At 60.7% G+C, this 54,616-nt stretch carries 60 protein-coding genes; 24 read left to right on the forward strand and 36 right to left on the reverse strand.

Features of this window, described 5'->3' with window-relative positions; all coding sequences use genetic code 11:
* Nucleotides 1–38: 38 nt before the first annotated feature.
* From C9E91_RS17740 to sdhC, 4 genes are all read right to left on the reverse strand, one after another.
* Complete coding sequence (locus C9E91_RS17740) at nucleotides 39–818, reverse strand: succinate dehydrogenase iron-sulfur subunit (protein ID WP_107109594.1); 780 nt, start codon at nucleotides 816–818, stop codon at nucleotides 39–41.
* A gap of 17 nt (nucleotides 819–835) precedes the next feature.
* Nucleotides 836–2,692 (reverse strand): succinate dehydrogenase flavoprotein subunit, encoded by a 1,857-nt coding sequence (gene sdhA, locus C9E91_RS17745; RefSeq protein WP_107109595.1) that lies wholly within the window; start codon nucleotides 2,690–2,692, stop codon nucleotides 836–838.
* 6 nt (nucleotides 2,693–2,698) lie between these two features.
* A complete protein-coding gene (gene sdhD, locus C9E91_RS17750) occupies nucleotides 2,699–3,079 on the reverse strand; it encodes a succinate dehydrogenase, hydrophobic membrane anchor protein (RefSeq protein WP_028751293.1) in 381 nt (126 codons plus the stop codon).
* Nucleotides 3,080–3,144: 65 nt separating this feature from the next.
* The gene (gene sdhC / locus C9E91_RS17755; RefSeq protein ID WP_107109596.1) at nucleotides 3,145–3,543 is read right to left on the reverse strand and encodes a succinate dehydrogenase, cytochrome b556 subunit; all 399 of its coding nucleotides are present in this window, start codon (nucleotides 3,541–3,543) and stop codon (nucleotides 3,145–3,147) included.
* A gap of 311 nt (nucleotides 3,544–3,854) precedes the next feature.
* Between sdhC and C9E91_RS17760 the strand changes: the two genes are divergently transcribed.
* Entirely contained in the window at nucleotides 3,855–4,358 is a 504-nt protein-coding gene (locus C9E91_RS17760) for a hypothetical protein (protein ID WP_245407521.1), read from the forward strand.
* A 6-nt stretch (nucleotides 4,359–4,364) separates the two neighbouring features.
* On the opposite strand, the gene C9E91_RS17765 is transcribed toward C9E91_RS17760, so the two are convergent.
* The 7 genes from C9E91_RS17765 to tsaD all read right to left on the reverse strand — a co-directional run bounded on the left by C9E91_RS17765 (nucleotide 4,365) and on the right by tsaD (nucleotide 8,706).
* Complete coding sequence (locus C9E91_RS17765) at nucleotides 4,365–5,015, reverse strand: class I SAM-dependent methyltransferase (protein WP_107109597.1); 651 nt, start codon at nucleotides 5,013–5,015, stop codon at nucleotides 4,365–4,367.
* 19 nt (nucleotides 5,016–5,034) lie between these two features.
* Nucleotides 5,035–5,466: an EVE domain-containing protein gene (locus C9E91_RS17770; RefSeq protein WP_107109598.1), complete on the reverse strand. Its 432-nt coding sequence runs from the start codon at nucleotides 5,464–5,466 to the stop codon at nucleotides 5,035–5,037.
* Between the two features lie 3 nt (nucleotides 5,467–5,469).
* Nucleotides 5,470–5,763, reverse strand: a complete 294-nt coding sequence (locus C9E91_RS17775) for a YciI-like protein (RefSeq protein WP_107109599.1) — start codon at nucleotides 5,761–5,763, stop codon at nucleotides 5,470–5,472.
* Nucleotides 5,764–5,830: 67 nt separating this feature from the next.
* Nucleotides 5,831–6,265: a type II toxin-antitoxin system VapC family toxin gene (locus tag C9E91_RS17780; protein WP_107109600.1), complete on the reverse strand. Its 435-nt coding sequence runs from the start codon at nucleotides 6,263–6,265 to the stop codon at nucleotides 5,831–5,833.
* A complete protein-coding gene (locus C9E91_RS17785; protein WP_107109601.1) occupies nucleotides 6,262–6,561 on the reverse strand; it encodes a hypothetical protein in 300 nt (99 codons plus the stop codon). The genes C9E91_RS17780 and C9E91_RS17785 overlap by 4 nt, the downstream gene beginning before the upstream one ends.
* Nucleotides 6,562–6,622: 61 nt before the next feature.
* Nucleotides 6,623–7,612 carry an NAD(P)H-dependent glycerol-3-phosphate dehydrogenase gene (locus C9E91_RS17790; RefSeq protein ID WP_107109602.1) on the reverse strand — a complete coding sequence of 330 codons (990 nt, stop codon included), beginning with the start codon at nucleotides 7,610–7,612 and terminating at the stop codon, nucleotides 6,623–6,625.
* The gene (gene tsaD, locus C9E91_RS17795) at nucleotides 7,609–8,706 is read right to left on the reverse strand and encodes a tRNA (adenosine(37)-N6)-threonylcarbamoyltransferase complex transferase subunit TsaD (protein ID WP_107109603.1); all 1,098 of its coding nucleotides are present in this window, start codon (nucleotides 8,704–8,706) and stop codon (nucleotides 7,609–7,611) included. Before tsaD ends, C9E91_RS17790 begins: the two co-directional genes overlap by 4 nt.
* Nucleotides 8,707–8,790: 84 nt before the next feature.
* On the opposite strand from tsaD, the gene hemC reads away from it, so the two are divergent.
* The 6 genes from hemC (at nucleotide 8,791) to C9E91_RS17825 (ending at nucleotide 14,638) form a co-directional block, all read left to right on the forward strand.
* Complete coding sequence (gene hemC, locus C9E91_RS17800; protein WP_107109604.1) at nucleotides 8,791–9,720, forward strand: hydroxymethylbilane synthase; 930 nt, start codon at nucleotides 8,791–8,793, stop codon at nucleotides 9,718–9,720.
* Between the two features lie 6 nt (nucleotides 9,721–9,726).
* On the forward strand, nucleotides 9,727–10,455 hold the full coding sequence (locus tag C9E91_RS17805; RefSeq protein ID WP_107109605.1) for a uroporphyrinogen-III synthase: 729 nt from the start codon (nucleotides 9,727–9,729) through the stop codon (nucleotides 10,453–10,455).
* A gap of 79 nt (nucleotides 10,456–10,534) precedes the next feature.
* Nucleotides 10,535–11,800 carry a COG4223 family protein gene (locus C9E91_RS17810; RefSeq protein WP_107109606.1) on the forward strand — a complete coding sequence of 422 codons (1,266 nt, stop codon included), beginning with the start codon at nucleotides 10,535–10,537 and terminating at the stop codon, nucleotides 11,798–11,800.
* 14 nt (nucleotides 11,801–11,814) lie between these two features.
* Nucleotides 11,815–13,416: a heme biosynthesis protein HemY gene (locus tag C9E91_RS17815; protein WP_107109607.1), complete on the forward strand. Its 1,602-nt coding sequence runs from the start codon at nucleotides 11,815–11,817 to the stop codon at nucleotides 13,414–13,416.
* A 12-nt stretch (nucleotides 13,417–13,428) separates the two neighbouring features.
* The gene (locus C9E91_RS17820; protein WP_107109608.1) at nucleotides 13,429–13,914 is read left to right on the forward strand and encodes a tellurite resistance TerB family protein; all 486 of its coding nucleotides are present in this window, start codon (nucleotides 13,429–13,431) and stop codon (nucleotides 13,912–13,914) included.
* The gene (locus tag C9E91_RS17825; protein WP_107109932.1) at nucleotides 13,907–14,638 is read left to right on the forward strand and encodes a glutamine amidotransferase; all 732 of its coding nucleotides are present in this window, start codon (nucleotides 13,907–13,909) and stop codon (nucleotides 14,636–14,638) included. Before C9E91_RS17820 ends, C9E91_RS17825 begins: the two co-directional genes overlap by 8 nt.
* 28 nt (nucleotides 14,639–14,666) lie before the next feature.
* On the opposite strand, the gene C9E91_RS17830 is transcribed toward C9E91_RS17825, so the two are convergent.
* Genes C9E91_RS17830 through C9E91_RS17840 form a run of 3 tightly spaced genes read right to left on the reverse strand, consistent with a single transcriptional unit; the run spans nucleotide 14,667 to nucleotide 18,073 of the window.
* Entirely contained in the window at nucleotides 14,667–15,767 is a 1,101-nt protein-coding gene (locus C9E91_RS17830) for an FUSC family protein (protein ID WP_107109609.1), read from the reverse strand.
* Nucleotides 15,764–16,768, reverse strand: a complete 1,005-nt coding sequence (locus tag C9E91_RS17835; protein WP_245407522.1) for an HlyD family secretion protein — start codon at nucleotides 16,766–16,768, stop codon at nucleotides 15,764–15,766. The genes C9E91_RS17830 and C9E91_RS17835 overlap by 4 nt, the downstream gene beginning before the upstream one ends.
* 48 nt (nucleotides 16,769–16,816) lie before the next feature.
* Nucleotides 16,817–18,073, reverse strand: a complete 1,257-nt coding sequence (locus tag C9E91_RS17840; RefSeq protein WP_107109610.1) for an MFS transporter — start codon at nucleotides 18,071–18,073, stop codon at nucleotides 16,817–16,819.
* 135 nt (nucleotides 18,074–18,208) lie between these two features.
* Between C9E91_RS17840 and C9E91_RS17845 the strand changes: the two genes are divergently transcribed.
* Both C9E91_RS17845 and C9E91_RS17850 read left to right on the forward strand, forming a co-directional pair.
* Entirely contained in the window at nucleotides 18,209–18,502 is a 294-nt protein-coding gene (locus C9E91_RS17845; protein WP_107109611.1) for a YggT family protein, read from the forward strand.
* Nucleotides 18,499–18,867, forward strand: a complete 369-nt coding sequence (locus C9E91_RS17850) for a DUF167 domain-containing protein (protein WP_107109612.1) — start codon at nucleotides 18,499–18,501, stop codon at nucleotides 18,865–18,867. The genes C9E91_RS17845 and C9E91_RS17850 overlap by 4 nt, the downstream gene beginning before the upstream one ends.
* On the opposite strand, the gene ppa is transcribed toward C9E91_RS17850, so the two are convergent.
* The 5 genes from ppa to C9E91_RS17875 form a co-directional block, all read right to left on the reverse strand.
* Nucleotides 18,792–19,325, reverse strand: coding sequence for an inorganic diphosphatase (gene ppa, locus C9E91_RS17855; protein WP_028751314.1), 534 nt, complete (start codon nucleotides 19,323–19,325; stop codon nucleotides 18,792–18,794). The two genes, C9E91_RS17850 and ppa, sit on opposite strands and share 76 nt — an antisense overlap.
* A gap of 215 nt (nucleotides 19,326–19,540) precedes the next feature.
* A complete protein-coding gene (locus tag C9E91_RS17860) occupies nucleotides 19,541–20,047 on the reverse strand; it encodes a GNAT family N-acetyltransferase (protein WP_104824627.1) in 507 nt (168 codons plus the stop codon).
* A 207-nt stretch (nucleotides 20,048–20,254) separates the two neighbouring features.
* Nucleotides 20,255–22,072, reverse strand: a complete 1,818-nt coding sequence (typA, locus tag C9E91_RS17865) for a translational GTPase TypA (RefSeq protein WP_107109613.1) — start codon at nucleotides 22,070–22,072, stop codon at nucleotides 20,255–20,257.
* A 184-nt stretch (nucleotides 22,073–22,256) separates the two neighbouring features.
* Nucleotides 22,257–24,320, reverse strand: coding sequence for a M3 family metallopeptidase (locus C9E91_RS17870; protein WP_107109614.1), 2,064 nt, complete (start codon nucleotides 24,318–24,320; stop codon nucleotides 22,257–22,259).
* Nucleotides 24,321–24,417: 97 nt separating this feature from the next.
* Nucleotides 24,418–25,059: a LysE family translocator gene (locus tag C9E91_RS17875; RefSeq protein ID WP_107109615.1), complete on the reverse strand. Its 642-nt coding sequence runs from the start codon at nucleotides 25,057–25,059 to the stop codon at nucleotides 24,418–24,420.
* A gap of 161 nt (nucleotides 25,060–25,220) precedes the next feature.
* Here C9E91_RS17875 and C9E91_RS17880 point away from each other — a divergent pair, with 161 nt between their 5' ends.
* On the forward strand, nucleotides 25,221–25,703 hold the full coding sequence (locus C9E91_RS17880; protein WP_107109616.1) for a MarR family winged helix-turn-helix transcriptional regulator: 483 nt from the start codon (nucleotides 25,221–25,223) through the stop codon (nucleotides 25,701–25,703).
* A gap of 88 nt (nucleotides 25,704–25,791) precedes the next feature.
* On the opposite strand, the gene C9E91_RS17885 is transcribed toward C9E91_RS17880, so the two are convergent.
* Nucleotides 25,792–27,015, reverse strand: a complete 1,224-nt coding sequence (locus C9E91_RS17885) for an argininosuccinate synthase (protein ID WP_107109617.1) — start codon at nucleotides 27,013–27,015, stop codon at nucleotides 25,792–25,794.
* A 236-nt stretch (nucleotides 27,016–27,251) separates the two neighbouring features.
* On the opposite strand from C9E91_RS17885, the gene C9E91_RS17890 reads away from it, so the two are divergent.
* From C9E91_RS17890 to C9E91_RS17900, 3 genes are all read left to right on the forward strand, one after another.
* The gene (locus C9E91_RS17890; RefSeq protein ID WP_107109618.1) at nucleotides 27,252–28,106 is read left to right on the forward strand and encodes an SDR family NAD(P)-dependent oxidoreductase; all 855 of its coding nucleotides are present in this window, start codon (nucleotides 27,252–27,254) and stop codon (nucleotides 28,104–28,106) included.
* A gap of 63 nt (nucleotides 28,107–28,169) precedes the next feature.
* On the forward strand, nucleotides 28,170–28,811 hold the full coding sequence (locus C9E91_RS17895) for a LysE family translocator (protein ID WP_107109934.1): 642 nt from the start codon (nucleotides 28,170–28,172) through the stop codon (nucleotides 28,809–28,811).
* A gap of 84 nt (nucleotides 28,812–28,895) precedes the next feature.
* Nucleotides 28,896–29,288 (forward strand): hypothetical protein, encoded by a 393-nt coding sequence (locus C9E91_RS17900; protein ID WP_107109619.1) that lies wholly within the window; start codon nucleotides 28,896–28,898, stop codon nucleotides 29,286–29,288.
* Here the strand turns inward: C9E91_RS17900 and C9E91_RS17905 are convergent.
* From C9E91_RS17905 to C9E91_RS17925, 5 genes are all read right to left on the reverse strand, one after another.
* Nucleotides 29,285–29,692: a hypothetical protein gene (locus tag C9E91_RS17905; RefSeq protein ID WP_107109620.1), complete on the reverse strand. Its 408-nt coding sequence runs from the start codon at nucleotides 29,690–29,692 to the stop codon at nucleotides 29,285–29,287. The genes C9E91_RS17900 and C9E91_RS17905 overlap by 4 nt on opposite strands.
* 5 nt (nucleotides 29,693–29,697) lie before the next feature.
* A complete protein-coding gene (gene rlmN, locus C9E91_RS17910; protein ID WP_107109621.1) occupies nucleotides 29,698–30,933 on the reverse strand; it encodes a dual-specificity RNA methyltransferase RlmN in 1,236 nt (411 codons plus the stop codon).
* Between the two features lie 264 nt (nucleotides 30,934–31,197).
* Nucleotides 31,198–31,761, reverse strand: coding sequence for an invasion associated locus B family protein (locus tag C9E91_RS17915; RefSeq protein ID WP_107109622.1), 564 nt, complete (start codon nucleotides 31,759–31,761; stop codon nucleotides 31,198–31,200).
* 330 nt (nucleotides 31,762–32,091) lie between these two features.
* Entirely contained in the window at nucleotides 32,092–32,481 is a 390-nt protein-coding gene (locus tag C9E91_RS17920; RefSeq protein WP_028751329.1) for a YkvA family protein, read from the reverse strand.
* A 65-nt stretch (nucleotides 32,482–32,546) separates the two neighbouring features.
* Nucleotides 32,547–32,852, reverse strand: a complete 306-nt coding sequence (locus tag C9E91_RS17925; RefSeq protein ID WP_107109623.1) for a 4a-hydroxytetrahydrobiopterin dehydratase — start codon at nucleotides 32,850–32,852, stop codon at nucleotides 32,547–32,549.
* A 36-nt stretch (nucleotides 32,853–32,888) separates the two neighbouring features.
* On the opposite strand from C9E91_RS17925, the gene C9E91_RS17930 reads away from it, so the two are divergent.
* Nucleotides 32,889–33,371, forward strand: a complete 483-nt coding sequence (locus C9E91_RS17930; protein ID WP_107109624.1) for a low molecular weight protein-tyrosine-phosphatase — start codon at nucleotides 32,889–32,891, stop codon at nucleotides 33,369–33,371.
* Here the strand turns inward: C9E91_RS17930 and thpR are convergent.
* Together thpR and C9E91_RS17940 are read right to left on the reverse strand one after the other, a co-directional pair.
* Nucleotides 33,302–33,898, reverse strand: a complete 597-nt coding sequence (gene thpR / locus C9E91_RS17935; RefSeq protein WP_107109625.1) for an RNA 2',3'-cyclic phosphodiesterase — start codon at nucleotides 33,896–33,898, stop codon at nucleotides 33,302–33,304. The genes C9E91_RS17930 and thpR overlap by 70 nt on opposite strands.
* A gap of 68 nt (nucleotides 33,899–33,966) precedes the next feature.
* The gene (locus tag C9E91_RS17940; protein WP_107109626.1) at nucleotides 33,967–34,617 is read right to left on the reverse strand and encodes an arylesterase; all 651 of its coding nucleotides are present in this window, start codon (nucleotides 34,615–34,617) and stop codon (nucleotides 33,967–33,969) included.
* Between the two features lie 74 nt (nucleotides 34,618–34,691).
* Here C9E91_RS17940 and C9E91_RS17945 point away from each other — a divergent pair, with 74 nt between their 5' ends.
* The 4 genes from C9E91_RS17945 (at nucleotide 34,692) to C9E91_RS17960 (ending at nucleotide 39,613) form a co-directional block, all read left to right on the forward strand.
* Nucleotides 34,692–35,402 (forward strand): ABC transporter ATP-binding protein, encoded by a 711-nt coding sequence (locus C9E91_RS17945; RefSeq protein WP_107109627.1) that lies wholly within the window; start codon nucleotides 34,692–34,694, stop codon nucleotides 35,400–35,402.
* Nucleotides 35,399–37,945, forward strand: a complete 2,547-nt coding sequence (locus C9E91_RS17950) for an ABC transporter permease (RefSeq protein ID WP_107109628.1) — start codon at nucleotides 35,399–35,401, stop codon at nucleotides 37,943–37,945. Before C9E91_RS17945 ends, C9E91_RS17950 begins: the two co-directional genes overlap by 4 nt.
* A 245-nt stretch (nucleotides 37,946–38,190) precedes the next feature.
* On the forward strand, nucleotides 38,191–38,934 hold the full coding sequence (locus C9E91_RS17955) for a Bax inhibitor-1/YccA family protein (RefSeq protein WP_107109629.1): 744 nt from the start codon (nucleotides 38,191–38,193) through the stop codon (nucleotides 38,932–38,934).
* Nucleotides 38,935–39,055: 121 nt separating this feature from the next.
* The gene (locus tag C9E91_RS17960) at nucleotides 39,056–39,613 is read left to right on the forward strand and encodes a GNAT family N-acetyltransferase (protein WP_107109630.1); all 558 of its coding nucleotides are present in this window, start codon (nucleotides 39,056–39,058) and stop codon (nucleotides 39,611–39,613) included.
* Nucleotides 39,614–39,653: 40 nt separating this feature from the next.
* On the opposite strand, the gene C9E91_RS17965 is transcribed toward C9E91_RS17960, so the two are convergent.
* The 3 genes from C9E91_RS17965 to acnA all read right to left on the reverse strand — a co-directional run bounded on the left by C9E91_RS17965 (nucleotide 39,654) and on the right by acnA (nucleotide 44,087).
* Complete coding sequence (locus C9E91_RS17965; protein WP_107109631.1) at nucleotides 39,654–40,055, reverse strand: DUF2794 domain-containing protein; 402 nt, start codon at nucleotides 40,053–40,055, stop codon at nucleotides 39,654–39,656.
* A gap of 334 nt (nucleotides 40,056–40,389) precedes the next feature.
* Nucleotides 40,390–41,133, reverse strand: a complete 744-nt coding sequence (locus C9E91_RS17970) for a DUF1223 domain-containing protein (RefSeq protein ID WP_107109632.1) — start codon at nucleotides 41,131–41,133, stop codon at nucleotides 40,390–40,392.
* Nucleotides 41,134–41,396: 263 nt separating this feature from the next.
* Nucleotides 41,397–44,087 (reverse strand): aconitate hydratase AcnA, encoded by a 2,691-nt coding sequence (acnA, locus tag C9E91_RS17975; protein ID WP_107109633.1) that lies wholly within the window; start codon nucleotides 44,085–44,087, stop codon nucleotides 41,397–41,399.
* 263 nt (nucleotides 44,088–44,350) lie between these two features.
* Here acnA and ccmA point away from each other — a divergent pair, with 263 nt between their 5' ends.
* The 5 genes from ccmA to C9E91_RS18000 all read left to right on the forward strand — a co-directional run bounded on the left by ccmA (nucleotide 44,351) and on the right by C9E91_RS18000 (nucleotide 47,322).
* Entirely contained in the window at nucleotides 44,351–44,998 is a 648-nt protein-coding gene (gene ccmA, locus C9E91_RS17980; RefSeq protein ID WP_107109634.1) for a heme ABC exporter ATP-binding protein CcmA, read from the forward strand.
* A gap of 61 nt (nucleotides 44,999–45,059) precedes the next feature.
* Nucleotides 45,060–45,719: a heme exporter protein CcmB gene (gene ccmB, locus C9E91_RS17985; RefSeq protein WP_107109635.1), complete on the forward strand. Its 660-nt coding sequence runs from the start codon at nucleotides 45,060–45,062 to the stop codon at nucleotides 45,717–45,719.
* A gap of 58 nt (nucleotides 45,720–45,777) precedes the next feature.
* Nucleotides 45,778–46,539, forward strand: coding sequence for a heme ABC transporter permease (locus C9E91_RS17990; protein WP_107109636.1), 762 nt, complete (start codon nucleotides 45,778–45,780; stop codon nucleotides 46,537–46,539).
* Between the two features lies 1 nt (nucleotide 46,540).
* Nucleotides 46,541–46,714: a heme exporter protein CcmD gene (ccmD, locus tag C9E91_RS17995; RefSeq protein ID WP_107109637.1), complete on the forward strand. Its 174-nt coding sequence runs from the start codon at nucleotides 46,541–46,543 to the stop codon at nucleotides 46,712–46,714.
* Entirely contained in the window at nucleotides 46,711–47,322 is a 612-nt protein-coding gene (locus C9E91_RS18000) for a DsbE family thiol:disulfide interchange protein (protein ID WP_107109638.1), read from the forward strand. Before ccmD ends, C9E91_RS18000 begins: the two co-directional genes overlap by 4 nt.
* A gap of 232 nt (nucleotides 47,323–47,554) precedes the next feature.
* On the opposite strand, the gene C9E91_RS18005 is transcribed toward C9E91_RS18000, so the two are convergent.
* Genes C9E91_RS18005 through dapF form a run of 5 tightly spaced genes read right to left on the reverse strand, consistent with a single transcriptional unit; the run spans nucleotide 47,555 to nucleotide 52,581 of the window.
* Complete coding sequence (locus C9E91_RS18005) at nucleotides 47,555–48,145, reverse strand: DUF2585 domain-containing protein (RefSeq protein WP_107109639.1); 591 nt, start codon at nucleotides 48,143–48,145, stop codon at nucleotides 47,555–47,557.
* On the reverse strand, nucleotides 48,142–48,819 hold the full coding sequence (locus C9E91_RS18010) for a septation protein A (protein ID WP_245407533.1): 678 nt from the start codon (nucleotides 48,817–48,819) through the stop codon (nucleotides 48,142–48,144). Before C9E91_RS18010 ends, C9E91_RS18005 begins: the two co-directional genes overlap by 4 nt.
* Before the next feature lie 56 nt (nucleotides 48,820–48,875).
* The gene (gene ftsY, locus C9E91_RS18015; protein WP_107109641.1) at nucleotides 48,876–50,381 is read right to left on the reverse strand and encodes a signal recognition particle-docking protein FtsY; all 1,506 of its coding nucleotides are present in this window, start codon (nucleotides 50,379–50,381) and stop codon (nucleotides 48,876–48,878) included.
* A 23-nt stretch (nucleotides 50,382–50,404) separates the two neighbouring features.
* Complete coding sequence (gene mtaB, locus C9E91_RS18020; protein WP_107109642.1) at nucleotides 50,405–51,679, reverse strand: tRNA (N(6)-L-threonylcarbamoyladenosine(37)-C(2))-methylthiotransferase MtaB; 1,275 nt, start codon at nucleotides 51,677–51,679, stop codon at nucleotides 50,405–50,407.
* A complete protein-coding gene (gene dapF, locus C9E91_RS18025; RefSeq protein WP_107109643.1) occupies nucleotides 51,676–52,581 on the reverse strand; it encodes a diaminopimelate epimerase in 906 nt (301 codons plus the stop codon). Before dapF ends, mtaB begins: the two co-directional genes overlap by 4 nt.
* A 264-nt stretch (nucleotides 52,582–52,845) precedes the next feature.
* Between dapF and C9E91_RS18030 the strand changes: the two genes are divergently transcribed.
* On the forward strand, nucleotides 52,846–53,262 hold the full coding sequence (locus C9E91_RS18030) for a hypothetical protein (protein WP_107109644.1): 417 nt from the start codon (nucleotides 52,846–52,848) through the stop codon (nucleotides 53,260–53,262).
* A gap of 168 nt (nucleotides 53,263–53,430) precedes the next feature.
* On the opposite strand, the gene C9E91_RS18035 is transcribed toward C9E91_RS18030, so the two are convergent.
* On the reverse strand, nucleotides 53,431–54,450 hold the full coding sequence (locus C9E91_RS18035) for an MBL fold metallo-hydrolase (RefSeq protein WP_107109645.1): 1,020 nt from the start codon (nucleotides 54,448–54,450) through the stop codon (nucleotides 53,431–53,433).
* Nucleotides 54,451–54,616 lie beyond the last annotated feature (166 nt).

The following is a 54,616-nucleotide window of genomic DNA, read 5'->3' on the forward strand; positions in this document are numbered from 1 at the left end:
GACTTCGATCCCCATCACCTCGCGATGTCGGGCGCCGGTCAGATCCGCCGCTCGACCATCATCTTCTTGATTTCGGCGATCGCCTTGGCCGGGTTCAGACCCTTGGGGCAGGTCTGGGCGCAGTTCATGATCGTGTGGCAGCGATAAAGGCGGAACGGATCTTCGAGATTGTCGAGACGCTCGCCCTTTGCCTCGTCGCGGCTGTCGATCAGCCAGCGATAGGCCTGCAGAAGGACAGCCGGGCCGAGATAACGGTCGCCGTTCCACCAATAGCTCGGACAGGAGGTCGAGCAGCAGGCGCAGAGGATGCATTCATAAAGGCCGTCGAGCTTCAGACGATCCTCATGGCTCTGCTTCCATTCCTTTGCTGGCGGCGGCGACACCGTCTTCAGCCAGGGCTCGATCGAGCGATGCTGAGCATAGAAGTTCGTCAGATCCGGCACGAGATCCTTGACGACGGGCATATGCGGCAGCGGATAGATTTTCACCGTGCCCTTGATCTCGTCCAGGCCTTTGGTGCAGGCGAGCGTATTGGTGCCGTCGATGTTCATCGCGCAGGAGCCGCAAATGCCTTCGCGGCAGGAACGGCGCAGCGTCAGCGTCGGGTCGATCTTGTTCTTGATGTAGAGCAGGCCGTCGAGCACCATCGGGCCGCAATCATCGACGTCGATATAATAGGTGTCTATGCTCGGGTTCAGGCCGTCGTCCGGGCTCCAGCGATAGACACGGAATTCCCGCGTATTCGTCGCGCCTGCCGGCTTCGGCCAGACCTTGCCTTCACGCATCTGAGAGTTCTTGGGGAGAGCGAGTTCAACCATGGTCAGTTCCTCTCAGATCAGTACACGCGTGCCTTCGGCTCGATCTTGTGCGGATCGATGCCTTCGGCAATCAGGTCGGTATGAACGGGACGATAGTCGAGCTTCACGTCGCCGGCTTCGTTGACCCAGGCGAGCGTATGCTTGCGCCAGTTCTCGTCGTTGCGGCCGGCGAACTTGCCCTCGGTATAATCCTCGCGGGCATGCGAGCCGCGGCTTTCCTTGCGGGCTTCGGCGCCGTAGATCGTCGTGATGGCGTTGGCCATCAGATTGTGCAGTTCCAGCGTCTCGACAAGGTCGGAATTCCAGATCAGCGAACGGTCGGTGACCTTGATGTCGGGCAGTTCCTTCCAGATCGCGGAAAGGCGGCGGCAGCCGGATTCCAGCGATTCCTGCGTACGGAACACGGCGGCGTCTTCCTGCATGGCGCGCTGCATCTTTTCGCGCAGCACCGCCGTCGGTGTTCCACCGCTGGCATGGCGCAGACCATCGAAGCGCTCCATGATCTTGTCGCAAGCGGCCACATTGACCGGCGGCACCGGACTTGCCCGGTCAATGACCTGACCGGCGCGGATGGCGGCGGCGCGGCCGAAGACCACGAGGTCGATCAGCGAGTTGGAACCGAGGCGATTGGCGCCGTGCACGGAGGCGCAGCCGGCTTCACCAACGGCCATCAGACCCGGCAGAACGCGCTCCGGATTATTGCTGTCGGCATTCAGCACTTCACCCCAATAGTTCGTCGGAATGCCGCCCATGTTGTAGTGAACGGTCGGCAGAACCGGGATCGGCTCGCGGGTCACGTCGACACCGGCGAAGATGCGCGCGCTCTCGGAAATGCCGGGAAGGCGCTCATGCAGCACGGCCGGATCGAGATGGTCGAGATGCAGGAAGATGTGGTCCTTGCTCTTGCCAACGCCGCGACCCTCGCGGATTTCCAGCGTCATACAGCGCGAAACGACGTCACGCGAGGCAAGGTCCTTGGCCGACGGCGCATAGCGCTCCATGAAGCGCTCGCCTTCGGAGTTGACGAGATAGCCGCCTTCGCCGCGCGCCCCTTCCGTGATCAGACAGCCAGAACCGTAGATGCCTGTCGGATGGAATTGCACGAACTCCATGTCCTGCAGAGGCAGGCCGGCGCGGGCAACCATGCCGCCGCCATCGCCGGTGCAGGTGTGAGCCGAGGTTGCCGAGAAATACGCGCGGCCGTAGCCGCCGGTCGCCAGCACCACCATCTTGGCGGCGAAGCGATGGATCGTGCCATCGTCCAGGCACCAGGCGACGACGCCGGTGCAGCGGCTGCCATCGTCGGACATGATCAGATCGAGCGCGAAATATTCGATGAAGAATTCAGCGTTGTTGCGCAGCGACTGGCCATAAAGCGTATGCAGGATGGCGTGACCGGTGCGGTCGGCTGCGGCGCAGGTGCGTTGCACCGGCGGGCCTTCGCCGTAGTTCTGCATGTGGCCGCCGAACGGGCGCTGATAGATCTTGCCTTCCTCGTTACGCGAGAACGGCACGCCGTAATGCTCGAGCTCATAGACCGCCTTCGGCGCTTCCATGGCGAGATACTGCATGGCGTCGACGTCGCCGAGCCAGTCGGAACCCTTGACGGTGTCGTAGAGATGCCACTGCCAGCTATCCGGCGTCATGTTCTGCAGCGAGGCGGCGATACCGCCCTGGGCTGCGACCGTATGTGAGCGGGTCGGGAATACCTTGGTTATGCAGGCCGTGCGGAAACCCTGCTCGGCCATGCCGAGCGTGGCGCGGAGGCCCGCGCCGCCGGCGCCGACGACGATCACATCATAGGAGTGATCGACATATTTGTAGGCTTTTCCGTTTTGAGCGGGCCCATTCTGAGGGGATGAGTTCGGTGCCATCGGTAATTATCCTACGAACGCGATCTTCAGAATGGCGAAGAGACAGAGCCCGGCCACGAAAATCGCGAAGAATGTGTTGAGCATGAGAAGGACGATCTTGCTGATCTCGCTGTGGACATAGTCCTCGATGATGACCTGCATGCCGATCCTCATGTGAATGACGCCGGAGATCACCATCAGGCCGAAGATAACGGCGACGATCGGGTTCGACAGCGCGTGCACGACTTCCGCGTAGGGCGCGCCGGCATAGATCATCAGGAAGATGACAAAGAAGATGATGAGGGGAACGTTGGCAACGGCGGTCAGGCGCTGACGCCAGAAATGCTCGGTGCCTTCCTTGGCGGAACCAAGACCGCGGACTTTGCCCAGAGGAGTGCGCATATCCATGAGAAATATCCTTTAAAGCATGATCCCGAAAGGCGCCTGAGCGCTTCCGAGAGCAATCATGCCAATCAAATCAGCCGGATGGCGATGCCGATGATCCAGACCAGCGCGGTCAGACAGAGCGAACCGACGAGCGTCGCCTTGGCCATCCTGGTCGAGACAGCGGGATCATAGCCGTATCCGAGATCCCAAATAAAATGCCGGAAGCCGCCAAGCATATGGTGCAGCAGCGCCCAGGTATAGCCGAGCAGAACGAGCCGGCCGATGATCGAACCCATGATCCAGTTGACCAGCTCGAAATAGCCCTGGCCGGTCGCCGCCGCGATCAGCCACCAGGCGACCAGCAGCGTGCCGAAATAAAGCGCGCCGCCGGTGATGCGGTGGACAATCGACATGACCATGGTGGGAATAAGTTTGTAGACTTGCAAATGCGGCGACAGGGGCCGGTTTTGTGTGACGTTCGCCATCAGAACCTCGCGGCGTTACGATACGCTTCTATCCCAGATATCTCCGGGGCAACACACGCTTGGGGGAAGTGCTGTGTGCGTTGCATCAATTGCGACCATTAATCACGGAAAGGCATGTCGACAAGCACAATTGCTGTCTGCCTTGAATTTAATCGATTCGGATCAGCGGACACTTTTAGCGAGTGCGCAGAAACGACATTCTCCGATTGGCCGCTCGATACGATTTTCCCGCCAACCGAGTGGACTTGACGTCGCTCTTGAGGCACTCTGCTCTTCATACTTTATTAAGCATTTGGAGCGCGAGGCAACCTATGGGACGGCATCTTTTCAAGGCAGCAACGCTCGTCTTAGCGGCAGCCGCCGCCCTGTCGTCCATGTCGGCCTCCGCCGGCGGCTATCATGATGGGTACCGCCCGTTCCGACATCACGGGCCATTTCCGCTGCACCCGGCCCGCGTCAGTGCTTTAGCCACGGCGGCCGCCTTTTCGACCGACTATCGCCATGGATATCGGCCGTTCCGCCATCGTGGCCTGGTTCGGTTGCAACAAATCTCCTGGCCGCAGCACTACGCTCAGCCGCAACCGGCCAGAATCATTCTCATGGATCGGCAATATGCGGCTAACGTCGGCACCTATGCGGGCACGGCCGACATGTATCAGGCCGATGGCGGGACCTATATTGTCGGCTATGGCGGCGGCTACGATCCATATCGAGGCGAATCCACTGCGCTGAAGCCGAGGGCCAAGGTCATCAACGTCAAACGTGCCGGCAATGCCTGCTCCTACGAGGCCGGCGTCTGTGTGATTCGCCCCTGACGGTCGTTAGCCGGCAAGAAAGCGCCAGACCGTCGTCTTCTTGACCTCGCTATCCTCCAGCGCCCGCGTCACCGGCACCTGATAGCTGGCCTCAGCCTCCAGACGATCCTTGGGCAGATATGCCCTGCCCGGATCGCCCACCAGCACAAGACGACCCTCTCCCGCCAACTGCCGAAACCATGGAATGAGGCGATCGGCGAAATCGCGATCATAAAAGACATCGCCGGCAAGGATGACGTCGGCGTCCGTCATCCGGTCAATGAGATTGTCACCGGTGAAGTCGAGCACGACACCGTTTTCCGTCGCATTCAGCCTTGTTGCGGTTTCAGCCCAGGGATCGATATCGGCGGCGAGCACATGGCTCGCACCCGCAAGCTTCGCCGCAATCGCGACGAGGCCGGAGCCGCTGGCGAAATCCAGGACCCGTTTTCCGGCAACCGTATCGGGATGATCGAGCACATAGCGCGCAAGCCCCTGCCCGCCCGCCCAGGCGAAAGCCCAAAACGGCGGCGGCAGACCGATCGCCTCGAGTTCTTCCTCCGTCTTCAGCCAGAGATCATGGGCTTCGCTTGCCAGATGCAGTCGGATTTCCGGCACATGCGGCGGCGCCATGAGACTGGTGTTCGCACGAATGAAACTTTCCGGATCGGTCTTCAAATCATCCTCGAGCTAAGTGTCAGACGGGCGGATTGTCGAGTTCGCCCATGCGGCAGACTTCGAGATATTCCTCGTCAGTCACCGGCTGCACGGAAAGCCGCATCGACGTGACGAGCGACATCTGCGAAAGTTTCGGATTGGCCTTGATATCCTTCAGCGAGACGGGCTTCGGCATGTCGCAAACGGCGCGGATATCCACGCAATCCCAGCGCGGATCGTCCTTGGCGGTCGAATCCGGATGCGACAGCGCGCAGACCTCGACAATGCCGACGATCTCAAGCCCGTCATTGGAATGATAGAAGAAGCCCTTGTCGCCGATCTGCATCGCCCGCATGTTGTTGCGGGCGAGATAGTTGCGTACGCCGGTCCATTCCGTGCCCTTCTCGCCAGCCTTTTTCTGGGCCTCCCAGGACCAGGAAGACGGCTCGGATTTATACAGCCAATGCGCCATGTTTCATGCCTCCGGATTGTTGAAGACCCAGTTGAACGGCTTGATCTCGACGCTCTCGAACAGGCCGACCTTTGTATAGGGATCGGCATCGGCGATCGCCTTCGCCGCTTCGATCGTTTCGGCGCTGACGATGGCGAGGGTGCCATTCGACTTTCCATCCGCATCGAGGAATGGACCCGCCATCTTCAGCGTACCCTCGGCATTGAGCTTGTTCAGATACTCGAGATGGGCGGGGCGCGTGTCCATGCGGACATTCAGGTGACCGGGCTTGTCCTTGCAGACAAAGGCAAACAGCATGTTTTCATTCTCCTATGGGAATCAGCAGATCATTGATGGTGATGGATGAAGCCTTGCACGCCGCCAGTCATCCTGTCCCTGCGCGAAGGGGGTTGACGATGTCGAGGCCCCAAAAGTCCGCCTCGTTGTCCGTTGCGATAATGCATTCATTCGCAATTGCCACGGAGGCGATCAACATGTCCATGGGGTCACGCTGTCGCCCGGCCGCTCGCCCCTCCGCCATGAGTTGCGCCCATATTAGGGCAGCACTCTCGTCGAAGGGAAGAATGCGTCCGGCAAAATATGCCAACGGTCCCTGTGCGCCAAGAAACCAGGTTTCGAGATCGTCCCGTTTGCGTCCTGCTGGCTTGATCAAAATCCCACGCTGAATCTCGGCGATCGTGGACGCTGCGATGAAGAGGTCATCATCTATCTGTGCTTGAAACCAGCCGGCAAGACTAGGCGCCGGCTCCGGCTTGACCGTATTGCTGATAATATTGGTATCGAGCAAATAACGGGTCAAAGATCGATCTCGCGCACTTCGCCGTGAACCCGTTCAAGATCGAGATCCGCTCCAACAAGCGGCGAACTGCGCAGCCACGCATAAACGCCACCCTTCTTCTTCGGCTCGCCGGCGATCGCCTGGTTCAGGACATTACGGATATGGGCCGCATCGGTCCCCCCTTCCGCCAGACGCCGCGCGAGCGAGCGAATGAGCGCACGATCGCCATCAAGGCCAAGCACCTCGAAACGGGCTAGACCACGTTCTTCAAGACGCGACCGATAATTTTTGATTGCACGCTTTTGGGAACTGCTCATCGCGGCCTCCGACTTATTACCAGTAATATATCCAGTAATCGCCCCACACTCAAGCGCCAAGTCATTCCGTCGTAATCGGCCGCGTCATCAACTGCTCGATTGCCGTCGGGATATCCAGTTTGCCGTCGATGATGGCCGAGACCGCTTCGGCGATCGGCATATCGACCCCAAGCTTGCGTGCCAGCCGCGCCGCGATGGAGGCGGCATAGGCGCCTTCGACGAGATCGCCATGCGATGGGTCCGCCGCCTCGCCGCGGCCGAGCGCGATGCCGAAACGCAGGTTGCGGGATTGGTGGCTGGTCGCGGTCAGCACGAGATCGCCGAGGCCAGAGAGCCCGCGCACCGTTTCCGCCTTGCCGCCCTTGGCGCAGACAAAGCGCGACATTTCCGCCAGACCGCGGCTGATCAGCGCCGCGCGTGCCGAATCGCCGATGCCGCGCCCTTCGACAATGCCGCAGGCAATGGCCAAAACATTCTTCAGCGCGCCGCCAAGCTGCACGCCGACGCGATCGTCGGACGCATAGAGACGGAATGTCGGCCCGGAAATCGCCTGCGCCAGTCGTTCCGCCACCGCCATGTCGCCGGCGGCGATCGCCATTGCCGTCGGCAGGCCCTTGGCAATATCGGTCGCAAAGCCCGGACCGGAGAGAACCGCGATGGCGTGATGCGGCAATTCCCGCTCCAGCATGTCGGTCAAGAGATCGCCGGAGACCTTGTCGATGCCCTTGGCACAGGTAACGACGACGGCATCCTCTGCGAGATAAGGTCCGTAATGACGTGCCGCATCCGCCTGCGCCTGCGACGGCATGGCAAACAGCACGATGCCGGCGTCCGAAACCGCGTCCGGCTCGGCGGAAAATTGCAGCGAATCCGGCAAATCGATACCCGGCAACGCCGCATCATGGATCCGGTCAGCGCTGAGATCGGCCATGACAGCCGCATTGCGCCCGACCAGTGTCACCTGGCTCTTACCGGTCAAGGCGATGACGGAGGCGAGCGCCGTGCCGAAGGCGCCGGCGCCGATCACTGCAATGCGTTCATTGCCGCTCATGCCTTTGCTCCTCGTTTGCCATGCCCCAAAAGAGTCTCCGCCTTCTGATCGAGCGGCCAGCGCGAGCGCGGCTGCACATCGAGGCCGTCGGGTGCCGCGCCTGTCGCCATGCGCTCCAGCCCCGCCCAGGCGATCATCACGGCATTATCGGTGCAGAGCCGCAGCGGCGGCGCGATGAAACGGAACCCATTGAGATCGCAGAGTTCCTGTAGCGTGCGCCGCAGCTCGAGATTGGCCGCGACCCCGCCGGCAACCACCAGCGCCGGCTTGTCCGCCGTCTTCGGAAATTCCTTCTTGAAGCGCTGCAGGCCGCGCCCGATCCGGTCCTTCAAGGTGCGCGAAATCGCCTTCTGGAAGGAGGCGCAGATGTCGGCGATATCCTGTTCGGTCACCGGCGCGATCGCCGTTGCCGCCTGCCGCACCGCGGTCTTGAGGCCGGAGAAGGAGAAATCAAGGCGGGTCTCGCCGACCAGCGGCCGCGGAAAATCGAATCGATCCGGATTACCGTTCTTCGCCGCCTCTTCGACCGCCGGACCACCGGGATAGGGAAGACCGAGCAGCTTCGCCGTCTTGTCGAAGGCTTCGCCCAGCGCATCGTCGATGGTCGTGCCCCAGCGCTCGTATTCGCCGACGCCGCGCACCAGGATCAATTGCGTATGGCCGCCGGAGACGAGCAGCATCAGATAAGGAAAGGTGAGACCATCCGTCAGCCTTGCCGTCAGCGCATGGCCCTCTAAATGGTTGATAGCGTAGAGCGGCTTGCCGGTCGCCCTCGATATCGCCTTGCCGGTCATCAGCCCGACGAGCAGGCCGCCGATCAGACCGGGACCGGATGTGGCAGCGATGGCATCGACATCGGACAGCGACACATTGGCGCGCTTCAGGGCCTCGTCGATCAACGTATCCAGCGCCTCGACATGGGCCCGCGCAGCAATTTCGGGCACGACGCCGCCATAGGCGCTATGCTCATCCAACTGGCTCAAAACCACGTCGGAGGCAATCGTGGCCGTGCCGTCGTCCCGGCGCTCGACAATGGCCGCGGCGGTTTCGTCGCAGCTTGTTTCGATGCCGAGAATGCGAAGAAATGGCGCCATGGAAGCTGTTCGTTGCCTGTTGGTCGATTGCGATGAAGCGGAAATATGGTTACGGGAACTGTCGGTAACAACGGATCAAAGCGGATGCAAACAAAACCTTTCCGGATCGGCACGCGTGGCAGCCCACTTGCGTTGGCGCAGGCGCACGAGACCCGCGACCGCCTGATGGCGGCGCATGGCTTGCCGGAGGAGATGTTCGAGATCGTCGTTCTGAGCACCAAGGGCGACCGCATTACCGATCGTTCGCTGGCGGCGATCGGCGGCAAAGGCCTGTTCACGGAAGAGCTGGAACAGAAACTGATCACAGGCGAACTCGACTTTGCCGTTCATTCGGCCAAGGACATGGCGACGAAGCTGCCCGAAGGGCTGTCGCTATCTGCCTATCTGCCGCGCGAAGATATCCGCGACTCCTTTATTGGCCGCACCGCGCCGAAGCTGATCGAGCTGCCGCACGGCGCGACCGTCGGCTCTGCGTCGCTGCGCCGCCAGGCGCTGATCCGGCGCCTACGTCCCGATATCAACGTCATTGTCTTCCGCGGCTTGGTCGAAACGCGGCTGCGCAAGCTGGAAGAAGGCCAGGCGGACGCAACCCTCTTGGCGCTTGCCGGCCTGAAGCGGCTCGGCAAGGTGGATGTAATCACCGACATTCTCGACCCGGACGAATTCCCGCCAGCGCCGGCACAAGGTGCGATCTGCATCGAAAGCCGCATCGGTGACGACAGGACGAACGACCTGCTCTCCGCCATCAATGACGGACCGACCTTCGACACCGTTTCGTGCGAGCGCGGTTTCCTGGCAGCGCTCGACGGCTCCTGCCGCACGCCGATTGCCGGCTATGCTGTCTGCGAGGGCGATCACATCAGGTTCTTCGGCATGATCCTGACGCCCGACGGCCAGCAGGTGTACACCACCACCATCGAAGGTCACCGTCGGGATGCCGAGGCGCTCGGCACCAATGCCGGCCAGGCGATCCGCGCCGAAGCAGGCACCACCTTCTTCGAAAACTGGACCTGATACCGGATGCGCGTCGTCGTCACCCGTCCTGAGCATTCGGGTGAACGCACCGCCCGCAGGCTTGCGGAGATGGGGCATGAGGCAGTGCTCCTGCCACTATCAAAGCCTGTCCGCCATGTCGACGCGACCCGACAAGCCCTGTCGAACACCGAGGGCACTGTTGCCGTTACCAGTGCCGAAGCTATCCGCACATTGGGCGCGATAGGCCAGCCCCTCAAGCCTCATCTCAGCCGCCCGCTTTTCGCAGTCGGCAAAGCGACCGCTGACGAGGCTCAAAAACTTGGTTTCATCCATGTTTTCGCATCCGAGGGCAGCGGCGCCGAGCTGGCGGAACTGGTTTCCCGCGAATGGACCGATATTTCTCAAGCCCCGCTGCTCTATCTCGCAGGTTCACCACGCGCCGCAGGTTTCGAAGCAAGATTGAAGGGGCTGAATATCCCGTTCCAGACGGTCGAGTGCTACCGGATGCAGGATATCGTCATCGACGACGCGACCCTTCGCCGGCTCTTTCTCGATGCTTCCGCCGATGCGGTGCTGCTCTATTCGCATCTGACGGCGAAACGATTCTTCAGCCTGCCTTTCCTGCAACGCCACTCGAACCTCCTCACTTCGACAAGATTCCTCTGTCTTAGCGAAGTGATTGCCGAGGCCGTCCCGACTTCGCTGCATTCTCATGTGGATATCGCTAATATGCCGGATGAAGACAGCCTTCTGGCGCTTCTTGCCGCGAAGTGAGGTCGCAATTTTGATCTAAGCTCTTTCCATAATCGACTTGTCTGTCTACTTTCGCTGCAGCGCATGAAAAGAGGACCTCATGGTATCGGGAAATCCGCCAAACCATTCGAAGCCCAACGATGAGCCGATCACGATTGATCTGGAAGCTGAGGAAACCGCTCAAGCCGCGGCTTCCGAAGAGATGACGGAGCGCCATCACAGCGAACCCGGCAGCTCGTCCGCCAATGAGGTGGAAATACCGCCGGAAACGGAAAAGGAGCCGTTAGAGGAGGAGGCCGATCGGCCAGTCGCGGAAACTGCGGCGGAAGATGAAAAGGTCGCAACCGCCCCCGAACCAGAACCCGCGCGTTCCTATGCCGAACAACCCTCCGCGCCCCAGCGGCAGCCCGGCGCAACGTCTGGCCTGATCGCCGCGGGCATTGTCGGCGGCCTGATCTCCCTCATCTGCGTCGGCGCCATCCAATATGCCGGCCTCCTGCCCGGCAGCAGGCCGGCAAAAGATCATTCCGCCGATATTGCCGCGCTTAGCGACGAAATCGACGGCCTGAAGCAGACCGTGTCCAAGCTCGCCGGTGCTCCATCGCCCGACGCCACCCTTACCGCCCGCGTCGCAGCCCTCGAGACAGCGGCCGCCAACAATACGGCCGCAGGCGGATCGTCGGGTACGAGTAGCGGCGATGCCGACCAGAAGATCGCCGCGCTCAGCGCCGAAGTGGATCAATTGAAGGCGAGCCTCGCCCAGGCGACGCAAAGTCAGGCCTCATCCGACGCCGATGTCAGCAAGCGTCTTGAAGACGCTGAAAAGAAGCTGAACGCGCCTAGCCAGGAAAGCGCAGTCGCCCGCGCTATCGCGGCGGCGGCCCTGAAGGCGGCGATCGATCGCGGCGGCCCATTCCAGCCGGAGCTCGATACCTACGCCAATGTCGCACCCAATGACCCCGCAGTTGCTGATCTCAAGGCTTTCGCCCAGACCGGCATTCCTTCGCGCGCCGATCTCATTCGCCGGGTATCCGACGTTGCCACCGCGATCGTCAGCTCGACGCAGCAGGACGATCCCAATCAAAGCTGGAGCGACCGGTTGCTGACCAGTGCCAAATCCCTGGTGCAGGTGCGCCCGGTCGGCAACGTCACCGGCGACAGCGTCGAAGCCATTGCCGCCCGCTTCGAGGACAAGGTGAAGAATGGCGATCTGCCCGGCGCGGTCACCGAATGGAATAGCCTGCCGGACGCCGCCAAATCGGCCTCCGCCGCCTTCAAGCAATCATTGGAAGCTCGCATCCGGGTCGAGGACCTGGTCGGCGACGCGCTGTCGAAGGCGATCGCCGACACCGGAAAACAAAGCTGAGGGCGGGGAAGAGAATGATCAGACTGCTTATTTTCGCCGTTCTCGTCCTGGTGCTTGGCTATGGCTTTTCCTGGCTTGCGGATCGCCCCGGCGATCTTTCGCTGGTCTGGGGCGGCGAACTCTATCAAACCAGGCTTATCGTCGCCGCCGGCATCCTGATCGCGCTGATCGCCGCCGTCATGGTGGTCTGGTGGTTCATCCGCCTGATCTGGACCTCGCCGCATTCCGTCACCCGCTATTTTCGCGCCCGCAAGCGCGACCGCGGCTATCAGGCTTTGTCCACGGGGCTGATCGCCGCCGGCGCTGGCAACGCGTTGCTTGCCCGCAAGATGGCGGCGCGCACGCGCGGCCTCATCCGCGCCGATCAGGAGCCGCTGATCAACCTGCTAGAAGCGCAGGCTGCGCTGATCGAGGGTAAGCATGACGAGGCCCGCCAAAAATTCGAGCTGATGGCCAACGACCCGGAAACCCGCGAACTGGGTCTGCGCGGTCTTTATCTCGAAGCCAAACGTCTCGGCGCGCATGAAGCAGCACGGCACTATGCCGAAAAAGCTGCCGACCAGGCGCCCTATCTGCCTTGGGCAGCACAGGCGACGCTGGAATATCGCAGCCAGGCCGGCGATTGGGACGAAGCCATCAAGCTTCTCGACCAGCAGAAGATCGCCCGTGTCATCGACAAGGACACTGCCAACCGCCAGCGTGCTGTATTGCTGACCGCACGAGCCAATGAAAAGCTCGAAGGCGATCCATCCGGCGCCCGGGACGATGCGCTGGCCGCGCTGAAGCAGTCCCCTGATTTCGTGCCGGCCGCGCTCACCGCCGCCAAGGCATTGTTTCGCGAAGACAAAGTCCGCAAGGCCGCTTCTATTCTTGAACAGGTCTGGAAGGCGGAGCCGCATCCGGAGATCGGCAGAGCCTATGTCCGCGCCCGCAGTGGCGATTCCGTCGCCGATCGCCTGAAGCGTGCCGAGCGACTGGAGGCGATCCGCCCGAACAACGTCGAAGCACTGCTGATCACGGCAAAGGCCGCACTCGACGCCCGTGATTTCGCCAAGGCTCGCACCAAGGCGGAAGCCGCGGCCCGCATCGATGCCCGCGAAGGCGCGTTCCTACTGCTCGCCGACATCGAAGAGGCCGAAACCGGAGATCAGGGCCGCATCCGCCACTGGATGGCGCAGGCATTGCGCGCGCCACGCGATCCGGCCTGGCTAGCCGATGGCGTCGTTTCCGACAAATGGCTGCCGCTGTCGCCGATTACCGGCCGCCTCGACGCCTTCGAATGGAAAGCGCCCTTCGGCCAACTCGAAGGCCCGGTGGAAGAGGGTACGATCGCCTCGGTCGACGCCGCGCTGCGGTCGCTGCCGCCGGTGCGCGAGGCAGCTCCCGCAACCGCCGCGGCGCAACCGACCTCACCAACAGTTGCTTCGCCGGCTGCCGATACATCTGTTATAGAATTGGAGCCGGTCGCAACGAAGCCGGCTCCCGCGCGTCCCGCCAAATTCGAGCCGGCGAAGGAGCCGGAACCAAAGCCCTTCTTCGGCGGTGCGCCGGATGATCCGGGCGTGAAAGATCTCAAGCTTGAACCGGAACCCAAGACACGGCTGAAGCTCTTCTAAGAATGGAATCGAATGTTTGAACGCTTTCAGGAATTCTTCCAAAATCTGACCAGGGAAAACCCCAAGTCCGGTTTTGCTCCCGACGATCCGCGTATCGCGGTTGCCGCGCTCTGTTTCCAGGTGATGGAGGCGGATGGCAAGATCGAGGAAAGCGAGAAGAAGCGGCTTCGCAAGCTGCTGAAGAGCCAATACGGTCTCGACGGCCGCCAGCTCGACGCGCTGATTGCGGCCGGTCAGGAGGCCGAGAGCGAGGCGGTCGATTATTACCGCTTCACTTCCGATCTGAAGCGCCATCTCAACAGCGAACAGCGCCTCGAACTTCTCGGCATCCTCTGGGACATCGTTTATGCGGATGGCGAACGCAGCGAAATGGAGGACCATGCGATCTGGCGCATCGCCGATCTCTTGGGCATTTCCGATCGTGATCGCGTCGTCAAGCGCCAGGAGGCAGCCGCCCGCGCCCCGGGTCCCAGGAAGGAAACCGGGGATGATGATTGAGGCGCCGCGGGGTGGTAGACGCGGCCCCGTATTGATCGTCCTGCATCAGGAACGCTCCAGCGCCGGCCGCGTCGGCCAGATGCTTTTGGACAAGGGCTACGATCTCGACATCCGTCGGCCGGTGCTTGGCGACCGGCTGCCGACAACGCTGGAAGGTCACGCCGGCGCGGTGGTCTTCGGCGGCCCGATGAGCGCCAATGATCCCGACGATTTCGTCAAGGCCGAGATCAATTGGCTCGACGTGCCGCTAAAGGAAAATCGCCCCTATCTCGGCATCTGCCTCGGCGCGCAGATGCTCGCCCGCCACCTCGGCGCCAAGGTCAAAGCCCGCGATGACGGCAAGACCGAAATCGGCTGGTATCCGCTGCAGCCGACGGAAAAAGGCCGGCTTTTGATGCGCCACTGGCCGCAAATGGTCTATCATTTTCACCGTGAAGGTTTCGAACTGCCTCACGGTGCCGATCTGTTGGCGACAGGCGAGACCTATCCCAACCAGGCCTATCGCTACGGCGCCAATGCCTGGGGCCTGCAGTTCCACGCGGAACTGACCCGCGCCATGATGCAGCGCTGGGTCGTACATGGCGAGCACCGCTTCTGCATGCCGAACGCCCAGAAGGGCCGCGAGCATCTGGAGGGCCGGATGATTTTTGACCCACCGCTCAAAGCCTGGCTATCCGAATTCCTCGATCTGATTTTCGAGGGCAAGCAGGCGATCGCGGCCTGATCGGCTCCGCCTCATCCCATCCTTCGCGTCAGCTCTGCTTTTCCTCCGCCGTTGATTGGATGCCGAGCGGCGGACCAACCAACAGGTTGATGAGCACCAAAAGCCCTATGGCTCCAATCATGCCGGCGATGCGGTTCATGGCCGGCAGTAGGCTGTCCGCGGGGCCTGTATCCTGCACAAGCGTCAGGATCAATGCGACGCCCGCCTGCGAACCAACGCCGGCGATGCCATACCGCCCGCTCTGGATCTGCATGGAAAGCCAGGTGCCTGCCATCAGCAACAACAGCCAGGGTACGAAGGATTGGCTGATCGGGAAGAACAGCACCATGGCGCCAAAACAGCCGCCCAGTATGCACCCGGCTATCCGCTGCAACATGCGCTGAGCAATCGCCGATTGGTCCCTTTCCGAAATCCCGGTCAGCGTCGGAACAGCCATGACAGCGCCGATCGAAATCGCCATCTGGCTGAGGTTAGGCAACTCCAGTTGCCGCCAGACCAGTGGCACCGCCGCAACCGCCATCCCCGTTCGCATGGCATGCGACAGCACATGCCAGTTGGGACCGAACAAACTATGCCAACCGGGTGGCGGCGCCACCGCCTCGCCTTCCGCAGGCGCCAGTAGCCGTGTCACCAGAAGCGCCGTGGCAGTACCGAGCACGATCTCGACGGCACGATAGAAAGCGATGGAAAGCGCCAGCGTCGGATCATCCAACGAACCAAGCGTCACCATCATGGCCGTGATCCCACCAAGCAGCCAGGCCTGGCCGTGGGGGCTCAGCAATGAGCCGAGGATGGCAAGCGTACCGGCGGCAAAAAGAAGCAGCACCGTCGCCAAAGGATCATAGACGACCCAGGGTGCAAGGACGAAGCTCAGCGCCGCGCCGACGAGCGTTCCCACCATCCTCATCCCGCCTCTCTGCCAGGATTGCGGATGGCTCGCCTGCACGCACAGGAAGGCGCTGATCCCGGCCCACCAGGGATTGTTGACCCTCAGCATCAAAGCAAGGACGAGCGCGAGTCCGACCGCCAGGGCGGCGATATTGGCTTGCCACACGCGGGGGCCGGAAAGGCTGAGCTCTGCCAGCTCGCCGCGGATCGCATTGACGAGCTCGGCGATAGCCTTCCTCATGGGAAGATCAGTGTGCTGGCATCCGATCCCATATAAAGGGTGAGGTCAGATGGGGGATCGGCCAGCTTCAGCGTTACCGGGAAGCGGCGTCCCAGCCGGATCCAGTCGGTGGTCGGAGCGACATAGGGCAATATTCCATCCTGATTGGGGCCTCTGCTGATGCCGCGCGACACGCCTTCGATACGAGCGCGATAGAGGCGCCACGGATGCGTGTCGAGCCATACCCAGGCTGCCTTGCCGGGCTTAAGGCTCCTGATGTAGTTCTCCTTGTAGTTCGCAACGATGCGCCAGCCCGCCGCATCGACGATGCCGACGAGCGCCTTGCCGGCCGAGGCCGTATCGCCCACGCTGACGGAGAGATTGTTGACCGTGCCGTCGGCGGGCGTGTGGATTTCGGTCTGGCTGAGCTGCCATTCCGCCAAGGCAAGCGCGGCCTTAGCCTGCGCGGCGACAGCGTCCTGATTGACAACCGACTGCGAAGCCTTATCGACCGCCTCGCGGGCGGCCACCTGCTCCCGCTGTTGGGCGGAAACCATGTCGGCAGCCGTCAAGGCCACCTGCTTCTGATCACCGCTGGCCTGTTGTAATGCGGCCGTCGCAGCCGCCAGCCGATCCTGAGCAGCCTTCAGCTCATCGTTGACAAGCTTGTGATTCACAGCCGCTTCCTGAACCGCTGCTTTGCGTTGATCGACGACGAGCTGGAACGGCACCTTATCGATGACAGCCAAAAGATCGCCGCGCCGTACCTCCTGGTCGTTGGCGACGTTGACGCTGACGATCACGCCCGTGACCTGCGGGGCAATCGTCACGAAATTCGTGGTGACATAGGCATCGTCCGTATAGGCGACGAACGACGTCAGAACCTGCCAAACCGCCAATAGCGCCAGCAGGCAGGCTATACCCACGACGAGCCGGAACGCGCGCTGGCGCTCGGTGGACGCAGCCGGCAGCGGAGCAGATGGCTCCGGCTCGATCGGTTCGTTGCTCGTCATGTTGCTCATGGCGACAACATGCGCGCGCACTTGCCATCATGACAAGAAAATTGTGGCTTACGCCACCTGCGGCTCGCCCTCGCGGTCCGGCGCATTCAGGCTATCGATCTTTCGCAGTTGCGGGAAGCCGCTCGCCCAGATGATCGCGACGGCCAAGGTGCCGATGCCGCCGATGACGACGGCAGGGACGGCGCCGAAATAGCGCGCCATAGTGCCGGCGCGGAATTCGCCGAGTTCGTTCGACGCACCGACGAAGACCATGTTCACGGCATTGACGCGGCCGCGTACGTGGTCCGGCGTCCAGAGCGTGATCAGAGTTTCGCGGACGTAGACCGAGATCAGGTCGGAGGCGCCCATGATGGCGAGCGCCGCGATCGATAGCCACGGCGTATGCGAAATGCCGAAGATCAATGTTCCCAAGCCAAACATTGCGACGCCGCTGAACATGTAGATCCCGGCACGATGCCGGATGGGATAGGTCGCCAGAAACAGGCCCATGGCAATGGCGCCGAAGCTTGGCGCGGCGCGCAGCAGGCCGAGGCCCCAGGGACCGAGCGTCAGGATATCGCGCGCATAGACCGGCATCAGCGCCACGGCTCCGCCAAGCAGCACGGCGAAGAGATCGAGCGAGACGGCGCCGAGCACCACCTTTTCCGACCAGATGAAATGGAAGCCTGCGAGGATCTCCTTCAAGCTTCTCGATTCATGCGCAACACGCTGCTGCGGTTTCGGAATGAGGAAAGTCAGCAGCGAACCGGCGGCGAAGAACACGACGGCGACCGTATAGGAAACGCTCGGGCCGACACCGTAGAGCAGACCGCCCGCGACGGGGCCGAGAATGGCGGCCGCATCCCAGGACATGGAATTCCAGGTCACCGCGTTCGGCAAATCCCTCGGCGGAATGAGATTGGGCGCAAGCGACTGCGTCGCCGGCGTCATGAAGGCGCGCTCGATGCCGAAGACGGTAAGGATCGCGAAAACCGGAAGCGGCGCGAAGGTGCCGGAAACCGTCAGAAACAGTAGTGCCGCAGTACAGATCGTGCCGACGAAAATGCAGATGGCGGCCACCATGCGCCTGTTGTAGCGGTCGGCGACGGTGCCGGTCACCAGGATCAGGAGCAGCGAAGGCAGGAACTGCACCAGGCCGATCAGGCCGAGATAGATCGGATTGCCGGTATGGTCATACATCTGCCAGCCGACGGAGACGCTGACCACCTGTGTGGCGAAAGCCGTCAGAAATCGGGCAAAGAAGAAATAGGTGTAGGCGACGTGCCTGAAAGCGGCAAACCGGTCACCGCTCGGAACCGACGACATGAGATGAGGCTTTCCGGCCGGAGCTGTAGAGAACGCTCGGCCTGTTAAACATGATTCAGCGTGCTTCAAAGCATGGGACTTGCCCGTTAAGTCGCCAATGTCTACATGTCTGTCAACCGCGAAATGGAGACGGATATGCTCGCCTTATTTCAAACCATTGATCTGGCTTTGAATCTTTATACTTGGGTACTGATCGCCAGTGCCATTTTTTCATGGCTCTATGCATTCAATGTCATTAATTCGAGCAATCAGTTCGTCAACTCGGTCGGAAGTTTCCTCTATGCGGTCACGGAACCGGCGCTCCGTCCGATCCGGCGCATCCTGCCCGATCTCGGCGGCATCGACATTTCGCCGATCATCCTGCTGCTGATCATCTTCTTCTTCCGTTCCCTGATGTGGAACACGCTTTATCCGCTCGTCGGCCGGTGAGCGATGCCTGGCAGGCTTTTGCCGACCATGTGAGATTGTCCATCCGGCTCACGCCCAATGGCGGGCGTGATGCGATCGACGGGTTCGAGACCGGCGCCGATGGCGAAGCCTATCTCAAGGCGCGTGTCTCCGCCGTGCCGGAAAAGGGCAAGGCCAACAAGGCGCTGATCGCGCTCATCGCCAAGAGCTTCGGCACCTCCAAATCCTCGGTCAGCCTGATTTCCGGTGAGACCGCGCGTAAAAAAATCCTCCGGATCGATGGCGACCCGGAGGATTTGATAAGACCTGATCACTTCGCCTTCTTGGCGCGCTCGATAGCTTCGAGAATGAGTTCGCCGGCTTCCTTCGAGCCTTTCCAGCCGTAGATCTTCACCCACTTGCCGGGCTCCAGATCCTTGTAGTGCTCGAAGAAGTGCTCGATCTGCTTCACCGTGATTTCCGGCAGGTCGGTATATTCCCTAACCTTCTCGTAGCGCAGCGTCAGCTTCGGCGAAGGAACGGCAATGATCTTTTCGTCCTTGCCGGAATTGTCTTCCATCATCAGCACGCCGATCGGGCGGACGTTGATGACGCAGCCCGGAACCAGCGGGCGGGTGCTGGCGATCAGCACGTCGATCGGGTCGCCGTCTTCGGAGAGCGTGTGCGGGACGAAGCCGTAATTGCCCGGATAGGTCATCGGCGTGTAGAGGAAACGGTCGACAACCAGCGTGCCGGCGTCCTTGTCCATTTCATACTTGATCGGATGACCGCCGACCGGAACTTCAACGATGACGTTGACGTCTTCGGGCGGGTTCTTGCCAATGGAAATCGCGTCGATGCGCATGCGTGTCCCCTAATAAGGATGGTTGCTGCCAGCCAAATAATCGGAATCATGACGCAACGCAACAAGGCATTGGGACGGTGCGGGATTTTAATCGATTGTCGCAGCGGGCGTCTTAACGCATGTCCCGCAAAAGTGCGCAACGGTTTTGCGATAACGACATGCGCAATATCAAGAGCCTAGAGCGCAAGGAGCGAGTTTGAAAGATCGCGACCGCTTTAGGGCCAGACGAAGCCGATCTTCTTGAGCTGCTTGCGGTCGAAGGTCTCGATACCCTCGCAGAAATCGGCGCCGCCCTGACCGCGATAGAAGCGGTCGGCATTCTCGTTTTCCTCGAGGCACCAGACGACCAGTCCCTTGCAGCCAAGCGACTTCAGGAGCCGGCGCGCCTCGCCGAAGAGAAGCCGGCCAAGGCCGATGCCCTGATATTCCGGGCGCAGATAGAGTTCGTAGATCTCGCCTTCCTGAGGCAGTGCGCGGGCACGATTGAGACCGAGCGTGGCGTAACCGGCGATCTCGCCGGCGACATCGAGAACCAGAAGCGTTGCCGGGCCACTGGTCGCCTTGCGCCACCAGGCTTCGCCGCGGCGCTCGATCATCTGGCTGAGCGCACGATGCGGAATGATGCCGGTATAGGTGTACTGCCACGACTGGCGGTGCACCTCCGAAATGGCTCGGGCATCATGCGGTTCAGCCCGCCGAACATCAATCGACAACGTCTTCATAACGTCTACTCTGGTCCCGCCAGCGAAAATTAACCATCCACAAATCATGCGGACAGACGATTTGCCCACAGTCTTTACCTGTGGACGGCTACTGAAAATTAACCCCTTTTTAACCTTTGCAACAAGGGCTCAAAAATCGAACACACAAAATAAAACCCCGGCACAGGGGCCGGGGTCAATTCGTCCGAAGCGGTACAAGTCGCTCTATTATGCGTAGCGAGCCTTCTCGAAACGCTTACGCTCGTTCGGATCGAGGTACATTTTACGCAGGCGGATCGACTTCGGCGTGACTTCGACGAGCTCGTCGTCCTGGATCCAGGAGAGTGCGCGGTCGAGCGTCATGCGGATCGGCGGCGTCAGCTTCACGGCTTCGTCCTTGCCGGCGGCGCGGATGTTGGTGAGCTTCTTGCCCTTCAGCACGTTGACTTCGAGGTCGTTGTCGCGGGAGTGGATGCCGATGATCATGCCGGCATAGACCTTCTCGCCGGCGTCGATGATCATCGGGCCGCGGTCTTCCAGGTTGAACAAGGCATAGGCCACGGCTTCGCCGGCTTCGTTGGCGAGCAGCACGCCGTTCACACGGCCGCCGATTTCGCCCTTGTACGGCTGATAGTCATGGAACAGACGGTTCATGACGGCGGTGCCGCGCGTGTCCGTCAGAAGTTCCGACTGGTAGCCGATCAGGCCGCGGGTCGGCGCGAAGAATACGAGGCGAACGCGATTGCCGCCCGACGGACGCAGCTCAGCCATTTCGGCCTTACGCTCCGACATCTTCTGCACGACGATACCGGAATGCTCTTCGTCAACGTCGATGACGACTTCTTCGATCGGCTCTAGAAGCTCACCGCTCTCATCCTTGTGCATGACGACGCGCGGACGCGAAACGGCAAGCTCGAAGCCTTCGCGGCGCATGGTTTCGATCAGGACGGCGAGCTGCAATTCGCCACGACCGGAGACGTAGAACGAGTCCTTGCCTTCGGCTTCTTCGATCTTCAGCGCAACGTTGCCTTCGGCTTCCTTGAACAGACGGTCGCGGATGACGCGCGAGGTGACCTTGTCGCCTTCGGTGCCTGCATAGGGGCTGTCGTTGACGATGAAGGACATGGTGACGGTCGGCGGGTCGATCGGCTGCGCGACGAGCGGCTCGCTGACCTGCGGATCGCAGAAGGTGTCGGCGACCGTGCCCTTGGAAAGGCCGGCGATGGCGACGATATCACCTGCCTGCGCTTCTTCGATCGGCTGACGCTCGATGCCGCGGAAGGCGAGGATCTTGGAGATACGGCCGGTTTCGATGAGGTTGCCGTCAGCGCCCAGAACCTTGACGGCCTGGTTCGGCTTGATCGAGCCGGAATGGATGCGGCCGGTGATGATGCGGCCGAGGAAGGGGTTGGCTTCCAGGATGGTGCCGATCATACGGAACGGGCCTTCGCCGACGGTCGGCTCCGGAACGTGCTTGACGACGAGGTCGAGCAGCGGGCCGAGACCTTCGTCCTTCGGACCTTCCGGCGAATAGTTCATCCAGCCGTTACGGCCGGAACCGTAGAGGATCGGGAAGTCGAGCTGCTCGTCGGTGGCGTCGAGATTGGCGAAGAGATCGAAGACTTCGTTGATGACTTCGTCGGCGCGGGCGTCCGGACGGTCGATCTTGTTGATCGCGACGATCGGGCGAAGACCAACCTTCAGCGCCTTGCCGACGACGAACTTGGTCTGCGGCATCGGGCCTTCGGCAGCGTCGACGAGAACGATCGCGCCGTCCACCATCGACAGGATGCGCTCGACTTCACCGCCGAAGTCGGCGTGGCCGGGGGTGTCGACGATGTTGATGCGTGTATCCTTCCAGACGACCGAGGTCGCCTTGGCGAGAATGGTGATGCCGCGTTCCTTTTCCAGGTCGTTCGAGTCCATGACGCGTTCGGCAACGCGCTGGTTCTCGCGGAAGGAGCCGGACTGCTTCAGAAGCTCGTCAACGAGGGTGGTTTTCCCATGGTCAACGTGCGCGATGATCGCGATGTTGCGAAGTGCCATAATCTTGTATCTCTGAGGCTGGGGCGCGGTATGAAGTGAACACGCCAATTACATTTGGCGCGCTCATACCCTTTTTTTCGCGAATGCGAAAGGGGGGAGGCACGAAAGCGCGCAGCATGCCCGCTTTCGCATATCCCCAACATGTCGATCTTGTCACCGAACCTTCACGTCCGGGGATAAAGGATCAGGCCGCCAGCCCCTTTTTCCTCAGCATCGCGTCCGGGCTCGGCAACTTGCCGCGGAAGGCCTTGTAGGCATCCTCCGGATCGATCGAGCCACCCACGGAATAGATATTGGCCTTCAGCTTTCCAGCCATATCCGGATTGAACGCGTCGCCGGTTTCCTCGAAGGCGGCGAAAGCGTCGGCGTCCAGCACTTCCGACCACATGTAGGAATAATAGCCGGCCGAATAGCCGTCGCCGGAAAACACATGTTGGAAGTGCGGCGTGGCATGGCGCATGACGATCGAATTCGGCATGCCGATTTCCGAAAGCACTTCGGTCTGCACTACCATGGGGTCCTCGACAGCGCCACGGGTATGAAAAGCCATATCGACCAGCGCCGAGGACGTGAATTCCACGGTGTTGAAGCCGGCATTGAAGGTGCGGGCGGCAAGAACCTTGTCGAGCAAAGCTTGCGGCATCGGCGCGCCGGTCTCGTAGTGCACGGCATATTCCTTGAGGATTGTCGGCACGGTCAGCCAGTGTTCGTAAAGCTGCGACGGCAGCTCGACGAAATCGCGGGAAACGCCGGTGCCCGACACCGACGGATAGGTGACGTTGGAGAGCATGCCGTGCAGCGCGTGGCCGAATTCATGGAACAGCGTGCGGGCATCGTCGAGCGACAGTAGCGCCGGCTTGCCTTCGGCGGGCTTGGCGAAATTGCAGACGTTATAGATGATCGGCAGCTCGCCGACATGACCATTCTTCAGCGGCAGTTTATGCTGCGATTGAAACGAGCTCATCCAGGCGCCTGAGCGCTTGGAATTGCGGGCGAAATAATCGCCGAGGAACAGTGCCACCAGCCTGTCCGAGCGATCGCGGATTTCGAAAACACGCACATCGGGGTGATAGGCGGGAACACCCTTCTGCTCGACGGCGCGAATGCCGAAGAGGCGACCGGCAACGTCGAAGCAGGCGGCGATGATCTTTTCGAGCTGCAGATAGGGCTTCAGTTCCGTCTCGGAGAAATCGAACTTCCGCGTCCTGATCTTCTCGGCATAATGCCGCCAATCCCAAGGCATGACCTCGTGATTGCGCCCTTCCTCGGCGATCAGCGCGGCGATATCGCCCTCTTCCTCGCGAGCGCGCTCGATCGCCTTCGCCCAGACCGCCCTCAGCAGTTCGTTCACCGCCTCCGGCGTCTTGGCCATGGTGTTGTCGAGCTTCAATTCGGCAAAGTTGCCGTAGCCGAGCAGCTCGGCCTTCTCGGCTCTCAGCGCCAGCGTCTCTTTGATGATCTTGCGATTGTCCGTTTCGCCGCCGTTGGCGCCACGCGCTACCCATGCCTTGAAAGCCTGCTCACGTAGATCGCGACGCTCGGACGAAGACAGGAACGGCTCGATGATCGAGCGCGACAGCGTGACGACAAATTTGCCTTCTGCGCCATGTTCGCGTGCGGCTGCGGCCATCGCGTCCCTCAGAAAATCGGGAATGCCGGCCAGATCGGATTCTTCGGAGAGGATCAGTACCCAGCCTTTTTCGTCGGCGAGAACATTCTGCCCAAACTGCGCGCCGAGGCCCGCCAATTTCTCATTGATCTCGGCGAGCCGCTCCTGTTCTGCCTTCGCCAGCTTGGCGCCCGACTTCACGAAACCCTTCCAGTGCCGTTCCAGCACGCGAGTTTCTTCCACTGTCAGGCCAAGCTCCTCACGCGCTTCCCATAGCGCATCGATGCGAGCAAACAGCGCGGCGTTCATGCCGATCTTCGAATAATGCCGCGACATCTTCGGCGCGATCTCGCGCTCCAAGGCCTGGATCAGCTCGTTGGTGTGCGCCCCGGCCCTGTTCCAGAACAGAGCGGAGACCCGCGACAGCTCGTCGCCGGCGATTTCGAGCGCGGTAACGGTGTTGGCAAAAGTCGGCGCCTCGCCGTTGTCAGCGATCGCATCGATCTCCGCGTTATGCGCCGCAAGAGCGGCGTCAAAGGCAGGCGCAAAATCGGCGTCTTTCACGGCATCGAAACGCGGTAGGCCCTGATGTCCGGTCCATTCGACGAGCGCTGGGTTGACGGCGGTTTGGGAAGACATGCAAGGCATCCTTTCGGCAGGCATCTGATCGAAGCACGATATAAGACCCTCGCCGCCAAATTGGTATGGCGAGGGTGGAACAAATAATGAGGAAAGGTCAGGCCTTGCGCCAACCGAGCAAGCCGGGCGTCGCATGCCACAAAGCCTGCGCAGCAAAGCCCATGAACAGCACGCCGGAGCAGCGTACGATCAGCCGCTCGTGAGCGCGGTAGAAACGCCTAACGGCGCCAGCGCCGATAACGCCGATGAGGATGATATCGGCGGTGATGAAGCCGACGAAAGAAACGGCGAGCAGCAGCGGCAGCGCGCTGAAGGTCAACGCACCCGCCGAACCTGCCACCAGCGCGGTGAACGTTGCCAGTGCCACCGGATATCCTTTCGGATTGGTGACGCCAAAGATCAGGCCACGCCGGAAGGGACGTTCGACATTCAGCAACGCCTTGCCATCCTTCTTCGGCTTGGCGGTGAACGCATTCCAGCCGATCCAGGCAAGATAGAAGCCGCAGAGCAAGCCGAGCACGTCGAATACGACGGTACCGATAGTTTTTGCGCCGATGATTGCAATCAAAGCGAGTGACGACCAAATGATATCCCCGACCAAATGACCGCTCACGAAGAAGGCGCCAGCCTTGCGCCCCTGCCCCGCGCCGATGCCGAGCAGCGCCAGGAAAGCAGGTCCGGGAATGAGCACATAAAACAGCGCCGCCAAGAAGGCGCCGACGATAAGGGATTGCGTCATATTGGAAGTTCCCGCTGATAATCAGGGCAGATTAGCAACGCTTCGAATCGGGTCAAGCGGGACAAGTCTATTGAAAAAGGAAGAATCCGTTGAATTCGGGGGGCGAAATCAATAAAGATTGGTTGGGGCCTAAAAAACAAAGCGTAAGTAGGGAAGCGCTTATGAGCAGCAGGATAGATACGGATTCGCTTGCCTTTCTCGTGGCGGATTGCGCCCGATTGATGCGAGCGGCCTTCGAGCGGCGCATTATGGTCGCGGGGCTGGGTTTGACGGCGGGTGAAGCGCGCACGCTCATCCAGGTCGCCGCCGTCAATGGCAGCCGTCAATTGGATATTGCCACTCGCATGGGGTTGGAGCCGATGACAGTCAGCGCCTTCCTCGACAAATTGCAGGCGCGCGGCCTGATCGAGCGTCAGCCCGATCCGCTTGACCGTCGCGCCAAGCGCATCGTGCTGTCGGAGGCGGCCGGTGCCAAGCTGAAGCAGATCGGTTGCGAGATCTACGCGGTGGAAAAGGATGCAATGCAGGGCTTCGATCACGGCCTGCAGGATGAACTCCATCATGCGCTCCGCGCCTTCCGCAGCAATCTGCAGAATGCGGAGCTGCCGGCGGAGATCGAACGGGAATTAAGGGCCGCGGAGTAAATCCGGCCCTTTTTTCTATCTAACCATCCAGAAAGAAAAAACCCGCCTCCGGCAACCGGAAGCGGGCTTTTCATCATCTTGATGCCGATTACTTCGACAGATTGCGCTTGCCGAGCGTGCGCAGGCGCAGCGCGTTGAGCTTGATGAAGCCGGCCGCATCCTTCTGGTCGTAGGCGCCCTGGTCGTCTTCGAAGGTCACCAGCTTGTCGGAATAGAGCGACTTCGGGCTTTCGCGGCCGATGACCATGACATTGCCCTTGTAGAGCTTCAGCGTCACTTCGCCCTCGACATGCTCCTGGCTCTTGTCGATCAGCGCCTGCAGCATTTCGCGCTCCGGCGAGAACCAGAAGCCGTAATAGATCAGCTCGGCATAGCGCGGCATCAGCTCGTCCTTGAGGTGAGCTGCACCACGATCGAGCGTGATGGATTCGATGGCGCGGTGGGCGGCGAGCAGGATCGTGCCGCCGGGGGTCTCGTAGACGCCGCGCGACTTCATGCCGACATAGCGGTTCTCGACGAGGTCGAGACGACCGATACCATTGTCACGGCCGTAATTGTTGAGCGTTGCGAGCAGCGTCGCCGGGCTCATGCGCTGGCCGTTGATCGAAACGGCATCACCCTTTTCGAAGCCGACCTTGATGACGGTCGCCTTGTCGGGAGCAGCTTCCGGCGAAATCGTGCGCATGTGCACATATTCCGGTGCTTCCTGCGACGGATCTTCCAGAACCTTGCCCTCGGACGAGGAGTGCAGCAGGTTGGCATCGACGGAGAACGGCGCTTCGCCCTTCTTGTCCTTGGCGACCGGGATCTGATGCGTTTCAGCGAATTCGAGCAGATCGGTGCGGCTCTTGAACGACCAGTCGCGCCAGGGAGCGATGATCTTGATGTCCGGGTTCAGCGCATAGGCCGAAAGCTCGAAACGAACCTGGTCGTTGCCCTTGCCGGTCGCGCCATGCGCGATCGCATCGGCGCCGGTCTTCCTGGCAATATCGATCAGATGCTTGGAGATCAGCGGCCGGGCAATCGACGTGCCGAGCAGGTAGACGCCTTCATAGACGGCATTGGCGCGGAACATCGGGAAGACGAAATCGCGCACGAATTCTTCGCGCACGTCCTCGATATAGATTTCCTTGATGCCGAGCATCTCGGCCTTCTTGCGCGCCGGCTCAAGCTCTTCGCCCTGGCCGAGATCGGCGGTGAAGGTGACGACTTCTGCGCCGAGCTCCGTCTGCAGCCACTTCAGGATAATCGAGGTGTCGAGACCGCCGGAATAGGCGAGAACGACTTTCTTCACGTCTTTATGTGATGCCATGGTGATGAGGTCCGTTTCAATGCGAGCCCGCGGAGACGCCCGCAAACCCTGTGTGGCGGCACTTTTAGCGAGATTATCACGAGGCGCAAGGGGAAGCACTGCCAGTTCGTGTCGCGTTCATGACATGGAGAAGCGGCAAGACCTCTGGTTCATGGACACATGATTTCGATTTGACACATCAAATCGAGGGATCATATCTGCCAGTATCCAAACAAGGCCTAGGGAGGGCAACGCCCGTGACGGATATTCGAGAGATTTTCAAGAAAGCCAATGTGGCCGTCATCACCGGCGGCGCCTCGGGGATCGGCCTTGCGGCGGCGAAATATTTCGCAAAGCTCGGCATGAGCGTCGCCATCGCCGATCTCGGCCGCGACCGGCTGGCCGCTGCACGCGCCGAACTCGTAGCGATCGCCGGCGAGGACCAGGTCATGGCCGTCGAGACCGACGTTGCCCATAAGGAGCAGTTGGAAGCTCTCGAACGTGCCGTCCTGCAGCATTTCGGCCGCGTGCATGTGCTGATGAACAATGCCGGTATCGGGCCGGAAACCTCGATCTTTAGCCCGCAGCCCGGGTGGGACAACATCCTTGGTGTCAATCTTTTGGGGGTCATCAACGGTACGCGCGTTTTCGGACCCGGCATGCTGGCTCATGGAAAACCCGGCCTGATTATCAACACCGGTTCGAAGCAGGGCATCACCACACCGCCCGGCAACCCGGCCTACAACGTCTCCAAGGCGGGCGTGAAGGTCTTCACCGAGGCGCTCCAGCACGAACTGCGCAACACCGCCGGCGCCAGGATCTCCGCGCATCTCCTGATCCCCGGCTTCGTCTTCACCGGCCTCACCAAGGGCGACCGCCAGGAAAAGCCGGCCGGAGCCTGGACGCCGGAACAGACGGTCGATTTCATGGTCGAGAGCCTTGAGCGCGGCGACTTCTATATCCTCTGCCCGGACAATGATGTTGCGCGGCCAACGGACGAGCGCCGCATGCTCTGGGCCGCAGGCGATATCATCGAAAACCGCCCGCCGCTGTCACGCTGGCATCCCGACTATGCCGAAAAGTTCAAGGCATTCCTCGAAAAGAAGGATTGATTGGCAAAGATCAGAAAGCCGGATAAAACCGCTGATCCTTTTGTCCGGCTTTCGGAGCATGCCATGGACTTCATACCCAGCTTGCCGACCCTTCTTGCTTTTTCGGCCGCGAGCCTGCTGCTGGCGGCGACCCCCGGCCCCGACATGACCCTGTCGATCAGCCGTGCATTGGCGCAGGGCAAGAAGGCAGCACTTTTCGTGGTCCTCGGCACCAGCCTCGGTATCGTCGTGCATACGTTCCTGGTGGCTTTTGGCGTTTCGGCGCTGATTACCGCATCGCCGCTGGCCTTCACCATCCTGAAAACCGGTGGCGCTGCCTATCTGCTGTGGTTGGCGATCCAGGCGATCCGCTTCGGCTCCAGCTTGACGGTGAAGAAGGTCGATATCGCAAAAGGCACGCCGCTCGCCAACGTTTCGACCGGCTTTTGGGTCAATCTGCTGAACCCGAAGGTCATCATCTTCTTCATGACCTTCCTGCCGCAGTTCGTCACGGCGGGCGATCCGGCCGTCACGCAAAAGCTCCTGTTCCTGGGTTTCTTCTTCATCATGATCGGCATGCCGGTCAACGCGCTCGTCGTGCTTGCGGCCGACGGCCTGTCGACCTGGCTGCAGAAGAACCGCGGCATCATGCGCGGCCTCGACTATGCCTTTGCGAGCGTCTTTTCAGTCTTCGCGGTGAAGATCTTCCTCACGCATTCCCGTTAAGTGCGGCACGGCTTGAAAAGCGGGCGAACTATCCGCACATATTATGCATGTTTAAGTTGGGAAGCGGTAGCAAACCTTGAAACAATGCATAACGATCCAAAGTCTTCTTTTTGGCTGCGCGTCACCGACACCGAAATAAAGGTAATGCTTGTCGCCCTTGAATTGGCTGGCTTTTTTTTCGTTATGTGGGCAGTGCATGAAGCCAACGTCTGGCGGGTACATCACTTTCCACACGCTGAGGCCACCATTACCCGGATGTGGAACGAAGAGGTGCATCCAAGCAAGGGTGCCCCCTATACCGTGACGTTGGCGGAGATCATCTTCGTAAGAACGCATCTCGGCAAATCATACAACTGTGACGAGACAATCGAAATCGGACGTCCTCCAGTGCACGTTTTAGTAGGCGACCATCTCGACATCGTTCCGAAATCAGGCACCTGCTACAATCCTTTGATTACCAAGGATGTCCTGGGTTAAGGCAGCCCGGCGAACCGGCCGGCGATCCACCAATAGACGGTGCCGCAGACGGCACCAAGGAAGGCAAAACAAACGACGATGGTGATCAGATTGAGGGTCTGTGGTCCTTCCACACTCCCCGAGATCAGCACCGATGCCGCCGCTGACAGCAAGGCGCCGTAGAGGGCGTAACCATACCAGCGGCGCATGCCGCGCCATTCGAAAATCGCAATGACGACGAGCGATGGCAGGATGCTGACGATCATCGCGAGCTTGGTCAGCGCCACGGTGAGCGCGAAGAGTTCGGGGGCCGCCGTTCCCGGCATGGTCCAGGCTGCAACGCAAGCCAGCACGAAACCCATCAGAACACAGGCGCCGAGATAGCCCCACAGGAGCCGCATCGGCCCGCGTAGACCAAGCAGCATCGATCTCAATCCTCGCCGTGGTTGGCGATCATCATGGCTTCGAAAGCGAGCCGTTCAGTCTTGCGCATGCGCTCGGATTCCGACTTCAACTGGCCGCAGGCGGCAAGAATGTCCCGGCCGCGCGGCGTGCGGATCGGCGAGGCATAGCCCGCCGAATTGATGAAATCGGCAAACTTCTCGATCTGCTCCCAGTCAGAACACTGGTAATTCGTGCCCGGCCAAGGATTGAAGGGGATGAGATTGATCTTGGCCGGAATGCCCTTCAGGAGCTGAATCAGGCCTTTCGCATCCTCGAGGCTGTCGTTGACGCCCTTCAGCATCACATATTCGAAGGTGATGCGCCGGGCGTTCGAAAGGCCCGGATAGGCGCGGCAGGCGTCCATCAATTCCTTCAGCGGATATTTCTTGTTGATCGGCACCAGCATGTCGCGCAGATCGTCGCGCACCGCATGCAGCGAAATCGCCAGCATGACGCCGATCTCATCACCTGTCCGATAGATTTCCGGCACGACGCCGGAGGTGGAGAGCGTGATGCGGCGCTTGGAGAGCGACAGGCCGTCACCATCGGAAGCGATCAGCAACGCCGTCTTGACGCTGTCGAAATTGTAGAGCGGCTCGCCCATGCCCATCATCACGATGTTGCTGACCTTGCGGCCTTCGGCGGGCATGATCGTCCCCTGCGGCGCTTCGCGGTCGGGGAAATCGCCCAGCCGATCACGCGCCAAGAGGAGCTGCGACAGGATCTCCTCGGCCGTCAGGTTGCGGACGAGGCGCTGCGTGCCGGTGTGACAGAAGGAACAGGTGAGCGAACAGCCGACCTGGCTGGAAATACAGAGGGTGCCGCGGCCCTCTTCCGGAATATAGACGGTTTCTACTTCGACCGGCCGGCCGGCGCCCCGCGGCGGGAAGCGCAACAGCCATTTGCGGGTGCCATCGTTGGAAACCTGCTCCTCGACGATCTCCGGCCGGGCGATGGTGAAATGCGTCTTCAGCATTTCCCGCATGTCCTTGGAGACATTCGCCATGGCATCGAAATCGGAGACGCCGCGCACATAGATCCAGTTCCAAAGCTGGCTGACGCGCATCTTGATCTGCTTGTCGGCGACGCCCTTTTCCTTCAGTGCCGCCCCCATCTCTTCACGTGTCAGGCCGATCAGCGACGGTTTCGGCGAAAGCTCGACCGGCTGCGACACAGGCATCGGCTTCAGCTTGGATGGGGTCATGACATCGATCGCGGACATAGCATCATTCCAATGGTTCATATCGGCGATGCCCCAAAGCCGGAAAGCTGCGGGCGCGGGCAAGGCACTGAGATCAGAAGGTTCATCTGGTAGCGGGGCAAAAAATTGCAAATACACCGCTCGTCGGCGCGGCCTTTAGCATTAATTTCAGCCCGCGTCATCCCTCTTCAAGAAAGGCAAAAGGCCAGCCATCAAGGCCGGCCTCGTTGCGTCGGTTTCGAGAGAACCTTTGATCACTTTGACGTGATCACGGCATCATCGATCTTATTTGCAGCTTTCGATCTGCTTTAGAGCGGCGGAAACGCCCTTCAGCGAGTAGGTGTAGGAGGTGCCGGTGCCCTTCTTCGAGGTCGCGGTGACCTTCAGCGAATGGCCGGACTTGAGCGCTGCGACGAGCGCCGGCTCCTGCGCGGCATTTTCGACCCAGGCAGCCTTGTCCTTGGTGAACATCACGAAAGTCTTGTTGTCGATGACGACGTCGACCTTGGAATTTTCCTTGAGCGGATAGCCCATCATCGCCTGCGGTTCGTAAGAGATGTTCTGACCCGGACGCTGGGAAACGATGAAGAAGTTGTCGCCATGGTCGATGCCCGAAGCCGGCAACTTTGCCGTCGGCACCGAAAGGACGTAGCAGACCTTGCCCGCGCCGGACTGGTAGGAATAGGCGCCCCAGGCATCGAATTGCTGGATGCGCGTCGGAGCCGCCGGTGCTGCCGCCTGCGCCTGTGGGGCGGGCGCTGCCTGCTTCTTGGTCTTGGTCTGCGCGGACGCGATGCCGGTGCCGGCCAGAACGAGCGAGAGGGCGATTGCGAAGCTTTTTACAAACATGGTTTCCTGCCGATTTCTTGCGGTCCAGAGCTCAAGGCGATTTAAGTAACGCACGCCTATGCTCGTGAGCTGCCCTATTTTGACTTTATTTAGGTTACCAAACCGTCAACGGGGCGGTAATTGCCCCTGATCTGTGCCGTTTCAGCCCAAGTGGGCCGGGCCTGAAACACATCAGGAGGAATTGGAAAACCCGGATGGCGGAACACCACCCTATGGGATCGATTTAAGACAGAAAGATTCGGGCAAGAGTTTGACCTCTCTAAAATCAGGAAGACCGCATAAAGGTCTGGAAACCCGGCAGGAATCCTGCCGGCGTCGATCGGAGGGGGATCAAGCCGTTTTTACGGCCTCGGGTTCGTTGGCCAAGGCCCGGTCGGCGGCGTCATAATGCTCCTGCCGGATGTGGCCTTTGATCATGCCGAAGGCGAGCGTCAGCACGGCAACATCGTCCGAAAAACCGATGACGGCGAAGAAATCCGGGATGATGTCAACCGGCATGACGAAATAGCCGAGCGCGGCCAGCAGAATGCCGCGGACGCGGGTCGGCGTCTGCGGATCGAGCGCGCAATAGAAAGCTGCGACGACATCGCGAGAAAACGGGATATACCGTGCTGCCTTGCGTAAGGTCGGCCAGAACTTGCTGCGCACCGACTTCTCCTGCCGTTCTTGGGTCTCTTCGTCACCAGGCATCAGGATTTCCCCGTACTTGATGTCATCCATTCCGCTCATCCCTTTAGGAAGCCCTTGCTGGGCCGCTTAGACATATGGTGATCGGCACCCGCGATTCAATCAGCTCGCCGAGCCGCAGCCTTTTCCATCGCTTTGGCGAGTTTGATGTCATGGTCCGTCAAGCCTCCGGCGTCATGCGTCGTCAGTTTCACGTCGACGCGGGAATAGACGTTGAACCATTCGGGATGGTGATTGAACTTCTCCGCCGCCAAGGCTGCCTCGGCCATGAAGCCGAAAGCTTCGACGAAATTGCGGAATTTGAAGCTCTTCGACATCGAAAGGCGATCGGCAGCCAATGTCCAGCCGCTAAGGCCAGCCAGGTTTTCATCGATTGCCGCCGGTTCCAGCTTTTCGTATTTCATGGCAAGATTACTCCTCTTTATCGATTGAACGATACTATGGACCGTCACAGAATTCTGTTTGTTTGCGCCGGCAATATCTGCCGTTCCCCGCTTGCCGAAGGTATCTTCCGGCATCTTGCGACCGAAGCCGGGCGAGCTTCCGAGTTCGAGATCGATTCGGCCGGCACCGGCGGCTGGCATCAGGGCGAGAAGCCTGACCGCCGCTCCGTGGAAGTCGCGTCAGGCCACGGCGTCGATATCTCCGCTCAACGCGCACGCCGCATCGAGACAACCGATTTTCATCGGTTCGACCTGATCCTGGCAATGGATCAAGACAATTTGAAGAATTTGAGCAAAATTGCGCCTGCCGATGCACTCGGCAAGCTGCACCTCTTCAACGCCTTCACGCTTGGTAGCCCCAAAGACATCCCAGACCCCTATTATGGAGGCCACGAGGACTTCGAAGCGGTCTATACCATGCTCTTGGCTGGCTGCAGAGCGTTGTTGCCCATGGCGGGGAAAGCGCTGCGAGCCTCGTGAAGCGGGAAAATCTCTTCGGTGAGGTAGGGACCGCCGCCGACCGATTCGCGGGAAGACAGCAGCACGAAGCGTCCAACCGTGAACGGCGCCGTGTGGAAGTTACCGCGGCCGGAGAGATAGTGCACCACATCATCGACCCGCGACGACTTCAGCCGTGCGAGCGTGACATGCGGTGTGAACTTGCGCGGGTCCGGCGGCAGGCCGATACGCTGGCAGATGCGCTCGATTTCGCCCTGCAGCGCGTACATATCGGGCGTCTGCGTGACGCCGGCCCAGACCGAATGCGGTTTCTTCGAGCCGAAGGAGCCGATGCCTTCCAACCGAAGCTGGAATTCCGGCCGATCGATGCGGTCCAGTCGCTCGACGATTTCATCGGCGGTACGACCGTCGACATCGCCAATGAAACGCAAAGTGATGTGATAATTTTCAACGTCGATCCACCGGGCTCCGGGAAGACCGCCGCGCAACAACGAAAGGCTCATGGCCGCGTTGCGCGGAATTTCGAGGGCGGTAAAAAGTCTCGGCATAACGAGCACTCCCCGAATCTCTTGCAGATAACAGCAGGGAATCATGCATTTGCAGTCGGTGCAAGCTCCTATTTCGCGTGTGCGACAATCGTCCCAATGAAACTCGTCGCTACGGGCTGAAAACGTTGCACCATCACATCGACACCCTGCGGGTTCGGATGCATACCGTCGCTCAATTGTAAGTCCGCATGCGTCGCGACGCCATCGAGAAAAAATGGATAGAGCGGCAGTTGATATTTTTCGGCGAGCCGCTTGTAGATCGGGTTGAACTTGGCTGCATAGTCCGGACCCATGTTCGGCGGCGCCAGCATGCCGGCGAGCAGGACGGGAATGTTGCGCTCCTTCAGCCGGCTGATGATGGCGTCGAGGTTCTTTTCCGTTTGTTCGGGCGGAATGCCGCGCAATGCGTCGTTAGCGCCGAGTTCGAGGATCACGCCGTCGGTCCCGTCCGGCACCGACCAGTCGACGCGCGACAGGCCGCCGGAGCTGGTATCGCCGGACACACCGGCATCGGCAATCGCCACATCCAGACCCTTGGCCTTCAGCGCCGCCTGGAGCTTGGCAGGAAATCCATCGCCTGGCGGAAGCTGGTAGCCGGCCATCAGGCTGTCGCCGAGGCCGACCAATTGGATCGTCCGCGCATCGGCGGCACCCGCAACGCCAAAGAAAAGACCGAAAGCAATGACAGCGAAGTGAAACACCGCAACTTTAAAACTCATGATCCATTCCCTAAATTCGCCGTAAGGGCCAAATCGCGCCCGCCACGGTCTCTGACGTATATAGGGCGTTCGCATTGGCAAAAACCATCATCGAGCTGAAGAAGGCGGATTTGACGCTCGGCAACGCTGCCGCCTCCGTCCATGTGTTGAAAGGCATCGACCTCACCGTTGCCGAAGGCGAATCCGTCGGCATCGTCGGCCCCTCCGGCTCCGGCAAGTCGACTTTGCTGATGGTGCTCGCCGGCCTTGAAAAGCTCGATAGCGGCGAATTGTTGATCCGCGACACGCCCCTGCATAGCCTGAGCGAAGATCGCGTTGCCGATTTCCGCGGCCGCAATATCGGCATCGTGTTCCAGTCCTTCCATCTCATCGCCAATATGACCGCGCTGGAAAATGTCGCCGTACCGCTCGAGCTGGCCAATGTCCGCGACGCCTTCGACATCGCCCGGCGCGAATTGCAGGCCGTCGGCCTGGGCGAGCGGCTGAGCCATTATCCCGGTCAGCTTTCGGGTGGCGAGCAGCAACGCGTGGCGATCGCCCGCGCGCTCGCCCCGTCGCCTGCCCTGTTGATCGCCGACGAGCCGACCGGCAATCTCGACACCGACACCGGCCGGCAGATCGCCGACCTGCTTTTCGCCCAGCAGGCCGAACGCGGCACGACGCTGCTGCTCGTCACCCACGATCCGGCGCTTGCCGCCCGCTGCTCCCGCCAGATCCACGTTCGCTCCGGCGAAATCGAGGGCGACAGCGCCCACGCACGGACCAATAAGGCGGCAATGGCATGACTGCGGCGGGAGCGCGTCTGACGCTTGCCTTTCGCCTGGCGCTGCGCGAATTGCGCGGCGGTCTCGGCGGTTTCTATATTTTCCTCGCCTGCATCGCCCTCGGCACCGGCGCAATCGCCGCCGTCAACTCCGTCTCGCGCTCGATCACCGACGCGATCTCGACGCAGGGCCAATCGCTGCTCGCCGGCGACGTCCGCTTCGAGCTCAACAATCGCGAGGCGACGCCGGACGAATTGGCCTATCTCAACAGCCTCGGCCAGCTCTCCCAATCCACCGGCCTGCGCTCCATGGCCCGCCTGCCCGACGGCTCCGATCAGGCGCTGGTCGAAGTCAAGGCAGTTGACGGCGCCTACCCGCTCTACGGCACCTTCGAGGCCGATCCAGATCAGCCGCTATCGACGCTGCTCGCGGCCAAGGAAGGAACCTATGGCGCCGTCGCCGCGCCTCTGCTGCTGGAACGACTGAACCTCAAGATCGGCAGCGAGCTGCTGCTCGGCAATACCAGGCTCCGAATCACCGGCACGGTGAAGACCGAGCCGGATTCGGTATCGGAAGGTTTCGGCTTTGCGCCGCGCTTGCTCACCAGCCGTAACGCGTTGGTCGCCTCGGGCTTGATCACGACCGGAAGTCTGGTCGAGCAGGTTTACAAGATCCGTATGGACGATCCCGCCAACGGCCTGAACAACATCGCCGCCCGCGCCAATACGGCTTTCCCGCAGGCCGGCTGGTCGGTCCGAACGAGCGACCGGGCAGCGCCCGCGCTTGCCGACAACATCACCCGCTTCTCGCAATTCCTGACCCTGGTCGGGCTGACCGCCCTCATCGTCGGCGGTGTCGGGGTCGCCAATGCGGTGCGCGCCTTCCTCGATTCCAAACGCACCACCATCGCCACCTTCAAGTGCCTCGGCGCGCCGGCCTTGGTCGTGGTGATGATCTACCTGATCCAGATCGCCCTGATTGCGCTGGCCGGCATCGCCGTCGGTCTCCTCCTCGGCGCCATCGCGCCGTTGCTCGCCTCGCAATTCATGGCCGAATTTCTGCCGATTTCGACCGCGCCGCGGCTATATCCCGGTCCGCTCACGCTGGCAGCACTCTTCGGCCTGCTGACGACGCTCGCCTTTGCCATCCTACCGCTCGGCCATGCCCGCGAAGTGCCGGCGACAGCGCTGTTCCGCGAGCAAGGCTTCGAGGCCCGCCGGCTGCCAAGCTGGCCCTACCTGCTCGCCGCCTGTCTGCTGATGGCGGCACTTTCGGCGCTTGCGATCTTCACCGCCTATGATCGCTTCATCGCGGTCGTCTTCGTCGTCTCGATCGCCGTCGCCTTCGTCGTGCTGCGTGCCGTCGCCGCCCTGTTGTCGTGGCTTGCCCGCCGCAGCCCACGCGTCCATTCGCCCGCGCTGCGATTGGCGATCGGCAACATCCATCGGCCGGGCGCGCTCACCGCCTCCGTCGTCCTCTCGCTCGGTCTCGGCCTCGCGCTGCTGGTGACCTTGACGCTCATCGACGGCAATATGCGCCGCGAACTCACTGGGCGCATGAGCGAACAGGCGCCGAACTTCTTCTTCGTCGATATCCAGGGCTCGGAGCTCGATGGCTTCCGCAAGGTCGTGCAGGCGCAGGCGCCGCAGGGCAAGCTCGTCGAAGTGCCGATGCTGCGCGGCCGCATCGTCGCCTTCAATGGCGAGGACGTGAGCAAGAGGAAAGTGCCGCCAGCTGGCCAGTGGGTATTGCGCGGCGACCGCGGCATCACCTATGCCGACACCATCCCGGAGAATGCTGCGCTTACCGAAGGGCAATGGTGGGGCAAGGATTACAGCGGCGAACCGCTGGTCTCCTTCTCCGACGAAGAAGGCAAGGCGCTCGGTCTGAAGCTCGGCGATACCGTGACCGTCAACGTGCTCGGCCGCAACTTGACGGCCAAGATCGCCAGCTTCCGCAAGATCCAGTGGCAATCGCTGTCCATCAATTTCGTCATGATCTTTTCGCCCAACGCGTTCAAGGGCGCGCCGCATGCCTGGCTCGCGACCCTCACCGACCCCAGCGCGACGTCGGCGCAGGAAGCCGCCATCCTGAAGAACGTCACCAACACCTATCCGACGATCACCAGCGTCCGCGTCAAGGATGCTCTCGATATCGTCAACACGCTGGTCGGCCAGCTTGCCGCCGCCATCCGCGCTGCGGCGTCCGTGGCGCTGATCGCATCCGTGCTTGTTCTTGCGGGCGCGCTCGCAGCCGGAAATCGCGCACGCACGCATGATGCGGTCGTGCTGAAGACCCTCGGCGCGACGCGAGCCATGCTGATCCGCGCCTTCAGCTACGAATATCTGATGCTGGGTGCAGCGACCGCCGTCTTCGCCCTGCTCGCCGGTTCCGTGGCGGCCTGGTACATCGTCAGCCGCATCATGCACCTGCCGTCGACCTTCCTTCCCGACGTCGCCTTTTCGACCCTCATCATCGCACTGCTGCTGACGGTCGGAATCGGGCTGATCGGCACCTGGCGCATTCTCGGCCAGAAGGCAGCGCCGGTCCTGCGTGAACTCTGAGCACAGAACACGAAAATCGCCGTGGATTTTCGGAAAGGCATGTCCGCTGCCAAGATGCTTGGACGTTAACCGAGCATCCCGAAATTGCTCGATATTACGCCGATTTAACCCTGCCGCCCCCGCTTAGCCCTTGTGCATAGGGCGTGAAAGCCTCATATTCTGTGCAGGCATGCTGGAGCTCCGCAGCGGCGCCTGGGACAAAGTGCCCGACACGCTACTCACATCGGAGCTTGAAAGAGGAAAACATGGCTGACTTCCGCAATTACCAAAACCGGGCGCCCCAGAGCGGTGCGCAGACCGGTGCGATGATAGATGAGGGCCTTCGAGCCTACATGCTCAAGGTCTATAACCTGATGGCGCTGGGTCTGGCGATCACGGGTTTGGCCGCCTATTTCGCATTCACCCTCGCCTTCGCTGACGGGCAGCTCACAACTTTCGGTCAGGCGATCTATCTGAGCCCGCTGCGTTGGGTCGTCATCCTCGCTCCCTTGGCGATGGTGTTCTTCCTGAGCTTCAGGATCAATAGTATGAGCGTTGCCGCCGCGACGACGACCTTCTGGGTCTATGCCGCGTTGGTGGGCCTGTCGCTGTCGTCGATCTTCATCATCTACACCGGCCAGAGCGTCGTGCAGACCTTCTTCGTGACCGCCGCCTCCTTCGGCGCGCTGTCGCTGTTCGGCTACACGACGAAGCGTAACCTGTCCGCGATGGGCTCGTTCATGATGATGGGTCTTTTCGGCCTGATCATCGCCATGCTCGTCAACATTTTCCTGCATTCGTCCGCCCTGCAGTTCGCCATCTCGGCGATCGGCGTGCTGATCTTCGCAGGCCTGACCGCCTGGGATACGCAGCGGATCAAGGAAATGTACTATGAAGCCGACGACGTTGCCGTTGCTGGCCGCAAGGCGATCATGGGCGCGCTGACGCTTTACCTGGACTTCATCAACCTGTTCATGTTCCTGCTGCAATTCATGGGCAACCGCAAATAATTGCTGCGACATGAATGATCGTTCGAAAAGGCGGCTCCGGCCGCCTTTTTTGTTTGCCTTGCAGCTTCACACGCGGCTTTATATCTGCGTTTTGGAATCGCAGATCAGGCAATAAACGCAGATGTCCTTCCGCCTTCGCAACGCCACCTCCGCCGACCTTCCCTTTATCACCGCCATCTACCGCGACTCCGTTTTGAACGGCACGGCAAGCTATGAGATCACCCCGCCGGGCGAAGAGGAAATGGCTGGCCGCTTCCAGGGTATCCGCGACAAAGGCTACCCCTATATCGCCGCAGAAGGCGAAGACGGCGCCTTCTTGGGCTATGCCTACGCTTCCGCGTTCCGCACGCGGCCGGCCTATCGCTGGATGGTGGAGGATTCGATCTATCTCGCGCCTGAAGCGCGCGGCCGCGGCATCGGCAAAGCGCTGCTGGCAGCTCTGGTGGAAAACTGCCAGACCCTCGGCTTCCGCCAAATGATCGCCGTCATCGGCGGCGCCCACCCAGCCTCCGTCGCCCTCCACCGCGCCGCCGGTTTTACGGAGACGGGCCTGTTGAAAGGCACCGGCTACAAGCACGGCCGCTGGCTGGACACGATGCTGATGCAAAAGGCGCTGGGCGAGGGTGTAGAAACCGACCCCGATCCATCGGTCTATCCGGGGACTTTGTTTGGGGGGTAGTATCGCCTTTACCTTCTCCCCGAGGGGAGAAGGAACAACGCTACTTCTCCACCAGCTTGAGCTGCTTATCGAAAACCTTCAGCACCTGGTTCAGGTCGTGGCCACGCTTCAGGATCATGCCGTTGGTATTGATTACGGCAAACGCGCCCTGCTTAGCGGCCAGCTTGGGGTTTTTCTCGATGCGGAAGAGAGGCAGCTCGCCTGCGCGCTTGAAGACCGAGAAAACCGCCTTTTCCCTGAGATGGTCGATGGCGTAGTCACGCCATTCGCCTTCGCCGACCATGCGGCCGTAGATCCATAGGATGGCGTCCAGCTCCCTGCGATGGAAGGTCACCGGCAGCGGGTCCTTGCTCTGTTTGTATTCTCTGAGATCAACGACGACGGAAGAAGTGGTGTCGACGGAACGGCTTTCGCCGTGTCGCAATTCCGGCTGATCAGTCATCAATCCCCCAGGGGTTGCGTCATGACAAGAAGATGACAGTTTGCCTCAGCCACATTAAATTGCAAGACCAAGAGCTACTCACAATTTCTTGCGCTTGAAAGGACGCATCTTGGCGGCGCCGCATTTCAGTCAAAACGACGCCCCATTTACCGGAACTATAGGGCCCGGTTTGGCGCCGCCGCGCTAAACCGAGCCCGGCCGGGGCGTATCGACCGAACCCCAGCCCCGAATGCGCCCTCGCCGGGCACTCCCTCTTTTTGGTGCCAGCCAAAATAGAGAACTTTCGGCAAAAGCCGAAATTGGGACCTTTTCGACTGACGTCGGAAAATGCAGATCAGCCGTCGGTCCCGATCGTCAAGACCGTCGCGCCGATGATCGCCGCCGGGTCGCCCGATGGCGTCGAGGACTGCAATAGAACCGCCAGGCCGCGCCGACCGGCTTTGTCCAATACATTGGCGGGCAGCACGACATTCATGGCCTTGCCGTCCCACATGCCAACGGTTTCGACGTCCGAAACCGCGTGCAGATAGGTGATTTCCTGGCCATTGTTTTCGCCGGCCTTCGGAGCAACCTGCTGCTCCCTGTCGAAATAGGCAACGACGACATTAGCCTTGCCCTGGCCAGCGCCAATCTTGATCTCCAGTTCGTCGCCCTTCATGGCGGCACTGACCGGGACCGTTAGGCCCTTGCCCTGGCGCTGGAAGTCATCGAGCTTGAAATTGATGGCGTTTAGATCGGCACCGTTCAGATGGTCGCGGCCATTGATGATCGCCTGCGGCGTATAGACCCCGCTGCGGCCGAGGGTGCGGGCATAGGCATATTGCCGAGCCGTATTGTCCTTGGACGCCATCGTGTCGTTCCAGCCGAGATAATTCCAATAATCGACGTGATAGGCGAGTGCGACGACATCGCCCTGGCGGATCAGCTTCTGAAACGCAGCATCGGCCGGCGGACAGGAGGCGCAGCCCTGGGACGTGAAGAGTTCGACAACGCCCTTGATTTTGGCAAGCTCCTCCGCATGCAGCGAACTTGCGAGCGCGATGCCTGCTAGAAGTGGAACCAAAAACCGTAAGCGCATGCCGTTATACCTCTTTCTCAGACCTTGAAGGCCTTGTGCTGGCACGAACCCCGAAACCGCGTCGCGCTTTTCAGGATGTCCGTAAGGCCTCATCAAGCCTGATAAATCTGAAACAAGAGATAATAGCTAAGCACGATGACGCAAAGTCACGAAGGGGTGAGACGAAGGCCCGGAGACGTTAGCGTCGTACACATCGGCGTGAAAAACAAGACGCCGCCGGAGAGCTATGCTCCGGCGGCGTGTATAGGCAGTTTTAATGCCAATCAGGCCGCGAGATCGCGCAGAACGGTCTGCAGGATGCCGCCATTGTTGACGTAGGTCACTTCATCCAGCGTATCGATGCGGCAGATGATCGGAACGTCCTTCACGGAGCCGTCGCCATAGGTGATCTTGGCGATCTTGCGCTCGCGTGGCTTGATGTGTTCCAGGCCCTCGATCGTCACGAGTTCGTCACCCTTCAGGCCGAGGCTTGCCCAGGTGGTGCCGTCCTCGAAGACGAAGGGGATGACGCCCATGCCGACCAGGTTCGAGCGATGGATACGCTCGAACGACTGGGCGACGACGGCGCGCACGCCGAGCAGGTTCGTGCCCTTGGCTGCCCAGTCACGCGACGAGCCGTTGCCGTACTCGACACCTGCGAAGATGACGAGCGGAACGCCCTCGGCCTTGTACTGCATGGCCGCATCGTAGATCGACGTCTCTTCCTTGGACGGATAGTGGATGGTGTAGCCACCTTCCTTGCCGTTCGGGCCGAGCATATGGTTGCGGATGCGGATGTTGGCAAAGGTACCGCGCATCATGACTTCATGGTTGCCGCGGCGCGTGCCGTACTGGTTGAAGTCGGCAACGCCGACGCCATGACCGATGAGGTAGGAACCGGCCGGCGAGGCAGCCTTGATCGAACCGGCCGGAGAAATGTGGTCGGTGGTGATCTTGTCGCCGAAGAGGCCGAGAACGCGGGCGCCCTTGATGTCGGAAACGCCGGCGCCGGTCTTGCCCATGCCCACGAAATAAGGCGGGTTCTGCACATAGGTCGAGTTGTCGTCCCAGGCATAGGTCTGGCCCGGAGGAACCTGCACGGCCTGCCAGTTGGCATCGCCTTTGAAGACGTCGGCGTACTTGGTTTCGTAGAGTTCGCGGGTGACGTACTTCAGGATGAATTCCTGCACTTCCTGCGAGGTCGGCCAGATGTCCTTGAGGTAGACCGGCTTGCCGTTCTGGTCTTCGCCGATCGGCTCCTTCGTCAGGTCGAGCTGCACCGTGCCGGCGAGCGCATAGGCGACGACGAGCGGCGGGGACGCCAGGTAGTTCGCCTGGACATCAGGCGAAATGCGGCCTTCGAAGTTACGGTTGCCGGAGAGAACGCCGGAAACGATCAGGCCCTTGTCGTTGATCGTCTTCGAGATCGGCGCCGGCAGCGGGCCGGAGTTGCCGATGCAGGTGGTGCAGCCGAAGCCGACCAGGTTGAAGCCGAGCTTGTCGAGATCGGCCTGCAGGCCGGACTTGGCGAGGTATTCGCCGACAACCTGCGATCCCGGTGCTAGCGAGGTCTTGACCCACGGCTTGCTCTTCAGGCCCTTGGCAACGGCGTTGCGGGCGAGAAGGCCGGCAGCGATCAGCACCGACGGGTTGGAGGTGTTGGTGCAGGAGGTGATGGCGGCGATTGCGACGTCACCATGGCCGATATCGAAATCCGTGCCTTCGACCGCATAGCGGTTGGAGAGCTGGCCGGGCTTCTTGTATTCGGTGTCCATCGATGTGGCGAAACCGGACGCGATGTTTTCCAGCGCGATACGGCCTTCCGGGCGCTTCGGACCGGCCATCGACGGCACGACATCGTTGAGGTCGAGTTCCAGCGTGTCGGTGAAGACGAGGTCGGAACCATCATTGTCGCGCCACATGCCCTGAGCCTTCGAATAGGCTTCGACGAGCGCGATACGATCCTTCGCACGACCGGACATGTTGAGATAGTTCAACGTTTCCTTATCGACCGGGAAGAAGCCGCAGGTCGCGCCGTATTCCGGACCCATGTTGCCGATGGTCGCGCGGTCGGCGAGCGGCATGTTGTCGAGGCCGGGGCCGAAGAATTCGACGAACTTGGAAACGACGCCCTTCTTGCGCAGCATCTGCACGACGGTCAGCACGAGGTCGGTCGCGGTGACGCCTTCCTTGAGCTTGCCGGTGAGCTTGAAGCCGATGACTTCCGGCAGCAGCATGGAGACGGGCTGGCCGAGCATCGCAGCTTCAGCTTCGATACCGCCAACGCCCCAGCCGAGAACGCCGAGACCGTTGATCATGGTCGTGTGCGAGTCGGTGCCGACGCAGGTGTCGGGATAAGCGATTGTTTCGCCGTCCTCTTCCTTCGTCCAGACAGTCTGGCCAAGATATTCGAGGTTCACTTGGTGACAGATGCCGGTGCCGGGAGGAACGACGCGGAAGTTCTGGAATGCCTGCTGACCCCACTTCAGGAAGCGGTAGCGCTCGCCGTTACGCTGATATTCCAGCTCGACGTTCTTGGCAAAAGCCTGCGGCGTGCCGAATTCATCGACGATGACAGAGTGGTCGATGACGAGATCGACGGGAACCAGCGGGTTGATCTTTTCCGGATCGCCGCCGAGCGACACCATCGCGTCGCGCATGGCAGCAAGGTCGACAACGGCCGGAACGCCGGTGAAGTCCTGCATCAGCACGCGCGCCGGGCGATAGGCGATTTCGTTCTCGACGGTACCCTTGTTGGTCAGCCATTCGGCGACGGCAAGGATATGTTCCTTGGTGACCGACTGCCCGTCTTCGAAGCGCAGCAGGTTTTCCAGCAGCACCTTCATCGAATAGGGCAGCTTGGAAACGCCAGGCAGACCATTGGCCTCAGCCTTGGGCAGGCTGAAATAGACGTAGTCTTTCCCGTTCACGGACAGCGTGGAACGACAATTGAAACTGTCAAGAGATTTAGACACGAGATACCCCGTTTCTGATAGCCAACACAGTCGTGCGAACGCCTATGCACTTTATGCACATCAGGATGCGGGTACGGCCATTTCCGCTGTCCGCACGTAAGGCAGAAAACCTTATGTTCGGCGCAAGGATGAAATTCACGCCGACCGCTGGCGTGGTTGCGGGTCTTATAGATAATTTCGTAAAGACTTGCCAGAGTGGCAAAGCGCAAATTCGGACAATTTTTTGCGCGCTGCGATAACGAAAACGGGGAAAGCCTGAGCAGATGCATCTAAGCGCTGAAAACCTGGCGGCAAGGCGGGGTGAAGACCTGATTTTCGTAAATGTTTCCTTTAGCTTGAGCAATGGCGAGGCCCTGATCCTGACAGGCCGCAACGGCTCAGGAAAATCGACGCTTCTGCGTGTTGTCGCGGGCCTCTTAAAGCAGGAAAAAGGCCGCGTCGTTTTCACCGATTCCAAGGGCGAATCAGACCGCCCGGCATACGAGGCCAGCCACTATCTCGGCCATCGCAATGCGATGAAATCCGAGCTCACCGTGGCCGAAAATCTGTCCTTCTGGAAAACCTTCCTGGACGACATGCCAGGCGGCTTCGGTGTGGATGTCGATGAAGCGGCCGATGCCGTCGGCCTTGCCGGCATCACCCACCTGCCCTTCGGCTATCTCTCCGCCGGCCAGCAACGCCGAATAGCCTTCGCAAAACTGCTGGTCGCCTATCGCCCGATCTGGATCCTCGATGAACCGACGGCAGCATTGGACGCGGCAGCAGACCGGCTGCTTGCGCAGCTCATCACAGCCCATCAGAAGAATGGCGGCATTATCCTTGCCGCAACGCATCAACCTCTGGGCTTGGAGAATGTGCAGGAAATGCGGATGACGGGGTTTGCCGGAGTGAGCGAAGGGGTGTGGGGATGAGTTCGACAATGCAGAGTCTGCCGAACCTGCGATACCCCCCTCACCACGGCAGGATATCCCCATGACCGCCCTCTTCCTCCGAGACTTAAAACTTTCAGTCCGCGCCGGCGGTGGCGCGCTCATCGGCATCCTCTTCTTTCTGACCGTCGTCGCCGTCATTCCCTTCGGCGTCGGCCCCGACTTGAAGCTTTTGTCGCGCATCGGTCCGGCCATCGTCTGGATCGGCGCGCTTCTGTCCGCCCTGCTCGGTCTCGACCGCCTGTTTCAGGCCGAACGCGATGACGGATCGCTCGATCTGCTGGTCATGCAGGAAACGCCGCTGGTGCTGACCGTGCTCACCAAATGCGCCGCACATTGGACGGCGACCGGCCTGCCGCTGGTCATCGCCTCGCCGTTGCTCGGCCTCTTCATGAACATGAACGAGATGGCGATCGGCGCGACGGCGCTGACTTTGCTTGTCGGCTCGCCGGCTATCACCTTCATCGGCGCGGTCGGCGCCGCCGTTGCCGTTGCCTTGCCGCGTGGCGGACTGCTGGTATCGATCCTGGTGCTACCGCTGACCATTCCCGTGCTGATCTTCGGCGTCAGCGCCACCTATGCCGTGGTCGAAGGTCCGCAGCCCTTCCTGCCGCCCTTCCTGATCCTGATTGCACTTACCCTGTTCTTTGCCGTGCTCGGCCCGGCCGCAGCAGCTCTCGCCTTGCGCAACACGACGGATTGATAGGCCTGAGACAATGCGATCGATTGCCGTAAAAGCGATATCGGTTTAAACAGGCGACATGAGCGATATCAGCCCCGCGATCAGCCGATTTTCCGACCTCGCCAACCCGACACGGTTCCTGGCGCTTTCGGCGCGTCTTATTCCCTGGTTGGCGGCCATATCAGCCGTGCTCTTCGCGATCGGCCTCTATCTCGCCTTTTCGACCGAAGGCGACTACCAGCAGGGCGATACCGTCCGCATCATGTATATCCACGTGCCGGCCGCATGGCTGTCGATGATGTGCTATACGATCATGAGCATGTCGGCGATCGGTACGCTGGTCTGGCGCCATCCGCTGGCCGATGTCTCCGCCAAGGCCGCAGCACCACTCGGCGCCGCCTTTACCCTCGTCGCCCTCGTCACCGGCTCGCTCTGGGGCAAACCGATGTGGGGCACCTATTGGGTCTGGGATGCCCGGCTCACTTCGGTCTTCATCCTCTTCCTGATGTATCTCGGGCTGATTGCGCTCAATCGCGCCATGGACGATCCGTCGAAGGCAGCGCGCGTCAGCGCCGTGCTGGTCCTCGTCGGCTTCATCAACATTCCGATCATCAAGTTCTCGGTCGACTGGTGGAACACGCTGCATCAGTCCGAAAGCATCATGCGCCTGGATGGCCCGACCATCGATGCACAATTCCTGTGGCCGCTCTTCGTCATGGCGCTTGCCTTCACGCTGCTGTTCTTCACGCTGCATTTGATGGCGATCCGCAACGAGATTTGGCGTCGCCGCATCGCCGCGCAGCGTCGTCTCGCCGCCCGCATGGCCGCCCGGGAGGAATAGCATGACGCATCCTTTCTACGTCTACGGCTCCTATGGTTTTACCGCCGCCATGATCATCGCCGTCATCGCCTGGACATGGATCGACGGACATTTGCGGCGCAAGGAAATCGCGGCGCTCGAAGCCTCCGGCATCCGCCGCCGGTCACAGCGCACCCCGGAAAGCAAGACGAAATGAGCCTGGGAACTGAAGAAGGCAACAAGCCGAAGTCCGGCAATACCGGTCGCTACCTGCTGGCGCTCATTCCACTGATCGTCTTTGCCTGCATTGCCCTTGCCGTCGGCAAGGTGATGTACGACCAGGAAGTCCACGGCACCGATATTTCCGCCATCCCCTCGGCCCTGATCGGCACGAAAGCTCCGACCCTGGCGTTGACACCGCTCGAGGGCTCCAATCTGCCGGCGCTGACCGACGATGCCATCAAAGGCAAGCTGACGCTCGTCAACGTCTTCGCCTCCTGGTGCCTTCCCTGCCGTGAAGAACACCCTGTCTTGAAGCAACTCGCCAAAGACGGCCGGCTGAACATCGTCGCCATCAACTACAAGGATACGAGCGAAAACGCCCTGCGTTTCCTCGGCGAACTCGGCAATCCCTATAGCGCCATCGGCATCGATCCGAACGGTTCGGCCGCGATCGACTGGGGCGTCTACGGTATTCCCGAATCCTACCTCGTCGGCCCCGACGGCACGATCCTCTACAAGCAGGTCGGGCCGTTTACCGCGAACAGCCTCAAAGAGGGGCTGTATCCGGCGATAGAGAAAGCTCAGGGGAAATCTGCGTCTTAAACGCCGCGCCCGCGTCGAGAAACGACGACAGCGATAACCACCCGCCCTCGTGGTTCGAGGCTCCAGCCCCCCTTCGGCAGGCTCAGGGCACTTCCGCACCTCACCAGGAGGGCTGATCTTCGCCGCCCTGCGCAAGAGGCACTCCACCTCATGGTGAGGTGCTCTGTTGCCGAAGCCTTGGCGCAGGCAATAGGGCCTCGAACCACGAGGTGGCCACGGGTTCAAAGTTCTCTTAAAGCCCACCCTGCCAGGTCTTGATCGCATCGATCGGCCAGACCAGCATGATGATGTTCAGCGTGAGATTGTCGCGGATCAGCCAGCCGGTGAGCAGCTCGAAGAAGATGGCGATCACGATGGTCAGCGCCACCGGCGCGCGCCATGCGAACAGGAAGCCGACGACCATGAACACCGCGTCCATCGCCGAGTTCAGGATGCTGTCGCCGAAATAGTCGAGCGAGATCGTCGCCGTGCGGTAGCGGTTGATGATGATCGGCGAGTTCTCGAGCAGCTCCCAGCCGGATTCGATCAACATGGCGACGAACAGGCGCATCGACAGCGGCTTGCGGCGCATGATTAGATGCGTCAGCCCGAAGAACAGGAAGCCGTGAATGATGTGCGACGGCGTATACCAGTCGGCGATATGCTGCGAATTGCCGCTGGATTTCACGACGGGTTCGAAGAGCTTGACATAGCCGCAGGTGCAGATCGGCACCCGGCCCATCATATATTCCGCAACGATCTGGACTAGCAGGACCATCGCGCAGGCAATGAACCAGAAGCTTTGCTGCCGATAGCGATTTTCGGCGTCCGTAAGCGTCGTCATTCTTCGGTTTCCGCCGGCGGATTGACCGTGTGCTTCATGATCAGCGGCATCTGCGACAAGGTGAAGATGATGGTGATCGGCATCGTGCCCCAGACCTTGAAGAGCACCCAGAGATTATCCGCGGCTTTCACATCGGGCAGATAGTACCAGTTCGATCCACGCCAGACGACTTCGTTAAGCACGGCGAGAAACAGGAAGAAGATGCCCCAGCGCAGTGTGAGCTTGCGCCAGCCTTCGCTATCCAACTGGAAGGCAGCATTGAAGACATAGCCGAGCAGCGATCTGCCGAAGGCGAGCCCGCCGAGCAGCACCACGCCGAACAGGGCGTTGATGATGGTCGGCTTCATCTTGATGAAGGTCTCGTTCTGCAGATAGATGCCGAGCGCGCCGAAGGTGACGACGACGATGCCGGAGACGAATGGCATCAGCGGCAGATGGCCGAGCATGATCTTCGAGACGACGAGCGAGGTCACAGTCGCCGCCATGAACAGGGCGGTTGCGACGAAGAGCGGACCGCCCAGCGCCGAGAGCGCCGGGAAATGCTGCACCAGCCAGTCGCCACGCAGATTGCCGAAGAAGAAGACGAGCAGCGGCCCGAGTTCCAGCACCAGCTTCAGCAGCGGATGATGCTTGTCGGCAGCACTTGGGGTCAGATCACTGTCGCTGGTCGTCATTGCGGCACTCTCACTGTCATCGGATTTGGCACTGTCATCGAATTTGGTCTTGTCGTTCATTGACCGATCCCGGCGATGGCATGGGCAAAATCCTCAGCCTCGAACGGCTCGAGATCGTCTACACCCTCGCCGACGCCGATGAAATAGACCGGCAGCTTGTGCTTGGCCGAGATGGCTACGAGGATACCGCCGCGCGCCGTACCGTCGAGCTTGGTCATGATCAGGCCGTTGACCCCTGCGACATTGCGGAAGATTTCCACCTGATTCAACGCATTCTGGCCGGTGGTCGCATCCAGCGTTTGCAGAACGGTATGCGGCGCGTCGGGATCGAGCTTGCCGAGCACGCGGACGATCTTTTCCAGCTCCGCCATCAGCTCCGCCTTGTTCTGCAGGCGGCCGGCGGTGTCGATGATCAGCACGTCGCTCTTGTTGGCCTTGGCCTGCTGGAAGGCATCGAAGGCAAGACCGGCGGCATCGGCGCCGAGCTTGGTGCCGATGAATTCCGACTTGGTGCGGTCGGCCCAGATCTTCAACTGCTCGATGGCCGCGGCGCGGAACGTATCGCCGGCGGCCACCATGACCTTCAAGCCCGCACCAGAAAGCTTCGCCGCCAGCTTGCCGATCGTCGTCGTCTTGCCGGTGCCGTTAACGCCGACGATCAGGATGACATGCGGCTTATGACCGAGATCGAGCTGCAATGGCTTGGCGACCGGCTTCAGCACCTTGGCGATTTCCTGCGCCATGATCCGGCTGACATCCTCGCCGGTCACATCCTTGCCGTAGCGTTCCGAAGCCAGCGTATCGGTGACCCGCATGGCGGTCTCGACGCCAAGATCGGCCTGGATCAACAGATCCTCCAAATCCTGCAGCGTCTGATCGTCCAGCTTGCGCTTGGTGAAAAGCGCCGTGATCTGGCCAGAGAGCTGTGACGAAGTGCGCGCAAGACCGGCGCGGAGGCGCTGGAACCACGAAAGCTTCTGCTTGGGGGCTTCCGGAATGGGAGCTGGAGCGGGCGCGGCGGTGGAGAAGCCTTTAGGGAGGATGGGGGATTCGGTGTTTTCCGATGGAGGTTGCGAGTCTGTTGGAGATTCTGTGCTTTCCGACGAGAACTCCGAGTTTGTCGAGCCTGCGTCACCCCCCTCCGTCCTATTGGACATCTCTCCCTTAAGGGGGGAGATCGTTTCGGAGGCGGTCTCGTCAGACTCATCACCAACTTCAGTCGCCACAGGATACTCTGCCGTAGCAGCTTTCTCAGCCTCGATCACCTGAGCATTCAACGAAATGCGCAAGTCGTCTTCTGCTTGCGTATCGGCCCGCTCGTCTTGTTCGGAAGGCGCATCACTCTCCAAACGATCTCCCCCCTTGAGGGGGAGATGTCCCGAAGGGACAGAGGGGGGTGACGCAGGCTCGACAAACTCGGAATGAACGGAAGGCTCCGCAGCAGGCGCCTCTTGCTCCGGAACGGGCGTTTCAACCTTCGTCGAATCCTCGACGGGCGCCTGTTCTTCCGTCGGCTTTTCGCGGCCGAAGGTGAAGACTTTTTTGATGAAATTGAGCGCCATGAAAATTCCGTGAGCGAGTAGGATCAGGCCGCGTCGGCGGCCGCAAGTTGCATGTCGAGATGCTTGCCATTGTGGCCGGTGATCGCCACCTGCACAAGGTCGCGCGGCCTGAGGCTTGGGGCTGCGACAAGCGTGAAGTTTTCCGTATGCGCCAGCCCGTTATTCTCCACAAGCAGCCATTGCCGCGTGCCGACCATGGAGTCGAGATGGGACTGATGCAGCTTTTGTCCAGCCAAGCGCAGCCGTGCAGCGCGTTGCTTGATCAACGCGCGGTCGAGCTGCGGCATCCGAGCGGCCGGCGTACCGGGACGCGGGCTGTAGGGAAAGACATGCAGATGCGCAATGCCAACCTCTTCCGCCAGACTGACGGCGTTTTCGAACATCGCGTCCGTTTCGGTCGGAAAACCGGCGATCATATCGGCGCCAAAGCTCATCTCCGACCGAAGACGGCGAGCATCCTCGATAAAACGGATAGCATCGGCGCGTGAATGCCGCCGCTTCATCCGCTTCAGGATCATGTCGTCGCCATGCTGCAGCGACAGATGCAGATGCGGCATGAAGCGCGGCTCGTCGGCGATCAGATCCATCAGATGTTGGTCGGCCTCGATGCTGTCGATCGAGGATAGCCGCAGGCGGCGGATCTCGGGAACCTGCTTCAGCAGCGTCTTTGCCAAGAGGCCGAGCGTCGGCGTTCCCGGCAGGTCGGCGCCGTAACTGGTGGCATCGACGCCGGTCAGAACGATCTCGCGGTAACCGCTTTCGACGAGATTGCGCGCTTGGCTCACCACCGCACCCATCGGCACGGATCGCGAATTGCCGCGGCCATAGGGGATGATGCAGAAGGTGCAGCGATGGTCGCAACCGTTCTGTACCTGAATGAAGGCGCGTACGTGCCCGTCGATATGCCTGATCATCTGCGGCGCGGTCGCGCGCACGCTCATGATGTCGTTGACGCGCAGCTTCTCTTCGGCTGAAACGCCGAAATCCGGCAGGGAACGATAGGAAGCACTCGTCAGCTTCTCCTCGTTGCCGAGCACGGCATCCACTTCAGCCATTTCGGCGAAAGCATGTTTTTCTGTCTGCGCGGCGCAGCCGGTGACGATGATGCGAGCATGCGGATTGTCGCGCCGCGCGCGGCGGATCGCCTGGCGCGCCTGTCGCACGGCCTCGCCGGTGACGGCGCAGGTATTGACCAGGATGGCATTATTGAGCCCCGCGGCTTCCGCCTGCGACCTCATCACTTCGGATTCATAGGTGTTGAGACGGCAGCCGAAGGTGATGACCTCGACCCCGCTCACCGCGCCTGAGCCCCCTGCTCCTGATCGCGTGCCCAGCTCCCCGTTACGGGATCGACGACACCAGACCATTCCCATTCCGCCGGACCGGTCATGACGACGTGATCGTCACTTTCCCGCCATTCGATGGTGAGCTGGCTCGGCGCAGGAGCAGAGGCGACGTCGATCGTCACCTTGCGGCCGGTGCGGCCGGTGCGCGCCGAACTGACGGCGGCCGAACAGGCGGCCGAGCCGCAAGCAAGCGTCAGCCCCGCGCCGCGCTCCCAGGTGCGCGTGCGCAGCGTGGTCGGCGAAAGCACCTGCGCCAAGGTGATATTGGCGCGCTCGGGAAACATCGGATGGTTTTCGAGCAGCGGTCCAAAGCGGGCGAGATCGTAAGACATCGGGTCCTTGTCGACCCAGAAGATCGCATGCGGATTGCCCATCGACATGGCCGAAGGCGAATGCAGGACAGGATTGTCGATCGGCCCGATCTGCAGCTCGATACGGCGCGTATCGGCGAATTCCTCGGCGAGCGGGATCTTGTCCCAGGCGAAGACCGGCTTACCCATATCGACCGAAATCGTGCCGTCCTCGTGCTCGACGGCATTCAGAATGCCGGCGACCGTTTGGAAGGTGAATATCTTCTTGCCGGTCTCGGCGGCCAGCGCCTGCACGACGCAGCGCGTACCATTGCCGCAGGCCTGCGCCTTGGTGCCATCGGAATTCAGAATATCGATCCAGGCGTCGGTGCCTTGCGCCTTCGGGTCGTGGATCGCCATGATCTGATCGAACTCAGTGGCCGGATCGGCATTCAGCGCAATCGCCGCCGCCGCTGTCACCACATCTTTCCGGCCACGCATGTCGACAACCAGGATCTTGTTGCCAAGCCCGTTCATCCGCGCGAATTCGACCGTATTGCTCATGCTGGTATGTCCGTCAGTGTTTTCGAGCTGTATATGGCGGAAATGCGGGGGAATTACCAGTGGCATGATGACTCCCTCTGCCCATCTGCGAGGAGAGGGCCCACACATTGGCGCAAAGTGCAAGAGACGGCCTTGTCTGGCTGGCAATGTTTCGCCTTCCACCACCACGGGCCGCAACGCAAGCTGCACGAGACCTCCTTTTCTCCTTTACTTACTTAAATTACTATTTTAACTTTCAATTGCGGACTATCAAAGGAGGCCTGCATGACAGAACTGCGGACTATTGAAATTGACTTCGACGTGCATAAACGGATCGAGCTAGCGCGACAAAGTTTTGCTGAAACGCCTAACACCGTGCTTCGGCGCCTGCTCCAAATCGAAGGCCAAGCGCATGCCACCCAAGTCACACCTAGTGGAAGCCGTCCTTGGGCAAGCAAAGGCGTCACACTACCACACGGCACCGAACTACGGATGGAATACAATGGCCGCGTTCATACGGGCATCATTCAAAACGGGGCATGGATGGTCGAAGGGGATCGGTACACCAGCCCTTCTGCGGCGGCCGGCGGTGTCGCTCTAACAAAAGACGATAAGCGAACTAACCTTGACGGTTGGAAGTACTGGCACATAAGGCGGCCGGAAGAAGCAAAGTGGATCGCTATCAGCTCACTCCGACGCTAAGCAGCTTCGAAGGCAAGGAGCATCGAGATATCTCGTTTTGGCGAACTCGCGTCACTGATAAAGAATACAAAGCTCCTATCTGCTGGCACTACAGTGATGATCTAAACGGTTGGGCAGGCGATCGTTCCAATCCAACTCCTCCCCACATCACTGTCAAAGTGTTTGGTCTTAAACCATCGGCACATCGAACACTTCCCCCGCTCTCAGCGGTCGGAACCGATCCGCTTCCACGCCCTCGGCCTTCAGGGCCGCGTCCAGCGCGTGAACCGGCGCATCGATCGCCTCGTCGGTGAGCTGGAAGGTCGCGAAATGGTGGCCGGCGACGTGGGCGGCGTTGCAGAGCTTCATGCCCTTGACCGCTTCTTCCGGATTCTGATGCTGGCCCTTCATGAACCAGCGCGGTTCGTAGGCGCCGAAAGGCAGGATGGCGAGGCGGAAGCTGCCGTGTTTTTGCCGCGCGGCCTCATAATTCAAGCCGCCATGAAAGCCGGTATCGCCAATATGGTAGATCTTGCCGGCAGGCGTCGTGATGACGAAAGCGGCCCAGAGCGCCATGCGACGGTCGCCGGCGCCACGCGCCGACCAGTGATGGCAAGGCTCGGCATCGACCGTCACCTTGTCGGCAATGGCGATGCGATCGCCCCAATCCATTGTCGTGATCTGGGCACCGGGCGCCCCACGGCGGATAACGGCATCGTTGCCGAGCGGCGTGAGGATTTTTGGCGCGTGCGTCTCGTGCAGCCGCTTCAGCGTCGCGAGATCGAGATGATCATAGTGATTGTGCGAGACCAGCACGAGATCGATCGGCGGCAGGTCTTCGAAGCGGATACCGGGCGGAACCGCCCGTTTGGGGCCGATGAAGGTGAAAGGGCTCACGCGTTCCGACCACACAGGATCGGTCAATATATTGAGACCGGCCGCCTGGATCAGCATCGAGGCATGGCCGATCATGGTGACCCGCAAGACGTCGCCGAAAACACGCCTGTCGGGCCTGGCCGGCGGAAACAGGCTGACGACCGGACGAGGCCAACGCGCCCGCCCGCCGCCAAGTTTCCATTTCAACAGGTCACTAAGACCACCCGGTTCCACGCCGCCCGGATTAAAGAAGCGTAGCCCGTCGAAGTGATCGGAGATTGGACCTTGATAATAGGGGTTCGATGTCTTCCTGGAACCGGATCTATCTGTCATGAATACGCCGATGGATTTTTCTCTTGGCTGAGATGTGGGTTAAACATCAGGGTTTTGAAAGCCTTTCCGCCCTCTCGGCTTGACTTTCCCACCCGTTTCCTGTTTATCCCCACCAATCTGCGACGAGCACAAGCCTCCGAGCCACCGACCGGGACCCGTTAAGGTA

The sequence above is a fragment of the Rhizobium sp. SEMIA4064 genome (assembly GCF_003025035.1).
GTDB classification, from domain to species: Bacteria; Pseudomonadota; Alphaproteobacteria; order Rhizobiales; family Rhizobiaceae; genus Rhizobium; species Rhizobium paranaense.

Bases quoted from the DNA above. Each gene is read 5' to 3' on its own strand.
- C9E91_RS17740 (WP_107109594.1), bottom strand. From the start codon at position 818: ATGGTTGAACTCGCTCTCCCCAAGAACTCTCAGATGCGTGAAGGCAAG.
- sdhA (WP_107109595.1), bottom strand. From the start codon at position 2,692: ATGGCACCGAACTCATCCCCTCAGAATGGGCCCGCTCAAAACGGAAAA.
- sdhD (WP_028751293.1), bottom strand. From the start codon at position 3,079: ATGGATATGCGCACTCCTCTGGGCAAAGTCCGCGGTCTTGGTTCCGCC.
- sdhC (WP_107109596.1), bottom strand. From the start codon at position 3,543: ATGGCGAACGTCACACAAAACCGGCCCCTGTCGCCGCATTTGCAAGTC.
- C9E91_RS17760 (WP_245407521.1), top strand. From the start codon at position 3,855: ATGGGACGGCATCTTTTCAAGGCAGCAACGCTCGTCTTAGCGGCAGCC.
- C9E91_RS17770 (WP_107109598.1), bottom strand. From the start codon at position 5,466: ATGGCGCATTGGCTGTATAAATCCGAGCCGTCTTCCTGGTCCTGGGAG.
- C9E91_RS17775 (WP_107109599.1), bottom strand. From the start codon at position 5,763: ATGCTGTTTGCCTTTGTCTGCAAGGACAAGCCCGGTCACCTGAATGTC.
- C9E91_RS17785 (WP_107109601.1), bottom strand. From the start codon at position 6,561: ATGAGCAGTTCCCAAAAGCGTGCAATCAAAAATTATCGGTCGCGTCTT.
- C9E91_RS17790 (WP_107109602.1), bottom strand. From the start codon at position 7,612: ATGAGCGGCAATGAACGCATTGCAGTGATCGGCGCCGGCGCCTTCGGC.
- tsaD (WP_107109603.1), bottom strand. From the start codon at position 8,706: ATGGCGCCATTTCTTCGCATTCTCGGCATCGAAACAAGCTGCGACGAA.
- hemC (WP_107109604.1), top strand. From the start codon at position 8,791: ATGCAAACAAAACCTTTCCGGATCGGCACGCGTGGCAGCCCACTTGCG.
- C9E91_RS17805 (WP_107109605.1), top strand. From the start codon at position 9,727: ATGCGCGTCGTCGTCACCCGTCCTGAGCATTCGGGTGAACGCACCGCC.
- C9E91_RS17810 (WP_107109606.1), top strand. From the start codon at position 10,535: ATGGTATCGGGAAATCCGCCAAACCATTCGAAGCCCAACGATGAGCCG.
- C9E91_RS17815 (WP_107109607.1), top strand. From the start codon at position 11,815: ATGATCAGACTGCTTATTTTCGCCGTTCTCGTCCTGGTGCTTGGCTAT.
- C9E91_RS17820 (WP_107109608.1), top strand. From the start codon at position 13,429: ATGTTTGAACGCTTTCAGGAATTCTTCCAAAATCTGACCAGGGAAAAC.
- C9E91_RS17825 (WP_107109932.1), top strand. From the start codon at position 13,907: ATGATTGAGGCGCCGCGGGGTGGTAGACGCGGCCCCGTATTGATCGTC.
- C9E91_RS17830 (WP_107109609.1), bottom strand. From the start codon at position 15,767: ATGAGGAAGGCTATCGCCGAGCTCGTCAATGCGATCCGCGGCGAGCTG.
- C9E91_RS17835 (WP_245407522.1), bottom strand. From the start codon at position 16,768: ATGAGCAACATGACGAGCAACGAACCGATCGAGCCGGAGCCATCTGCT.
- C9E91_RS17840 (WP_107109610.1), bottom strand. From the start codon at position 18,073: ATGTCGTCGGTTCCGAGCGGTGACCGGTTTGCCGCTTTCAGGCACGTC.
- C9E91_RS17845 (WP_107109611.1), top strand. From the start codon at position 18,209: ATGCTCGCCTTATTTCAAACCATTGATCTGGCTTTGAATCTTTATACT.
- ppa (WP_028751314.1), bottom strand. From the start codon at position 19,325: ATGCGCATCGACGCGATTTCCATTGGCAAGAACCCGCCCGAAGACGTC.
- C9E91_RS17860 (WP_104824627.1), bottom strand. From the start codon at position 20,047: ATGAAGACGTTGTCGATTGATGTTCGGCGGGCTGAACCGCATGATGCC.
- typA (WP_107109613.1), bottom strand. From the start codon at position 22,072: ATGGCACTTCGCAACATCGCGATCATCGCGCACGTTGACCATGGGAAA.
- C9E91_RS17870 (WP_107109614.1), bottom strand. From the start codon at position 24,320: ATGTCTTCCCAAACCGCCGTCAACCCAGCGCTCGTCGAATGGACCGGA.
- C9E91_RS17875 (WP_107109615.1), bottom strand. From the start codon at position 25,059: ATGACGCAATCCCTTATCGTCGGCGCCTTCTTGGCGGCGCTGTTTTAT.
- C9E91_RS17880 (WP_107109616.1), top strand. From the start codon at position 25,221: ATGAGCAGCAGGATAGATACGGATTCGCTTGCCTTTCTCGTGGCGGAT.
- C9E91_RS17885 (WP_107109617.1), bottom strand. From the start codon at position 27,015: ATGGCATCACATAAAGACGTGAAGAAAGTCGTTCTCGCCTATTCCGGC.
- C9E91_RS17895 (WP_107109934.1), top strand. From the start codon at position 28,170: ATGGACTTCATACCCAGCTTGCCGACCCTTCTTGCTTTTTCGGCCGCG.
- C9E91_RS17900 (WP_107109619.1), top strand. From the start codon at position 28,896: ATGCATAACGATCCAAAGTCTTCTTTTTGGCTGCGCGTCACCGACACC.
- C9E91_RS17905 (WP_107109620.1), bottom strand. From the start codon at position 29,692: ATGCTGCTTGGTCTACGCGGGCCGATGCGGCTCCTGTGGGGCTATCTC.
- rlmN (WP_107109621.1), bottom strand. From the start codon at position 30,933: ATGTCCGCGATCGATGTCATGACCCCATCCAAGCTGAAGCCGATGCCT.
- C9E91_RS17915 (WP_107109622.1), bottom strand. From the start codon at position 31,761: ATGTTTGTAAAAAGCTTCGCAATCGCCCTCTCGCTCGTTCTGGCCGGC.
- C9E91_RS17920 (WP_028751329.1), bottom strand. From the start codon at position 32,481: ATGGATGACATCAAGTACGGGGAAATCCTGATGCCTGGTGACGAAGAG.
- C9E91_RS17925 (WP_107109623.1), bottom strand. From the start codon at position 32,852: ATGAAATACGAAAAGCTGGAACCGGCGGCAATCGATGAAAACCTGGCT.
- C9E91_RS17930 (WP_107109624.1), top strand. From the start codon at position 32,889: ATGGACCGTCACAGAATTCTGTTTGTTTGCGCCGGCAATATCTGCCGT.
- thpR (WP_107109625.1), bottom strand. From the start codon at position 33,898: ATGCCGAGACTTTTTACCGCCCTCGAAATTCCGCGCAACGCGGCCATG.
- C9E91_RS17940 (WP_107109626.1), bottom strand. From the start codon at position 34,617: ATGAGTTTTAAAGTTGCGGTGTTTCACTTCGCTGTCATTGCTTTCGGT.
- C9E91_RS17950 (WP_107109628.1), top strand. From the start codon at position 35,399: ATGACTGCGGCGGGAGCGCGTCTGACGCTTGCCTTTCGCCTGGCGCTG.
- C9E91_RS17955 (WP_107109629.1), top strand. From the start codon at position 38,191: ATGGCTGACTTCCGCAATTACCAAAACCGGGCGCCCCAGAGCGGTGCG.
- C9E91_RS17960 (WP_107109630.1), top strand. From the start codon at position 39,056: ATGTCCTTCCGCCTTCGCAACGCCACCTCCGCCGACCTTCCCTTTATC.
- C9E91_RS17965 (WP_107109631.1), bottom strand. From the start codon at position 40,055: ATGACTGATCAGCCGGAATTGCGACACGGCGAAAGCCGTTCCGTCGAC.
- C9E91_RS17970 (WP_107109632.1), bottom strand. From the start codon at position 41,133: ATGCGCTTACGGTTTTTGGTTCCACTTCTAGCAGGCATCGCGCTCGCA.
- ccmA (WP_107109634.1), top strand. From the start codon at position 44,351: ATGCATCTAAGCGCTGAAAACCTGGCGGCAAGGCGGGGTGAAGACCTG.
- ccmB (WP_107109635.1), top strand. From the start codon at position 45,060: ATGACCGCCCTCTTCCTCCGAGACTTAAAACTTTCAGTCCGCGCCGGC.
- C9E91_RS17990 (WP_107109636.1), top strand. From the start codon at position 45,778: ATGAGCGATATCAGCCCCGCGATCAGCCGATTTTCCGACCTCGCCAAC.
- ccmD (WP_107109637.1), top strand. From the start codon at position 46,541: ATGACGCATCCTTTCTACGTCTACGGCTCCTATGGTTTTACCGCCGCC.
- C9E91_RS18000 (WP_107109638.1), top strand. From the start codon at position 46,711: ATGAGCCTGGGAACTGAAGAAGGCAACAAGCCGAAGTCCGGCAATACC.
- C9E91_RS18005 (WP_107109639.1), bottom strand. From the start codon at position 48,145: ATGACGACGCTTACGGACGCCGAAAATCGCTATCGGCAGCAAAGCTTC.
- C9E91_RS18010 (WP_245407533.1), bottom strand. From the start codon at position 48,819: ATGACGACCAGCGACAGTGATCTGACCCCAAGTGCTGCCGACAAGCAT.
- ftsY (WP_107109641.1), bottom strand. From the start codon at position 50,381: ATGGCGCTCAATTTCATCAAAAAAGTCTTCACCTTCGGCCGCGAAAAG.
- dapF (WP_107109643.1), bottom strand. From the start codon at position 52,581: ATGAGCAATACGGTCGAATTCGCGCGGATGAACGGGCTTGGCAACAAG.
- C9E91_RS18030 (WP_107109644.1), top strand. From the start codon at position 52,846: ATGACAGAACTGCGGACTATTGAAATTGACTTCGACGTGCATAAACGG.
- C9E91_RS18035 (WP_107109645.1), bottom strand. From the start codon at position 54,450: ATGACAGATAGATCCGGTTCCAGGAAGACATCGAACCCCTATTATCAA.